Source organism: Agrobacterium sp. 22-221-1, assembly GCF_053522445.1.
Window position 1 is genome coordinate 218,762 of the sequence record NZ_JBNWCL010000005.1, and the last position, 52,565, is coordinate 271,326.

Annotated in this window: 65 protein-coding genes and 1 riboswitch (1 of these 66 cut by a window edge); of the genes, 47 read left to right on the plus strand and 18 right to left on the minus strand. The window is 59.5% G+C overall.

What is annotated here, in order from left to right:
- From ACQZ5N_RS10130 to rplQ, 28 genes are all read left to right on the plus strand, one after another.
- A partial coding sequence (locus ACQZ5N_RS10130; RefSeq protein ID WP_448732870.1) for an EF-Tu C-terminal domain-related protein occupies positions 1 to 119 on the plus strand: 119 nt, incomplete at its 5' end.
- Between the two features lie 311 nt (positions 120 to 430).
- A complete protein-coding gene (rpsJ, locus tag ACQZ5N_RS10135; RefSeq protein ID WP_003507767.1) occupies positions 431 to 739 on the plus strand; it encodes a 30S ribosomal protein S10 in 309 nt (102 codons plus the stop codon).
- A gap of 168 nt (positions 740 to 907) precedes the next feature.
- A complete protein-coding gene (rplC, locus tag ACQZ5N_RS10140) occupies positions 908 to 1,549 on the plus strand; it encodes a 50S ribosomal protein L3 (RefSeq protein WP_003507769.1) in 642 nt (213 codons plus the stop codon).
- A 12-nt stretch (positions 1,550 to 1,561) separates the two neighbouring features.
- Positions 1,562 to 2,182: a 50S ribosomal protein L4 gene (rplD, locus tag ACQZ5N_RS10145; protein ID WP_003495173.1), complete on the plus strand. Its 621-nt coding sequence runs from the start codon at positions 1,562 to 1,564 to the stop codon at positions 2,180 to 2,182.
- Positions 2,179 to 2,472: a 50S ribosomal protein L23 gene (locus tag ACQZ5N_RS10150; RefSeq protein ID WP_003521003.1), complete on the plus strand. Its 294-nt coding sequence runs from the start codon at positions 2,179 to 2,181 to the stop codon at positions 2,470 to 2,472. The genes rplD and ACQZ5N_RS10150 overlap by 4 nt, the downstream gene beginning before the upstream one ends.
- A 43-nt stretch (positions 2,473 to 2,515) precedes the next feature.
- Entirely contained in the window at positions 2,516 to 3,352 is an 837-nt protein-coding gene (gene rplB / locus ACQZ5N_RS10155) for a 50S ribosomal protein L2 (protein ID WP_003521004.1), read from the plus strand.
- Positions 3,353 to 3,367: 15 nt separating this feature from the next.
- Positions 3,368 to 3,646, plus strand: a complete 279-nt coding sequence (gene rpsS, locus ACQZ5N_RS10160) for a 30S ribosomal protein S19 (protein ID WP_003507772.1) — start codon at positions 3,368 to 3,370, stop codon at positions 3,644 to 3,646.
- Positions 3,647 to 3,648: 2 nt separating this feature from the next.
- The gene (rplV, locus tag ACQZ5N_RS10165) at positions 3,649 to 4,038 is read left to right on the plus strand and encodes a 50S ribosomal protein L22 (RefSeq protein WP_003521005.1); all 390 of its coding nucleotides are present in this window, start codon (positions 3,649 to 3,651) and stop codon (positions 4,036 to 4,038) included.
- Positions 4,038 to 4,769 carry a 30S ribosomal protein S3 gene (gene rpsC, locus ACQZ5N_RS10170; protein ID WP_003495188.1) on the plus strand — a complete coding sequence of 244 codons (732 nt, stop codon included), beginning with the start codon at positions 4,038 to 4,040 and terminating at the stop codon, positions 4,767 to 4,769. The genes rplV and rpsC overlap by 1 nt, the downstream gene beginning before the upstream one ends.
- 38 nt (positions 4,770 to 4,807) lie before the next feature.
- The gene (rplP, locus tag ACQZ5N_RS10175; RefSeq protein WP_003495190.1) at positions 4,808 to 5,221 is read left to right on the plus strand and encodes a 50S ribosomal protein L16; all 414 of its coding nucleotides are present in this window, start codon (positions 4,808 to 4,810) and stop codon (positions 5,219 to 5,221) included.
- A gap of 12 nt (positions 5,222 to 5,233) precedes the next feature.
- On the plus strand, positions 5,234 to 5,434 hold the full coding sequence (rpmC, locus tag ACQZ5N_RS10180) for a 50S ribosomal protein L29 (RefSeq protein WP_003495193.1): 201 nt from the start codon (positions 5,234 to 5,236) through the stop codon (positions 5,432 to 5,434).
- 11 nt (positions 5,435 to 5,445) lie between these two features.
- The gene (rpsQ, locus tag ACQZ5N_RS10185; RefSeq protein WP_003495195.1) at positions 5,446 to 5,682 is read left to right on the plus strand and encodes a 30S ribosomal protein S17; all 237 of its coding nucleotides are present in this window, start codon (positions 5,446 to 5,448) and stop codon (positions 5,680 to 5,682) included.
- 234 nt (positions 5,683 to 5,916) lie between these two features.
- Positions 5,917 to 6,285, plus strand: coding sequence for a 50S ribosomal protein L14 (gene rplN, locus ACQZ5N_RS10190; RefSeq protein WP_003495199.1), 369 nt, complete (start codon positions 5,917 to 5,919; stop codon positions 6,283 to 6,285).
- Positions 6,286 to 6,297: 12 nt separating this feature from the next.
- Positions 6,298 to 6,606: a 50S ribosomal protein L24 gene (gene rplX, locus ACQZ5N_RS10195; protein WP_003521006.1), complete on the plus strand. Its 309-nt coding sequence runs from the start codon at positions 6,298 to 6,300 to the stop codon at positions 6,604 to 6,606.
- Complete coding sequence (rplE, locus tag ACQZ5N_RS10200; RefSeq protein WP_003495201.1) at positions 6,599 to 7,153, plus strand: 50S ribosomal protein L5; 555 nt, start codon at positions 6,599 to 6,601, stop codon at positions 7,151 to 7,153. The genes rplX and rplE overlap by 8 nt, the downstream gene beginning before the upstream one ends.
- Positions 7,154 to 7,186: 33 nt before the next feature.
- Positions 7,187 to 7,492, plus strand: coding sequence for a 30S ribosomal protein S14 (gene rpsN, locus ACQZ5N_RS10205; RefSeq protein ID WP_003507785.1), 306 nt, complete (start codon positions 7,187 to 7,189; stop codon positions 7,490 to 7,492).
- A 12-nt stretch (positions 7,493 to 7,504) separates the two neighbouring features.
- Positions 7,505 to 7,903 (plus strand): 30S ribosomal protein S8, encoded by a 399-nt coding sequence (gene rpsH / locus ACQZ5N_RS10210; protein ID WP_003521007.1) that lies wholly within the window; start codon positions 7,505 to 7,507, stop codon positions 7,901 to 7,903.
- Positions 7,904 to 7,946: 43 nt separating this feature from the next.
- Positions 7,947 to 8,480, plus strand: a complete 534-nt coding sequence (gene rplF / locus ACQZ5N_RS10215; RefSeq protein ID WP_003495204.1) for a 50S ribosomal protein L6 — start codon at positions 7,947 to 7,949, stop codon at positions 8,478 to 8,480.
- A 12-nt stretch (positions 8,481 to 8,492) separates the two neighbouring features.
- Positions 8,493 to 8,855, plus strand: a complete 363-nt coding sequence (rplR, locus tag ACQZ5N_RS10220; protein WP_003521008.1) for a 50S ribosomal protein L18 — start codon at positions 8,493 to 8,495, stop codon at positions 8,853 to 8,855.
- Positions 8,856 to 8,975: 120 nt separating this feature from the next.
- Positions 8,976 to 9,545, plus strand: a complete 570-nt coding sequence (gene rpsE, locus ACQZ5N_RS10225; RefSeq protein WP_004442585.1) for a 30S ribosomal protein S5 — start codon at positions 8,976 to 8,978, stop codon at positions 9,543 to 9,545.
- Positions 9,546 to 9,556: 11 nt separating this feature from the next.
- On the plus strand, positions 9,557 to 9,763 hold the full coding sequence (gene rpmD, locus ACQZ5N_RS10230) for a 50S ribosomal protein L30 (RefSeq protein WP_020812287.1): 207 nt from the start codon (positions 9,557 to 9,559) through the stop codon (positions 9,761 to 9,763).
- 16 nt (positions 9,764 to 9,779) lie between these two features.
- Positions 9,780 to 10,259: a 50S ribosomal protein L15 gene (gene rplO / locus ACQZ5N_RS10235; protein ID WP_003521009.1), complete on the plus strand. Its 480-nt coding sequence runs from the start codon at positions 9,780 to 9,782 to the stop codon at positions 10,257 to 10,259.
- Between the two features lie 328 nt (positions 10,260 to 10,587).
- Positions 10,588 to 11,928 (plus strand): preprotein translocase subunit SecY, encoded by a 1,341-nt coding sequence (gene secY / locus ACQZ5N_RS10240; protein ID WP_003521010.1) that lies wholly within the window; start codon positions 10,588 to 10,590, stop codon positions 11,926 to 11,928.
- The gene (locus tag ACQZ5N_RS10245; RefSeq protein ID WP_003521011.1) at positions 11,925 to 12,515 is read left to right on the plus strand and encodes an adenylate kinase; all 591 of its coding nucleotides are present in this window, start codon (positions 11,925 to 11,927) and stop codon (positions 12,513 to 12,515) included. Before secY ends, ACQZ5N_RS10245 begins: the two co-directional genes overlap by 4 nt.
- 302 nt (positions 12,516 to 12,817) lie before the next feature.
- Complete coding sequence (rpsM, locus tag ACQZ5N_RS10250) at positions 12,818 to 13,186, plus strand: 30S ribosomal protein S13 (protein WP_035263425.1); 369 nt, start codon at positions 12,818 to 12,820, stop codon at positions 13,184 to 13,186.
- 137 nt (positions 13,187 to 13,323) lie between these two features.
- Positions 13,324 to 13,713, plus strand: coding sequence for a 30S ribosomal protein S11 (gene rpsK, locus ACQZ5N_RS10255; protein WP_003521013.1), 390 nt, complete (start codon positions 13,324 to 13,326; stop codon positions 13,711 to 13,713).
- Positions 13,714 to 13,908: 195 nt separating this feature from the next.
- Positions 13,909 to 14,919: a DNA-directed RNA polymerase subunit alpha gene (locus tag ACQZ5N_RS10260; protein WP_003495228.1), complete on the plus strand. Its 1,011-nt coding sequence runs from the start codon at positions 13,909 to 13,911 to the stop codon at positions 14,917 to 14,919.
- Between the two features lie 120 nt (positions 14,920 to 15,039).
- Positions 15,040 to 15,465 carry a 50S ribosomal protein L17 gene (gene rplQ / locus ACQZ5N_RS10265; protein WP_003521014.1) on the plus strand — a complete coding sequence of 142 codons (426 nt, stop codon included), beginning with the start codon at positions 15,040 to 15,042 and terminating at the stop codon, positions 15,463 to 15,465.
- Between the two features lie 75 nt (positions 15,466 to 15,540).
- Here rplQ and ACQZ5N_RS10270 read toward each other — a convergent pair whose 3' ends face one another.
- From ACQZ5N_RS10270 to msrP, 3 genes are all read right to left on the minus strand, one after another.
- The gene (locus ACQZ5N_RS10270; RefSeq protein ID WP_448732818.1) at positions 15,541 to 16,482 is read right to left on the minus strand and encodes an RNase A-like domain-containing protein; all 942 of its coding nucleotides are present in this window, start codon (positions 16,480 to 16,482) and stop codon (positions 15,541 to 15,543) included.
- A gap of 75 nt (positions 16,483 to 16,557) precedes the next feature.
- A complete protein-coding gene (msrQ, locus tag ACQZ5N_RS10275; RefSeq protein WP_448732819.1) occupies positions 16,558 to 17,214 on the minus strand; it encodes a protein-methionine-sulfoxide reductase heme-binding subunit MsrQ in 657 nt (218 codons plus the stop codon).
- A gap of 2 nt (positions 17,215 to 17,216) precedes the next feature.
- Positions 17,217 to 18,158 (minus strand): protein-methionine-sulfoxide reductase catalytic subunit MsrP, encoded by a 942-nt coding sequence (msrP, locus tag ACQZ5N_RS10280; RefSeq protein ID WP_137453030.1) that lies wholly within the window; start codon positions 18,156 to 18,158, stop codon positions 17,217 to 17,219.
- Positions 18,159 to 18,470: 312 nt separating this feature from the next.
- Here msrP and ilvD point away from each other — a divergent pair, with 312 nt between their 5' ends.
- On the plus strand, positions 18,471 to 20,306 hold the full coding sequence (gene ilvD, locus ACQZ5N_RS10285; protein ID WP_448732820.1) for a dihydroxy-acid dehydratase: 1,836 nt from the start codon (positions 18,471 to 18,473) through the stop codon (positions 20,304 to 20,306).
- Positions 20,307 to 20,367: 61 nt separating this feature from the next.
- On the opposite strand, the gene ACQZ5N_RS10290 is transcribed toward ilvD, so the two are convergent.
- Entirely contained in the window at positions 20,368 to 20,850 is a 483-nt protein-coding gene (locus ACQZ5N_RS10290; protein ID WP_448732821.1) for a GNAT family N-acetyltransferase, read from the minus strand.
- 218 nt (positions 20,851 to 21,068) lie between these two features.
- Between ACQZ5N_RS10290 and ACQZ5N_RS10295 the strand changes: the two genes are divergently transcribed.
- A complete protein-coding gene (locus ACQZ5N_RS10295) occupies positions 21,069 to 22,070 on the plus strand; it encodes a serine hydrolase domain-containing protein (protein WP_059760442.1) in 1,002 nt (333 codons plus the stop codon).
- A 21-nt stretch (positions 22,071 to 22,091) separates the two neighbouring features.
- Here ACQZ5N_RS10295 and ACQZ5N_RS10300 read toward each other — a convergent pair whose 3' ends face one another.
- The 3 genes from ACQZ5N_RS10300 to ACQZ5N_RS10310 are packed head-to-tail and all read right to left on the minus strand — an operon-like array spanning position 22,092 to position 23,406.
- Complete coding sequence (locus ACQZ5N_RS10300; RefSeq protein WP_448732822.1) at positions 22,092 to 22,526, minus strand: hypothetical protein; 435 nt, start codon at positions 22,524 to 22,526, stop codon at positions 22,092 to 22,094.
- A gap of 25 nt (positions 22,527 to 22,551) precedes the next feature.
- A complete protein-coding gene (locus ACQZ5N_RS10305; RefSeq protein WP_448732823.1) occupies positions 22,552 to 23,007 on the minus strand; it encodes a MarR family winged helix-turn-helix transcriptional regulator in 456 nt (151 codons plus the stop codon).
- A gap of 48 nt (positions 23,008 to 23,055) precedes the next feature.
- On the minus strand, positions 23,056 to 23,406 hold the full coding sequence (locus ACQZ5N_RS10310; RefSeq protein WP_174057008.1) for a lysozyme inhibitor LprI family protein: 351 nt from the start codon (positions 23,404 to 23,406) through the stop codon (positions 23,056 to 23,058).
- Between the two features lie 174 nt (positions 23,407 to 23,580).
- Here ACQZ5N_RS10310 and ACQZ5N_RS10315 point away from each other — a divergent pair, with 174 nt between their 5' ends.
- The gene (locus ACQZ5N_RS10315; protein WP_003520388.1) at positions 23,581 to 24,987 is read left to right on the plus strand and encodes a DegQ family serine endoprotease; all 1,407 of its coding nucleotides are present in this window, start codon (positions 23,581 to 23,583) and stop codon (positions 24,985 to 24,987) included.
- Entirely contained in the window at positions 24,984 to 26,300 is a 1,317-nt protein-coding gene (locus ACQZ5N_RS10320) for a replication-associated recombination protein A (protein WP_448732824.1), read from the plus strand. The genes ACQZ5N_RS10315 and ACQZ5N_RS10320 overlap by 4 nt, the downstream gene beginning before the upstream one ends.
- A 112-nt stretch (positions 26,301 to 26,412) precedes the next feature.
- Here the strand turns inward: ACQZ5N_RS10320 and ACQZ5N_RS10325 are convergent, their stop codons facing one another.
- Positions 26,413 to 26,727, minus strand: a complete 315-nt coding sequence (locus tag ACQZ5N_RS10325; protein ID WP_003520391.1) for a DUF1883 domain-containing protein — start codon at positions 26,725 to 26,727, stop codon at positions 26,413 to 26,415.
- 241 nt (positions 26,728 to 26,968) lie between these two features.
- On the opposite strand from ACQZ5N_RS10325, the gene ACQZ5N_RS10330 reads away from it, so the two are divergent.
- The 5 genes from ACQZ5N_RS10330 (at position 26,969) to ACQZ5N_RS10350 (ending at position 33,416) form a co-directional block, all read left to right on the plus strand.
- Positions 26,969 to 28,783: a methyl-accepting chemotaxis protein gene (locus ACQZ5N_RS10330; protein WP_059760437.1), complete on the plus strand. Its 1,815-nt coding sequence runs from the start codon at positions 26,969 to 26,971 to the stop codon at positions 28,781 to 28,783.
- A gap of 238 nt (positions 28,784 to 29,021) precedes the next feature.
- The gene (locus ACQZ5N_RS10335; protein ID WP_304981359.1) at positions 29,022 to 30,320 is read left to right on the plus strand and encodes an extensin-like domain-containing protein; all 1,299 of its coding nucleotides are present in this window, start codon (positions 29,022 to 29,024) and stop codon (positions 30,318 to 30,320) included.
- 485 nt (positions 30,321 to 30,805) lie between these two features.
- Entirely contained in the window at positions 30,806 to 31,627 is an 822-nt protein-coding gene (locus ACQZ5N_RS10340) for a sulfite exporter TauE/SafE family protein (RefSeq protein ID WP_448732825.1), read from the plus strand.
- A gap of 104 nt (positions 31,628 to 31,731) precedes the next feature.
- Positions 31,732 to 32,658: an ABC transporter ATP-binding protein gene (locus tag ACQZ5N_RS10345; RefSeq protein ID WP_003520395.1), complete on the plus strand. Its 927-nt coding sequence runs from the start codon at positions 31,732 to 31,734 to the stop codon at positions 32,656 to 32,658.
- Positions 32,655 to 33,416 (plus strand): ABC transporter permease, encoded by a 762-nt coding sequence (locus ACQZ5N_RS10350; RefSeq protein ID WP_003520396.1) that lies wholly within the window; start codon positions 32,655 to 32,657, stop codon positions 33,414 to 33,416. The genes ACQZ5N_RS10345 and ACQZ5N_RS10350 overlap by 4 nt, the downstream gene beginning before the upstream one ends.
- 153 nt (positions 33,417 to 33,569) lie before the next feature.
- Here ACQZ5N_RS10350 and ACQZ5N_RS10355 read toward each other — a convergent pair whose 3' ends face one another.
- The 5 genes from ACQZ5N_RS10355 to ACQZ5N_RS10375 all read right to left on the minus strand — a co-directional run bounded on the left by ACQZ5N_RS10355 (position 33,570) and on the right by ACQZ5N_RS10375 (position 38,711).
- Complete coding sequence (locus ACQZ5N_RS10355) at positions 33,570 to 34,355, minus strand: SDR family oxidoreductase (protein WP_448732826.1); 786 nt, start codon at positions 34,353 to 34,355, stop codon at positions 33,570 to 33,572.
- Between the two features lie 24 nt (positions 34,356 to 34,379).
- Positions 34,380 to 35,339, minus strand: coding sequence for a sugar-binding transcriptional regulator (locus tag ACQZ5N_RS10360; RefSeq protein WP_196378709.1), 960 nt, complete (start codon positions 35,337 to 35,339; stop codon positions 34,380 to 34,382).
- Between the two features lie 20 nt (positions 35,340 to 35,359).
- A complete protein-coding gene (locus tag ACQZ5N_RS10365) occupies positions 35,360 to 36,829 on the minus strand; it encodes an FGGY family carbohydrate kinase (protein ID WP_448732871.1) in 1,470 nt (489 codons plus the stop codon).
- Between the two features lie 116 nt (positions 36,830 to 36,945).
- Entirely contained in the window at positions 36,946 to 37,902 is a 957-nt protein-coding gene (locus tag ACQZ5N_RS10370) for a transketolase family protein (protein ID WP_269832678.1), read from the minus strand.
- Positions 37,902 to 38,711 (minus strand): transketolase, encoded by an 810-nt coding sequence (locus tag ACQZ5N_RS10375; protein WP_080851603.1) that lies wholly within the window; start codon positions 38,709 to 38,711, stop codon positions 37,902 to 37,904. Before ACQZ5N_RS10375 ends, ACQZ5N_RS10370 begins: the two co-directional genes overlap by 1 nt.
- Positions 38,712 to 39,151: 440 nt before the next feature.
- Here ACQZ5N_RS10375 and ACQZ5N_RS10380 point away from each other — a divergent pair, with 440 nt between their 5' ends.
- The 4 genes from ACQZ5N_RS10380 (at position 39,152) to ACQZ5N_RS10395 (ending at position 43,596) form a co-directional block, all read left to right on the plus strand.
- Positions 39,152 to 40,132, plus strand: coding sequence for an ABC transporter permease (locus ACQZ5N_RS10380; protein WP_065655910.1), 981 nt, complete (start codon positions 39,152 to 39,154; stop codon positions 40,130 to 40,132).
- Between the two features lie 134 nt (positions 40,133 to 40,266).
- On the plus strand, positions 40,267 to 41,196 hold the full coding sequence (locus ACQZ5N_RS10385; protein WP_035262239.1) for a sugar ABC transporter substrate-binding protein: 930 nt from the start codon (positions 40,267 to 40,269) through the stop codon (positions 41,194 to 41,196).
- A 118-nt stretch (positions 41,197 to 41,314) separates the two neighbouring features.
- A complete protein-coding gene (locus ACQZ5N_RS10390; RefSeq protein ID WP_448732827.1) occupies positions 41,315 to 42,793 on the plus strand; it encodes a sugar ABC transporter ATP-binding protein in 1,479 nt (492 codons plus the stop codon).
- Between the two features lie 14 nt (positions 42,794 to 42,807).
- Positions 42,808 to 43,596, plus strand: a complete 789-nt coding sequence (locus ACQZ5N_RS10395; RefSeq protein WP_035262232.1) for an SDR family oxidoreductase — start codon at positions 42,808 to 42,810, stop codon at positions 43,594 to 43,596.
- A 276-nt stretch (positions 43,597 to 43,872) separates the two neighbouring features.
- Here ACQZ5N_RS10395 and ribB read toward each other — a convergent pair whose 3' ends face one another.
- On the minus strand, positions 43,873 to 44,514 hold the full coding sequence (ribB, locus tag ACQZ5N_RS10400; RefSeq protein WP_279658551.1) for a 3,4-dihydroxy-2-butanone-4-phosphate synthase: 642 nt from the start codon (positions 44,512 to 44,514) through the stop codon (positions 43,873 to 43,875).
- A gap of 120 nt (positions 44,515 to 44,634) precedes the next feature.
- Positions 44,635 to 44,785, minus strand: a riboswitch (FMN riboswitch).
- Positions 44,786 to 45,076: 291 nt separating this feature from the next.
- On the opposite strand from ribB, the gene ACQZ5N_RS10405 reads away from it, so the two are divergent.
- Complete coding sequence (locus ACQZ5N_RS10405) at positions 45,077 to 45,679, plus strand: hypothetical protein (protein WP_125146930.1); 603 nt, start codon at positions 45,077 to 45,079, stop codon at positions 45,677 to 45,679.
- 267 nt (positions 45,680 to 45,946) lie between these two features.
- Here ACQZ5N_RS10405 and ACQZ5N_RS10410 read toward each other — a convergent pair whose 3' ends face one another.
- Genes ACQZ5N_RS10410 through ACQZ5N_RS10420 form a run of 3 tightly spaced genes read right to left on the minus strand, consistent with a single transcriptional unit; the run spans position 45,947 to position 47,647 of the window.
- Positions 45,947 to 46,654: a TIGR02281 family clan AA aspartic protease gene (locus ACQZ5N_RS10410; protein WP_137003715.1), complete on the minus strand. Its 708-nt coding sequence runs from the start codon at positions 46,652 to 46,654 to the stop codon at positions 45,947 to 45,949.
- On the minus strand, positions 46,651 to 46,842 hold the full coding sequence (locus ACQZ5N_RS10415) for a DUF1289 domain-containing protein (RefSeq protein ID WP_448732828.1): 192 nt from the start codon (positions 46,840 to 46,842) through the stop codon (positions 46,651 to 46,653). Before ACQZ5N_RS10415 ends, ACQZ5N_RS10410 begins: the two co-directional genes overlap by 4 nt.
- Positions 46,843 to 46,861: 19 nt before the next feature.
- The gene (locus ACQZ5N_RS10420) at positions 46,862 to 47,647 is read right to left on the minus strand and encodes an adenosylcobinamide-GDP ribazoletransferase (RefSeq protein ID WP_448732829.1); all 786 of its coding nucleotides are present in this window, start codon (positions 47,645 to 47,647) and stop codon (positions 46,862 to 46,864) included.
- 152 nt (positions 47,648 to 47,799) lie between these two features.
- Between ACQZ5N_RS10420 and cobT the strand changes: the two genes are divergently transcribed.
- Positions 47,800 to 48,834: a nicotinate-nucleotide--dimethylbenzimidazole phosphoribosyltransferase gene (cobT, locus tag ACQZ5N_RS10425; protein WP_020012887.1), complete on the plus strand. Its 1,035-nt coding sequence runs from the start codon at positions 47,800 to 47,802 to the stop codon at positions 48,832 to 48,834.
- An 8-nt stretch (positions 48,835 to 48,842) separates the two neighbouring features.
- Complete coding sequence (locus ACQZ5N_RS10430) at positions 48,843 to 49,247, plus strand: diacylglycerol kinase (RefSeq protein ID WP_448732830.1); 405 nt, start codon at positions 48,843 to 48,845, stop codon at positions 49,245 to 49,247.
- 60 nt (positions 49,248 to 49,307) lie between these two features.
- Here the strand turns inward: ACQZ5N_RS10430 and pdhS2 are convergent, their stop codons facing one another.
- Positions 49,308 to 50,843 (minus strand): two-component system sensor histidine kinase PdhS2, encoded by a 1,536-nt coding sequence (gene pdhS2, locus ACQZ5N_RS10435; protein WP_035262217.1) that lies wholly within the window; start codon positions 50,841 to 50,843, stop codon positions 49,308 to 49,310.
- Positions 50,844 to 50,951: 108 nt separating this feature from the next.
- On the opposite strand from pdhS2, the gene ACQZ5N_RS10440 reads away from it, so the two are divergent.
- From ACQZ5N_RS10440 to ACQZ5N_RS10450, 3 genes are all read left to right on the plus strand, one after another.
- Positions 50,952 to 51,545, plus strand: coding sequence for a thermonuclease family protein (locus ACQZ5N_RS10440; RefSeq protein ID WP_448732831.1), 594 nt, complete (start codon positions 50,952 to 50,954; stop codon positions 51,543 to 51,545).
- Positions 51,538 to 52,182, plus strand: coding sequence for a uracil-DNA glycosylase family protein (locus tag ACQZ5N_RS10445; RefSeq protein ID WP_448732832.1), 645 nt, complete (start codon positions 51,538 to 51,540; stop codon positions 52,180 to 52,182). Before ACQZ5N_RS10440 ends, ACQZ5N_RS10445 begins: the two co-directional genes overlap by 8 nt.
- A gap of 70 nt (positions 52,183 to 52,252) precedes the next feature.
- A protein-coding gene (locus ACQZ5N_RS10450) for an Lrp/AsnC family transcriptional regulator (protein WP_003507846.1) crosses the window boundary here: on the plus strand, positions 52,253 to 52,565 show its 5' portion. 176 nt of this gene lie beyond the right edge of the window; the window shows 313 of its 489 coding nt (coding positions 1–313); the start codon lies at positions 52,253 to 52,255; the stop codon falls past the right edge of the window.

Sequence of the window (52,565 nt, forward strand, 5' to 3'; positions counted from 1 at the left end):
GCGTTACCGTTGACGTCGAGCTGATTGTTCCGATCGCGATGGAAGAAAAGCTGCGCTTCGCTATCCGCGAAGGCGGCCGTACCGTCGGCGCCGGCATCGTCGCTTCGATCGTCGAGTAATTTCGACCTTTGAAATTCAGACTGGCGGCGGTGTGAACAACACCGCCGCCGGACTTTTGGTAAAAAGCCTGGCGGCGTTGCATTTTTAGTGCTTGAAAAATTCGGTGAAAGCGCGTAAACGCGCACTCACACTCAACGCTGGATTCGCAAGCGATTGCGAAACGCGGTGTTTTAGCAATACAGACAACTGAAATGATTGGGATGCGACAGCGCATCTCTCTCGATTTTTGAAAATCTGCGGCGCCACGATCAATAGAAGTTCATGTGTTTCCGCGTGCGGAAACGAATAACAAAGAACAAGGACAAGACGAATGAACGGCCAGAATATCCGTATCCGCCTCAAGGCGTTCGATCACCGGATCCTCGATGCCTCTACCCGTGAAATCGTGTCGACCGCAAAGCGCACCGGCGCCAGCGTTCGCGGCCCGGTTCCGCTCCCCACCCGCATCGAAAAGTTTACCGTCAACCGCTCTCCTCACGTTGATAAGAAGAGCCGTGAACAGTTCGAAATGCGGACGCACAAGCGTCTTCTCGATATCGTTGACCCCACCCCGCAGACTGTCGATGCTCTGATGAAGCTCGACCTCGCTGCTGGCGTTGACGTGGAAATCAAGCTCTAAGACCCGGCCCGATCCATCCAAGGTGAGGGCTGAAATAACAAGGAAGGTACGTGGAGTAATCCAACGACTTCCAAACCGGAGACCGGAAACATCGTGAGATGTCGAAGGGCACTCCTTAACAAAGGCCAGAGAGGGTTTTCCCTTCAAGGCTCGCAAGAGGATGAACCAATGCGTTCAGGTGTGATTGCACAGAAAGTGGGTATGACACGCGTCTATAACGACGCAGGTGAACATATCCCCGTAACAGTATTGCGACTGGATAACGTACAAGTCGTTGCCCAGCGCACGGAAGACAAGAATGGCTATACCGCAGTTCAGCTCGGTGCCGGCCAGTCCAAGGTCAAGAACACGACGAAGGCGCTTCGCGGTCATTTTGCCGCTGCCAATGTCGAACCGAAAGCCAAGCTCGTCGAGTTCCGGGTTTCCCCCGAGAACCTGATCGACATCGGTGCAACACTGACCGCAAATCATTTTCAGTCCGGCCAGCTGGTCGACGTCACTGGAACCACGATCGGTAAAGGTTTTGCCGGTGCTATGAAGCGTCACAACTTCGGTGGTGGCCGCGCTTCGCACGGTAACTCCGTATCGCACCGTGCACACGGTTCGACCGGTAACAACCAGGATCCGGGCCGCGTCTGGAAGGGCAAGCGCATGGCTGGTCATATGGGCCAGACGCGCGTTACGACCCAGAACCTCGAAGTCGTTTCGACCGATGAAGACCGTGGCCTCATCCTCGTGAAGGGTGCAGTTCCCGGCTCGAAGGGTTCCTGGATCATCGTCCGCGACGCCGTCAAGTCGGCTGCGAAGTAAGGGAGCCTTATCATGGAATTGAACGTCAAGACCCTCGAGGGAAAAGACGCCGGCAAGGTTTCTCTGTCGGATGAGATCTTCGGCCTCGACCCCCGCCAGGACATCCTGGCCCGCATGGTTCGCTGGCAGCTTGCAAAAAAGCAGCAGGGAACCCACAAGTCCAAGAACCGGTCGGAAGTTTCCCGCACCGGCGCGAAGATGTACAAGCAGAAGGGTACGGGCCGCGCTCGTCACCATTCGGCTCGCGCACCGCAGTTCCGCGGCGGCGGCAAGGCCCACGGCCCGGTCGTTCGCAGCCACGCCCACGATCTTCCGAAGAAGGTTCGTGCGCTCGCTCTGCGTCACGCCCTGTCTGCAAAGCTGAAGGCTGAAGAACTGATCATCGTCGATCAGCTCGTTGCGTCCGAAGCAAAGACCAAGGCTCTGCTGGGCAGCTTCGCTTCGCTTGGCCTGACCAACGCTCTCGTTATCGGCGGCGCCGAACTTGATGGCAACTTCAAGCTCGCTGCTCAGAACATCCCGAACGTGGACGTTCTGCCGGTTCAGGGCATCAATGTTTACGACATCCTGCGCCGTGGCAAGCTGGTGCTTTCCAAGGCTGCTGTAGAGGCTCTGGAGGAGCGGTTCAAATGACGGATCTTCGCCACTACGATGTGATCGTATCTCCTTCGATCACGGAAAAGTCGACGCTGGTATCCGAACAGAACCAGGTCGTATTCAACGTCGCCAAGAATGCTTCCAAGCCTGAAATCAAGGCTGCCGTGGAAGCTCTCTTCGGCGTCAAAGTCACGGCTGTGAACACGCTTATCCGCAAGGGTAAGACCCGTCGTTTCCGTGGATTCGCCGGTAAGCTGAAGGACGTCAAGAAAGCCGTCGTCACGCTCGCCGAAGGTCAATCCATCGACGTGTCCACCGGACTCTAAAGGTTAGGCCCAAGCGGGCAAAGACCCAAAAGGGAACAAGAAAATGGCATTGAAAAGTTTCAATCCGACCACGCCGAGCCAGCGCCAGCTGGTTATCGTGGACCGCGCTTCGCTCTACAAGGGCAAGCCGGTAAAGGCTCTCACCCAGGGCCTCAGCTCCAAGGGTGGCCGTAACAACCAGGGCCGGATCACCGTCCGTTTCCAGGGTGGCGGTCACAAGCGGACCTACCGTCTGGTTGACTTCAAGCGTCGCAAGTTCGACGTAGAAGGCACCGTTGAGCGTCTGGAATACGACCCCAACCGCACCGCGTTCATCGCGCTGGTTACGTATACCGACGGCGAACAGGCTTACATTCTCGCGCCACAGCGTCTCGCTGCCGGTGACAAGGTGATCGCCTCCGACAAGGCAGTGGACGTGAAGCCCGGCAACACCATGCCGCTTCAGTACATTCCGGTCGGTTCGATCATCCACAACGTCGAGATGAAGCCGGGTAAGGGCGGTCAGATCGCTCGCTCCGCCGGTACGTATGTCCAGCTCGTCGGCCGCGATGCCGGCATGGCCATCCTGCGTCTCAACTCGGGCGAACAGCGTCTGGTGCACGGCTCCTGCCTCGCATCGATCGGCGCTGTTTCGAACTCGGACCACGCCAACATCAACGACGGCAAGGCCGGTCGTTCCCGTTGGCGCGGCAAGCGTCCGCACGTTCGCGGCGTCGTCATGAACCCGGTCGACCACCCGCACGGTGGTGGTGAAGGTCGCACGTCGGGTGGTCGCCACCCGGTTACTCCGTGGGGCAAGCCCACGAAGGGCAAGCGCACCCGTTCGAACAAGTCGACCGACAAGTTCATCATGCGCTCGCGCCATCAGCGTAAGAAGTAAGAGAGGTAGTCACTAATGGCTCGTTCAGTATGGAAAGGTCCGTTTGTTGACGGCTATCTTCTCACCAAGGCTGAGAAGGTGCGCGAGAGCGGACGTAACGAAGTAATCAAGATCTGGAGCCGTCGCTCCACGATCCTGCCGCAGTTCGTTGGTCTGACCTTCGGCGTCTACAACGGCAGCAAGCATGTGCCCGTCTCCGTCAACGAAGACATGGTCGGACACAAGTTCGGTGAATTCTCTCCGACCCGTACCTATTACGGTCACGGCGCGGACAAGAAGGCAAAGAGGAAGTAATCATGGCGAAGGCTAAGACCGAACGCCGGCTGAAGGACAACGAGGCTCAGGCCGTTGCCCGTACGCTCCGCGTCAGCCCCCAGAAACTGAACCTGGTTGCCGCTCTTATCCGTGGCAAGAAGGTTGATCGCGCTCTCGCCGAGCTCGAATTCTCCCGCAAGCGCATTGCAGGCACCGTCAAGAAGACGCTGGAATCTGCAATTGCCAATGCGGAAAACAACCACGACCTCGACGTCGACGCTCTCGTCGTCGCCGAGGCCTATGTTGGCAAGTCCATCACCATGAAGCGTTTCCACGCTCGTGGCCGTGGTCGTGCTTCCCGCATCGAAAAGCCGTTCGCTCACCTCACGATCGTTGTTCGTGAAGTCGAGGAAAAAGGGGAGGCCGCATAATGGGTCAGAAAATCAATCCGATCGGCTTCCGCCTCGGCATCAACCGTACCTGGGATAGCCGCTGGTACGCTGACACCGCAGAATACGGCAAGCTGCTGCATGAAGACCTGAAGATCCGGGCTTACCTGATCAAGGAACTCAAGCAGGCCGGTATCGCCAAGGTCGTCATCGAGCGTCCGCACAAGAAGTGCCGCGTCACGATCCACTCGGCTCGTCCGGGTCTGATCATCGGCAAGAAGGGTGCGGATATCGAGAAGCTTCGCAAGAAGCTTTCCGAGATGACCAACTCCGAAACGCACCTCAACATCGTTGAAGTGCGCAAGCCGGAAATCGACGCGACGCTGGTTGCCCAGTCGATCGCTCAGCAGCTCGAGCGCCGCGTGGCTTTCCGCCGTGCGATGAAGCGTGCTGTTCAGTCCGCAATGCGTCTTGGCGCCGAAGGCATCAAGATCACCTGCGGCGGCCGTCTCGGCGGTGCAGAAATCGCTCGTACCGAATGGTACCGCGAAGGTCGCGTTCCGCTCCACACGCTGCGTGCGGACATCGACTACGGCACGGCTGAAGCTGAAACCGCATTCGGCATTTGCGGCATCAAGGTCTGGATCTTCAAGGGCGAAATCCTTGAGCACGATCCGATGGCTTCTGAGCGTCGCGGTCTCGAAGGCGACGCACAGGGCCCTGCAAGCCGTGAGCGTGGCGATCGTCCCGATCGTCGTCGCGAAAACGCTTGATTGACGCTGGCGAAAGATAAGCTCGGAGAAGTAAGAAAATGTTGCAGCCAAAGCGTACTAAGTACCGTAAGCAGTTCAAGGGACGCATCAAGGGCGTCGCCAAGGGCGGCTTTGACCTGGCATTCGGTGAATTCGGCTTGAAGTCGCAGGAACCGAACCGCGTGAATGCACGCGAGATCGAAGCGGCCCGCCGCGCGATCACGCGTTACATGAAGCGCGCAGGTCGCGTGTGGATCCGCGTATTCCCCGACGTTCCGGTCACGGCAAAGCCGACCGAAGTTCGTATGGGTAAGGGCAAGGGTTCGGTCGATTACTGGGCATGCAAGGTCAAGCCCGGTCGTATGATGTTCGAGATCGACGGTGTGTCCGAGGAGATCGCCCGTGAGGCGCTTCGTCTCGGCGCTGCCAAGCTCTCGGTCAAGACGCGCTTCGTACAGCGCATCGCAGAGTAAGGAGCAAGGCACATGAAAGCCGATGAAGTTCGCGGCCTCAGCGCCGACCAGCTCAAGGACAAGCTCGCCGATCTGAAGAAGGAGCAGTTCAACCTGCGCTTCCAGAAGGCAACTGGTCAGCTGGAGAAGTCCTCGCGCATCAACGAAGTCCGCAAGGATATCGCCCGCGTTAAAACCATTGCCCGCCAGAAGGCGGCAGAAGCCAAGGCCTAAGGAAGAATAATATGCCGAAACGCATTCTGCAGGGCGTCGTAGTGTCCGACAAGAACGAGAAGACTGTCGTAGTCCGGGTTGAGCGCCGATTCGCTCACCCGCTGCTTCAGAAGACCGTTCGTCGTTCGAAGAAGTACAAGGCACACGACGAAAACAATCAGTATAAGGTCGGCGATGTCGTTTCCATCGAGGAATGCGCACCGATCTCCAAGGACAAGCGCTGGACGGTCGTTTCCGCCCAGGCTTAATTTCATCAGAATCGCGCCAGGTGTCTTGCACTTGGCGCGAATTCCTGTATGAAGCACCGCAAGGACGCTCGTGAATCGAGCGTCTTTTGCTTTGATGCGCACGGAAGGTCCTTCGGGAAACCACCCTGTCACGACATTTCCGCGCAAAAAAAGAGATATTCATAAGCTGGGGCAGGGGGCTTGCTCGGGAGAGTTTGCCCAACCGTCCCGGTAACAACAAGAAGGCGACCTGACATGATTCAGATGCAAACAAACCTCGACGTGGCGGATAATTCCGGCGCACGTCGTGTCATGTGCATCAAGGTGCTGGGCGGCTCGAAGCGCAAATATGCTTCTGTTGGCGACATTATTGTCGTTTCCATCAAGGAAGCTATTCCGCGCGGCCGCGTCAAGAAGGGCGACGTGATGAAGGCGGTTGTCGTGCGCACCGCCAAGGACATCCGCCGCGCTGACGGCAGCGTCATCCGTTTCGATAACAACGCAGCCGTTCTTATCGACAACAAGAAAGAGCCCATCGGCACCCGTATCTTCGGACCGGTTCCGCGCGAACTTCGCGCCAAGAACCACATGAAGATCATCTCGCTGGCTCCGGAAGTACTGTAAGGAGCGAATGCGATGCAGAAGATTCGTAAAGGCGACAAGGTTGTCGTATTGACCGGTAAGGACAAGGGCCGTACCGGCGAAGTAATCCAGGTTTTGCCGAAGGAAGATCGGGCCGTTGTGCGTGGCGTTAACATGGTGAAGCGTCACCAGCGCCAGACCCAGGCCCAGGAAGCTGGCATCATCAACAAGGAAGCATCCTTGCACATCTCCAACATCGCCATCGTCGACAAGGATGGCAAGCCGACCCGCGTTGGCTTCTCGGTTGTGGATGGCAAGAAGGTCCGCGTGGCCAAGCGTTCGGGAGAAGTGATCGATGGCTGATAAGTACGAGCCGCGTCTCAAGACGGAATACGTTTCTCGTATCCGTGGCGCCATGCAGGAGAAGTTCTCCTACGCCAACGTGATGATGATCCCGAAGCTTGAAAAGATCGTGATCAACATGGGTGTTGGCGAGGCGACTGCCGACTCCAAGAAGCCCACCATCGCTGCCGGTGACCTGGCTGCGATCGCCGGCCAGAAGCCGGTCGTTACCCGCGCTCGCAACTCGATCGCAGGTTTCAAGGTTCGCGAAGGCATGCCGATCGGTGCGAAGGTTACCCTTCGTGGCGCCCGCATGTACGAATTCCTTGATCGTCTGGTCAACATCGCGCTTCCGCGCGTTCGCGACTTCCGGGGCCTGAACCCGAAGAGCTTTGACGGCCGTGGCAACTTTGCCATGGGCATCAAGGAACACATTGTGTTCCCTGAGATCAACTACGATAAGGTTGATCAGATGTGGGGCATGGACATCATCGTTTGCACGACGGCGACGTCGGACGACGAAGCTCGGGCTCTGCTGACAGAGTTCAACTTCCCGTTCCGTCACTAACCGTAACGACGAGCGTAGAAAAGGAACTCCGATATGGCGAAAACAAGCGCAGTTGAAAAGAACAAGCGCCGCCGCAAGTCGGTCGCCCAGCAGGCCGCCAAGCGCGCCGCACTGAAGGCGATCGTGATGAACCAGTCCCTTCCGATCGAAGACCGGTTCAAGGCCACTCTGAAGCTCGCTTCGCTGCCGCGTGACGGCTCGAAGACGCGTATCCGCAACCGCTGCGAAGTAACGGGCCGTCCGCGCGCGTTCTATCGCAAGCTCAAGATGTCGCGTATCGCGCTTCGTGAGCTGGGCAATTCCGGCAAGGTGCCGGGCATTGTCAAGTCGAGCTGGTAAGGAGACGGGCACATGACCATGACTGATCCTTTGGGTGATATGCTCACCCGCATCCGCAATGGTGCTGCTCGCCGCAAGTCTTCGGTAAGCACGCCGGCTTCCAGCCTCCGCGCACGCGTTCTCGACGTGCTGCAGGCTGAAGGCTACATTCGCGGTTATTCCAAGGTCGATTTCGAAAACGGCAAGTCCGAATTCACGATCGAGCTGAAGTACTACGAAGGCGCGTCCGTGATCCGTGAGATCGGCCGCGTTTCCAAGCCGGGCCGCCGGGTTTATGTCTCGGTAAAGTCCATTCCGCAGGTCGCGAACGGCCTCGGCATCACCATCCTTTCGACCCCGAAGGGCGTGATGGCCGATCACCAGGCTCGCGAACAGAACGTTGGTGGCGAGGTTCTTTGCTCGGTCTTCTAAGACCCGAGCAAGGATCTCCATAACGAACAGACAGGATTGAATAATGTCTCGTATCGGTAAAAAGCCCGTTCCGGTTCCAGCAGGTGTGACGGCCAATGTCGACGGCCAGAAGGTTACTGCTAAGGGCCCGAAGGGTGAACTGTTTTTCGTCGCAAACGACGACATTCAGCTGAAGCTCGAAGATAACGGCGTTTCCGTAACGCCGGCTAACGGCACCAAGGAAGCTCGTTCGAAGTGGGGCATGTCCCGCACGATGATCGAGAACATCTTCAAGGGTGTTAAGGACGGCTATGAGCGCAAGCTCGAAATCAACGGCGTCGGTTACCGTGCCGCCATGCAGGGCAAGAACCTGCAGCTGGCTCTCGGCTTCTCCCACGACGTTGTTTACGAGCCGCCGGTCGGCATCACCATTGCCGTTCCGAAGCCCACGGAAATCATCGTTTCCGGCATCAACAAGCAGCAGGTTGGCCAGGTAGCCGCGGAAATCCGCGAATACCGCGGTCCCGAGCCCTACAAGGGCAAGGGCGTGAAGTACGCTGAAGAGCGTATTGTCCGCAAAGAAGGCAAGAAGAAGTAAGGATCACGCGAAATGGCTAGCAGGAAAGAAGCACTTGCACGTCGCGCGAGCCGTGTGCGCCGCCAGATCAAGGCGGTTGCCAACGGCCGCCCGCGCCTGTCGGTTCATCGCTCGTCGAAGAACATCTACGCCCAGATCATCGATGACGTTGCTGGCAAGACGCTTGCGTCTGCCTCCACGCTCGAAGCCGATCTGCGCGGCTCGCTCAAGACCGGCGCCGACGTTGCAGCAGCAACTGTCGTAGGCAAGCTGGTTGCCGAGCGTGGCGTCAAGGCTGGCGTCAAGGATGTCGTATTCGACCGTGGCGCGTTCATCTACCACGGCCGCATCAAGGCCCTGGCAGACGCTGCCCGCGAAGGCGGCCTGAACTTCTGATTTTTTTTCCGCCCGGACAACGATCCGGGCGGAATTTCACCGGGCCATGCGGATCTCTTCATCGGGACCGCTGGTCTTTTCGTTTGCCGTTCCACCCGCAAAAGAAAAAGGACAAGGACAATGGCACAGGATAAAAGAGGTTCCCGCGAAGAGCGTCAGAACCGCGAAGAGCGCGATAGCGAATTCGTCGACAAGCTGGTCGCGATCAACCGCGTTGCAAAGGTTGTTAAGGGTGGCCGTCGCTTCGGCTTCGCCGCTCTCGTCGTCGTTGGCGACCAGAAGGGCCGCGTTGGCTTCGGTCACGGCAAGGCTCGTGAAGTTCCGGAAGCGATCCGCAAGGCAACCGAAAGCGCAAAGCGCGATCTGATCTTCGTTCCGCTGCGCGATGGCCGCACGCTGCACCACGACGTCAATGGCCGTCACGGCGCAGGCAAGGTTCTGCTGCGTTCGGCCAAGGCCGGTACCGGTATCATCGCCGGTGGTCCGATGCGCGCCGTTTTCGAAACGCTCGGCGTTCATGACGTTGTTGCCAAGTCGACCGGTTCTTCGAACCCGTACAACATGGTTCGCGCTACGTTCGACGCTCTGAAGCATCAGGTTCATCCGAAGGACATCGCTGCACAGCGCGGTCTGAAGTATGCGACCCTTCAGGCTCGTCGTGCCGCTTCCGGCAACGCTTCTGAAGAATAAGGAGCTGGATCATGGCCAAGAAGACTACTGAAGCCAAGAAGACTGTTACGGTCGAACAGATCGGCAGCCCCATTCGCCGCCCGGCAATCCAGCGCCAGACGCTGATCGGCCTGGGTCTCAACAAGATGCATCGTCAGCGCACCCTGGAAGACACTCCGGCGGTTCGCGGCATGATCCGTGCGGTCCAGCATCTCGTTCGCGTCGTTGACGAGAAGTGAGACGGAGTAACCTATCATGAAACTCAATGAAATCAGAGACAACGAAGGCGCCTCCAAGGACCGTATCCGCGTAGGTCGCGGTATCGGTTCCGGCAAGGGCAAGACCGGTGGTCGCGGTGTGAAGGGCCAGAAGGCTCGTTCGGGCGTCGCCATCAACGGTTTCGAAGGCGGTCAGATGCCCATCTACCGTCGTCTGCCGAAGCGCGGTTTCAACAACATCTTCGCTTCCGAATATGTTGTCGTATCGCTCGGCCGCATTCAGACCGCCATCGACGCCAAGAAGCTTGACGCTTCCGCAACGATCGATGCCGCTGCTCTCAAGGCTGCTGGCGTTATCCGTCGCGCCAAGGACGGCGTACGCATTCTCGCCGACGGCGAGCTGAAGGCCAAGGTCGCTTTCGAAGTTGCCGGCGCTTCCAAGCCCGCAATCGAAAAGATCGAAAAGGCTGGCGGTTCGATCAAGCTTCTCGCAGTTGCAGCAGAAGCCGCCGAGTAATATATAGACTTCAGACGCCCGGGGCTCGTCGCTCCGGGCGTCTGCGCTCCCTGGCCTATGGTGCTTTCGATCTAAATCGATTTATAGAGCATCAGGGCAATCTCTTCGCGGTGTGCTTCCACGGCCCCGCTTGCGGCAGAAAGTGCCGCAGGGAGAGCCTCACAGTTCTTGAACTTCCGTAGGGGAGGGGATAGGACATAAAAAACAGGGTGAGGCATGATGGCGGCTGAGAGCCGCATTTGTCCGAAGCCCGGTTTTGACCAGTATCTTTTAGACCTTTCCGCATCGGCCGGTTGCGCTGGCTGGCAAGGGTCATTCGGAGAAATTTATGGCTTCAGCAGCGGAACAACTGGCTTCGAACCTGAATTTTTCGACCTTCGCTAAGGCGGAGGATCTGAAAAAGCGTCTCTGGTTTACTCTTGCCGCACTTCTCGTCTACCGTCTCGGCACCCACATTCCGCTTCCGGGCCTGAACCCCGAAGCCTATGCGCAGGCCTTCCGTGGCCAGGCCAACGGTATTCTCGGTCTTTTCAACATGTTTGCGGGTGGCGCCGTCGAGCGCATGGCGATCTTCGCGCTCGGCATCATGCCTTACATCTCCGCTTCGATCATCGTGCAGCTCATGACCTCGGTCGTGCCCTCGCTCGAAGCGTTGAAGAAGGAAGGCGAAGCCGGCCGCAAGATCATCAATCAGTATACGCGCTACGGCACGGTGCTGCTCGGCACGCTGCAGGCCTATGGCATTGCGGTTGGCCTCGAAAGCGGCAACGGCCTCGTGGTCGATCCAGGCTGGTTCTTCCGCATTTCCACCGTCATCACGCTGCTCGGCGGCACGATGTTCCTGATGTGGCTGGGCGAGCAGATCACCTCGCGCGGTATCGGCAACGGTATTTCGCTGATCATCTTCGCGGGCATCGCCGCAGGCCTGCCCAAGGCGCTGGCCGGCACGCTGGAACTCGGCCGTACCGGTGCGCTTTCCACCCCGCTCATCCTGACGGTGGTTGTGGTCGCCATCGGCGTCATCGCGCTCATCGTCTTCGTGGAGCGCGCCCAGCGCCGTCTGTTGATCCAATATCCGAAGCGACAGGTCGGCAATCGCATGTTCCAGGGCGATACCTCGCATCTGCCGCTGAAGCTCAACACGGCCGGCGTCATTCCCGCGATCTTCGCATCGTCGCTGCTGCTGCTGCCGGCAACGGCTGCGGGTTTTGCCGGAAACACCAACCTGCCGGGCTGGGCAACCTCGATCATCGCGTCGCTGCAGCACGGACAGCCGCTGTTCATGGCGCTCTACGGCCTGCTGATCGCGTTCTTTGCGTTTTTCTATACGGCGATCGTCTTCAATCCGAAGGACACCGCAGATAACCTCAAGAAGCATGGTGGCTTCATTCCGGGCATCCGTCCGGGCGAGCGCACCGCGGAGTACATCGATTACGTCCTGACCCGCATCACGGTGGTCGGCGCGATTTATCTTGTCTTCGTCTGTATCCTTCCTGAGACACTTATCGCACGCACGGGCATTCCATTAGCCCTTGGTGGTACTTCGCTTTTGATCGTTGTCAGTGTAACTCTGGATACGGTTGCGCAAATTCAGGGCCACCTGATCGCGCAGCAGTATGAAGGGCTGATCAAGAAGTCGAAGTTGCGTGGAGGAAAGAGGGGACGATGAGACTGATATTTTTGGGTCCGCCGGGTGCGGGCAAGGGAACCCAGGCCAAGCGGCTGACGGACAAGTACGGGATCCCGCAGCTTTCCACCGGTGACATGCTTCGCGCTGCGGTCAGCGCGGGCACCGAAATCGGCAAACGTGCCAAGGCCGTCATGGACGCCGGCGGGCTTGTTTCCGACGATATCGTCAATCAGATCGTTTCCGAACGCATCGAAGCACCGGACTGTGCCAAGGGCTTTATTCTCGACGGCTATCCGCGCACCGTTCCGCAGGCCAAGGCGCTTGCCGAGAACATGCGCAAGAAGAATCTGGTCCTCGATGCCGTCATCGAACTCAAGGTGGACGAAGAGGCGTTGATTCGCCGAATCGAAAACCGCGTGGCTGAAACCATTGCCGCCGGCGGTACGGTTCGCTCGGATGACAATCCGGAAGCGTTCCGCAAGCGCCTGACGGAATATCGCGAGAAGACCGCGCCGCTGTCCGCCTATTACAGCGAACAGGGCGAGCTCGTGACGCTGGATGGCATGGCTGACGTCGATGCCGTCACCGAGGCTATCGAGCGCGTTCTCGAGAAAGCCTCCGCCTGATCGATGGAGCGGATGGGCGAGGCTGTTGCGCTCTTGCCCATATCTCGCTTGCGCATGGCGGCTGGTCCTTTGGATCGTAAAAGAATCTTGGCGGAGCCGGTTGCTTTTTTGCGCTGATTCCGTTAAACACCGCGCCAACTCGCGACATCCCAAGCGACTGGCGCGGATTTCCCTAAGGGAAGGGAGATCCGGGTTCGGTCGTTTTGACTTGTCACGGACACCAATTTGAACTGGCGGTCTTGTCGGCCGCTCGAATGGAATCACCACTTGCCGGATGGCAACTGGAACCAAGGAGAAGAGACGTGGCACGTATCGCTGGCGTCAACATCCCGACCGCGAAGCGCGTTGTTATTGCGCTGACCTACATTCACGGGATCGGTCCGAAATTCGCGCAGGAAATCATGGACAAGGTCGGTCTTCCGGCTGAGAAGCGCGTTCATCAGCTGACGGATGCTGAAGTTCTTCAGATCCGCGAAGCCATCGACCGCGACTACCAGGTCGAAGGCGACCTGCGTCGTGAGACCTCGATGAACATCAAGCGTCTGATGGACCTCGGTTGCTACCGCGGCCTGCGTCACCGTCGTGGCCTTCCGGTCCGCGGTCAGCGCACGCACACCAACGCCCGCACCCGCAAGGGTCCGGCGAAGGCTATCGCTGGTAAGAAGAAGTAATTTTCGGGTTCTCCGGAGAGGGGAGGCTGGTGCAGTCCGCGCCAGCCTTTCTGAGTTTGGCGTGAAGCTCCGATGGGGCCGATCGCCGGTGTAGCCGCTGGTGTTACGGCGGTGAAGAGATCAATGAAAGGTATAAAATGGCCAAGGAAGCCGCACGTATTCGCCGTCGCGAACGTAAGAACATCACGTCCGGCGTCGCGCACGTCAACTCGACCTTCAACAACACGATGATCACCATCACCGACGCACAGGGCAACGCCATTGCCTGGTCGTCCGCTGGTGCCAAGGGCTTCAAGGGTTCGCGCAAGTCGACCCCGTTCGCTGCCCAGATCGCTGCTGAAGATTGCGCGAAGAAGGCTCAGGAACACGGCATGAAGTCGCTTGAAGTTGAAGTTTGCGGTCCGGGTTCCGGCCGTGAATCGGCACTTCGCGCCCTGCAGGCTGCCGGTTTCATGATCACTTCCATTCGCGACGTGACGCCGATCCCGCACAACGGTTGCCGTCCGCGCAAGAAGCGCCGCGTCTGACGCGACCGTGGTTCGGAAATTCCGCCTTACCTCAGGTCTGGCGGAATTTTCGTGTATCTGGCGTGTGCGCGTCGATTTCGATCGGCGGACTTGCGCTCAAGAACCCACCGATGAACCGCTGAATTAGGTTCCTCTCGGTGTTTTCATGCTCGGTCCGTCACGATTGGATGGTGGCGGCGAACGGAAGGTTTAAAGATGATTCAGAAGAACTGGCAGGAACTTATCAAGCCGAACAAGGTCGAGTTCACCTCGTCCAGCCGCACCAAGGCAACGCTGGTTGCCGAGCCGCTGGAGCGTGGTTTCGGTCTTACCCTCGGCAACGCGCTGCGTCGCGTTCTGTTGTCTTCTCTGCGTGGCGCCGCTGTGACGGCCGTGCAGATCGACGGTGTCCTGCACGAATTCTCCTCCATCCCCGGCGTTCGGGAAGATGTGACGGATATCGTGCTCAACATCAAGGAAATCGCCATCAAGATGGACGGCGATGATTCCAAGCGCATGGTCGTGCGCAAGCAGGGTCCGGGCGCCGTGACCGCTGGTGACATCCAGACGGTTGGCGACATCGAGATCCTGAACCCCGACCACGTGATCTGCACGCTGGACGATGGCGCTGAAATCCGCATGGAATTCACCGTCAACAACGGCAAGGGTTACGTACCGGCTGAGCGCAACCGCGCGGAAGATGCCCCGATTGGCCTCATTCCGGTGGACAGCCTCTATTCTCCGGTCAAGAAAGTGTCCTACAAGGTGGAAAACACCCGTGAAGGCCAGGTTCTCGACTATGACAAGCTGATCATGACGATCGAGACCAACGGTTCGGTTTCCGGCGAAGACGCCGTTGCCTTCGCCGCTCGCATTCTTCAGGACCAGCTCGGCGTCTTCGTCAACTTCGACGAGCCGCAGAAGGAAGCAGAAGAAGAATCGGTTACCGAACTCGCGTTCAACCCGGCGCTTCTCAAGAAGGTGGACGAGCTCGAGCTGTCCGTTCGTTCGGCAAACTGCCTGAAGAACGACAACATCGTTTATATCGGCGACCTGATCCAGAAGACCGAAGCCGAAATGCTTCGCACGCCGAACTTCGGTCGCAAGTCGCTGAACGAAATCAAGGAAGTTCTCGCTTCCATGGGTCTGCACCTCGGCATGGAAGTGCCGGCATGGCCGCCTGAGAACATCGAAGATCTCGCAAAGCGTTACGAAGACCAGTACTAACAATCAAAAAGGCAGACCCTTTAAAGACTGCCTTTCCCCGTCAAACAGCAGGTAAGTCACCTGCATGTGCCAGGAAACGGCAGGCCTTAGAGAAGGAACCTGCGTAGAAGGAGAATAGCAATGCGCCACGGTAATTCAGGCCGCAAGCTCAATAGAACCGCCAGCCACCGCAAGGCAATGTTTGCCAACATGGCTGCTTCGCTCATCACCCATGAGCAGATCGTAACCACGCTTCCGAAGGCGAAGGAAATTCGCCCGATCGTTGAGAAGCTCGTCACCCTCGGCAAGCGCGGCGACCTGCACGCTCGTCGTCAGGCGATCTCGCAGATCAAGGATCAGGACGCCGTTCGCAAGCTGTTCGACGCGATCGCAGCCCGCTATGCAAACCGCAATGGCGGCTACCTGCGTATCATGAAGGCCGGCTTCCGCCAGGGCGACAATGCCGCTCTCGCCGTCATCGAATTCGTCGAACGCGACGTTGACGCCAAGGGCGCAGCCGACAAGGCTCGCGTTGCCGCTGAAGCTGCTGCTGCCGAAGCTGCATAAGGTTTGGCGCCGTTCAGGCGTCATGAATTTAAAGGCCGGGCGAGTGATCGCCCGGCTTTTTTGTTGAAAAAGACTTTAGGAGCGGCGCAGGTAGTAACCGTCAGTGCCGTCGTCGCCTTCGATCAATTCAACAGTCCGGTTGAGAAGCCATTTAATTCCCTGATCTGCCGCCCCAAACTCAGCGTTGGATGTGTTCCAGAGATTTCCGAGCACGCGATCAGGAACGTCTGATCGTAGTATGGACGCCAGAAATGCCAGAAGTTTATTCCGCTCTGCCTTAGTCAGATGATACAAACCAAAAAGCAATACGCCGTCCAAGCTTTCGAAAATTTCGAAGTCTTGAATCATATAGCTTGTGAATTTTAGAAACTCCGGTGCGGGGGTAATAGTCTTTTTCACGATATCATCGTTCCTAGGGTAGGCTGTATTGACATAGAAGCCATTAGGGCGGCTGGCGTCGTGAACAATAAATACGCCAACTTCGTATGTAACGCGTAGGTGGGCTTCAGAATAAGGAGTTTCGCGAAACGCTTCAACGCCAGTGCGATAGCCAAATCTCTTTTTGAGGAATGCCTCTTTGAGAAAACCGGTCGCAACCAATTCGGCCGTTTCGGCATTGCTTTCGATCGTCTGATTTACGAAGTACTGGGCGTCTTCATAACTGTTGAAGCTCCCATTCCGAAACATCACGTAAGTTACTGGCATCCACCACTTAGCAGGGCGGCCCATTCGCAATAAAAGTTCCGTTCCAGTTTTTCCCACATGGTACCGTAGAGTATGTGCACCACGATAGTTTTCCTCTTTATGCAGGTCTATCTTTTGATGAGCTTTTCCTGGTGAAGGGACCGCGTTGTTTGACCCCGATTGATTGACCGTGGTCCATTCTCCACCTTGTGGGTTCCCTGGGGGTACTCGCGGTTGGTTTGGATTGAAATTAGCTTTTGTTCGATGAATTTGTAGACGCGCATAAGATAGGCGCAAACGATAGATTTTTAATTTTCTTTCAAGTTTCTCCACAGTCGTTGATCTCCGCGTTCATAGAACTAGAGAGAGTAAATCTGTTTTTCGGAGCGGGGATAAATTGGGTGAGTTTTAGTCGGGATTGGCGGCCCTGACTCCCCCCCTTTTCTTTCTCTTCGCTGCCATGATCGTCGGCCGTACCAGCCGATAGCCGAGCAATACCACCATCGTGCTGATATAAAACACCGGCTCCAGCGTGATCGACTTTCGCGCCAGCACGAAATGCAGCACGCCGACGATGAGCACGAGATAGACGAGTTTGTGCAGCGTGTTCCAGCGGCTGCCGAGTTTGCGGATCGACCAGCGGTTGGAGGTGAGCGCCAGCGGTATGAGCATGAGAAGCCCGGCCATGCCGAGCATGATATAGGGGCGCTTCAGAATATCGCCGGCGATGGAGCCGAGGATCAGGCCGCGATCCAGCACCAGATAGACGGTGAAATGCGCCAGCACGTAATAAAAGGCGATCAGCCCCAGCGCGCGGCGATAGGCGATGACGTTGATGTTGAAGAGATCGCGCAGCGGCGTCACCAGAAGCCCGAGGCACAGGAAGCGCAGCGCCCAGATGCCGAGCAGGTGTTCGAAATCCTTGACAGGATTGAAGCCGAGGCCGCCGGTTGCGGCGAGATAGAAATACCAGAGGCCCGGACAGAGGCCGATGACATAAAGCGACCAGATGGCCGCCGGCTGGTAACGCTTCGGCAGCGAGGGAAGAGGCAGGGCGAAGGCCATGGTCAATAATTCGCTTTCAGGTCCATGCCGGCATAGAGGCTCGCCACCTCGTCATAACCGTTGAACATCAGGGTAGGGCGGTTTTGGGTGCCAAAGAAGCCGCCTTCGCCGATGCGCTGTTCCGTCGCCTGGCTCCAGCGCGGATGATCGACATTCGGGTTGACGTTGGAATAGAAGCCATATTCGCGGGCGTTGGAGTTTTTCCACGTCGTTTCCGGTTGTTTCTCGACCAGCGAAATGCGGACGATGGATTTGATGCCTTTGAAACCGTATTTCCACGGCACGACAAGGCGGATCGGTGCACCGTTCTGGTTCGGCAGCGTCTCTCCATAAAGGCCGACGGCGAGAATGGTGAGCGGATGGCGTGCTTCATCGAGGCGAAGCCCCTCTACATAGGGCCAGGAGAGAGGCTGGAAGAGGCCGCTTTGCCCCGGCATTTCGTCCGGCCGCACCACGGTTTCGAAAGCGACATATTTCGCGCTGCCAAGCGGCTCCACCTTGTCGAGAAGGGCGGCGAGCGGGAAACCGATCCACGGAATGACCATCGACCAGCCCTCGACACAGCGCATGCGATAGGTGCGCTCTTCGAGGGGATATTTCATCAGGTCTTCGATGCCGAATTCCTGCGGTTTGGAGACGAGGCCATCCACCTTCACCGTCCAGGGGGTGGGCTTGAACTTGCCGGAATTTTCCTTCGGGTCGGATTTTCCGACACCGAATTCGTAGAAATTATTATAGCTGGTGACAGCATCGAGCGGGGTGAGCTTCTCATCCAGCTTGTAGGCGCCGGGTTTTGCGGAAAGCGGCGCGGCAACAGCCTCGCGCCCGGCCAGCCCTATTGCCGCCAGCCCCGCCGCCGTGCCGAGGAAGCCACGTCTGGACAGGTAGATATTCTTCGGCGTGATTTCATTTGCCGAGATGAGGGGCGGGCGATAGGCGGGCATTGGAACCTCCACAAAAGCCGGGTACATCGGCGATAAATCGATTATGATAGCCAATACGGCCGCTGCACAGATATGTTTCAGCGCTCTGCGGAAAAACAACGGTGGGGTGGCGGAAATCGCGCATTTGTGATGAGGGCGCGGCCGGATAGCACGATGAAGAGAAAGCGTACCGTACCGAACCGTACTGTTTTGCCCTAAGGTGACAGTGACAGGGCTTGCGGTTTGCGCTAGAAAAACCGCAAAATAGGGCAGAGGCCGTTTTGACCGCGCTGCGGAAGACGCGTCTTAGCCCAAGAGATTGAGGAAAACACCATGCCAGCCTATCGCTCCAGAACGACAACCCACGGCCGCAACATGGCGGGCGCGCGCGGCCTTTGGCGCGCCACCGGCATGAAGGACAGCGATTTCGGCAAGCCGATCATCGCGGTGGTCAATTCCTTCACACAGTTCGTGCCGGGCCATGTGCATCTGAAGGATCTCGGCCAGCTCGTTGCCCGCGAAATCGAGGCGGCCGGCGGTGTCGCCAAGGAATTCAACACCATCGCGGTCGATGACGGTATCGCCATGGGCCATGACGGCATGCTCTATTCGCTGCCGTCGCGCGAGATCATCGCGGATTCGGTGGAATATATGGTCAATGCCCATTGCGCCGATGCGATGGTGTGCATTTCCAACTGCGACAAGATCACCCCCGGCATGCTGAATGCGGCGATGCGCCTCAACATCCCCGCCGTCTTCGTTTCCGGCGGTCCGATGGAGGCCGGCAAGGTCGTCCTGCATGGCAAGACGGTTGCGCTCGATCTGGTTGACGCCATGGTCGCTGCTGCAGACGACAAGATTTCCGACGAGGATGTGAAGGTTATCGAGCGTTCGGCCTGCCCGACCTGCGGTTCCTGTTCCGGCATGTTCACGGCCAATTCCATGAACTGTCTGACCGAGGCGCTGGGTCTGTCGCTGCCCGGCAACGGTTCGACGCTCGCCACCCATTCCGATCGCAAGCGGCTGTTCGTCGAAGCCGGTCACCTGATCGTCGATCTGGCGCGCCGTTATTATGAGCAGGAGGATGAAACCGTCCTGCCGCGCACCATCGCGAACAAGGCGGCGTTCGAAAACGCCATGTCGCTGGATATCGCCATGGGCGGCTCCACCAACACGGTGCTGCATATTCTGGCGGCCGCGCATGAGGGCGGCGTCGATTTCGGCATGGAAGACATCGACCGTCTTTCCCGCAAGGTTCCCTGCCTTTCCAAGGTCGCGCCTGCCAAGCAGGACGTGCACATGGAAGACGTTCACCGCGCCGGCGGCATCATGCGTATTCTGGGTGAACTGGAACGCGGTGGGCTCATCAATCGCGATACCTATACCGTTCATGAAGCGACGCTGGGCGATGCCATCGACCGCTGGGACATCACCCGCACCAACAGCGAGACGGTGCGGCAGTTCTTCAAGGCGGCGCCGGGCGGCGTGCCGACGCAGGTGGCCTTCAGCCAGTCCTCGCGCTGGGACGATCTGGACACGGATAGCGACAACGGCGTCATTCGTTCGGTTGAGAAGCCTTTCTCCAAGGATGGTGGTCTGGCCGTGCTTTACGGCAACATCGCGCTTGATGGCTGCATCGTGAAGACGGCGGGCGTCGACGAATCCATCCTGAAATTCACCGGCCCGGCAGTGGTTTACGAAAGCCAGGACGCGGCCGTGAAGGGCATTCTCGGCAATGAGGTCAAGGCGGGCGACGTCGTCGTCATCCGTTACGAAGGGCCGAAGGGCGGGCCGGGCATGCAGGAAATGCTCTATCCGACCAGCTACCTGAAATCCAAGGGCCTCGGCAAGGCCTGTGCGCTGATTACCGACGGTCGTTTCTCCGGCGGTACTTCGGGCCTCTCCATCGGTCACGCCTCGCCGGAAGCGGCGCAAGGCGGCGCCATCGGCCTCGTGCGTCAGGGCGACCTGATCGAGATCGACATTCCGAACCGCACCATCAACCTGAAGGTCACGGATGCGGAGCTGGCGTCGCGCCGCGCCGAGCAGGAAGAACTGGGCTGGAAGCCGGAAGCGCCGCGCAAGCGCAACGTCACGACGGCGCTGAAGGCCTATGCCGCCTTTGCTTCCAGCGCGGACAAGGGCGCAGTGCGGATTCTGCCGGAGTAAGTTCCGGATTTGCGAGATGATAAAAAGCCGCCGTTGATAAACGGCGGCTTTTTTGTGCCGATCACTCTTTATCGAGCCGATAAGGTCGAAGCGGCAAGATTTTTCCCCGTTGCCGGCAAAAGGCATTTGCACGGCCGGTCGCAACAAAGCCCAGCTTGTCCATCAGACGGTGCGACGCCCTGTTGTCAAACAGCGGATTGGCATGCAGGGTTCTGATGCCCAGGTGCTGAAAGGCATAATCGATGACGAGGCGTCCGGCCTCTTCTCCATAGCCCTTTCCCCAGACACGGCGATCAAGCCAAAGGCCGAATTCGCCTGAAAGGCCGATGAGACCGACCAGCCTGCCATCATCCACCGCCCATACCGGCAGCCGACGCTCAGCAATGCGCCTGATCAGACGCCGTGCGTCATCGGTTTCGAAAGGATAGGTCGTGCGTAGCAGATTGCGCAAAATGAGCGGGTCGTTCGTCAGCCGGGCGAGTGGCGAGGCGTCCGTCATTTTAAAAGGCCGCAGGACAAGGCGTGATGATTTCAGTTGCGGCATCGTTTCCCGTCTTTTGCATTTGCGGCAGGGCAATAGTCCTCAAGATCAGAAACTGATTCAAGCGCTTTGCATCTCGATTCCGGAATGCAGGCCAACGCCCTGTTTTCATACAGATTTCGCGAGATCATCGAATTGGGTGTGGAAAGAAATAAGGTCACATTGGAGTGATTGGCGGCGTTTCCTCTTTTCATCGACGTATGGCTTCCTAGGTCAGTGACATGAAAAGACGAACCGCACTCGCCCTTATCGCTTCCCTGCCTTTCGCCCCGCTTGCCCGCGCGCAAAGCACCGGCAATGGCATCCGTTTCGATCCGTTGCTGCGGGAGGCGGATGCGCTTTCCAGCCTCAAGGCGGTCATTGTCAGCATCGATGGCGAAGAGGTCGCGAGCCGAGCCTATCACGGGGCCGGTTTGAACGGCTCCACCAATATCAAGTCGGCCTCGAAATCGATCATCTCGGCGCTGGTGGGCATGGCCATCGATCGCAAGATTCTCGAAGGCGCCGACCAGCCGATCGCGACCGTTCTGCGTGGCGATTTTCCGCAAAATCCCGATCCCCGGCTGGAACGGATCACCGTCGGCAACCTGCTGTCGATGCAATCCGGCCTGGAGCGCATGTCCGGCCCCAATTACGGCCGCTGGGTCGCCAGCCGCAACTGGGTGCGGATGGCGCTGGGTTCCGGTTTTGCCGGGGAACCGGGCGGCGGCATGCTCTATTCCACCGGCTCAACCCATCTGCTCTCGGCGATCCTGACAAAAGCTTCCGGCCGTTCGACGCTGTCGCTTGCGCGCGACTGGCTCCGTCCGCTCGAGGGATTTTCCATCGGCGGCTGGGAGCGCGATCCGCAGGGCATCTATCTTGGCGGCAACCAGATGGCGATGACCGCGCGGTCTTTGCTGGCCTTCGGAGAGCTTTACCGCCTGGGTGGTGTGACACCCGGCGGCGAGCGGTTGATTTCGCAGGGCTGGATCGAGCAATCGTGGCGGCAGCGCACCAATTCCGTCTTCAACGGCGACGGCTATGGCTATTGCTGGTTCATCAAGGAGATGGCGGGAGAGACGGTCTATTATGCCTGGGGTTATGGCGGGCAGATGCTCTATATCGTACCCGCCAGGCGGCTATCGGTCGTGATGACCTCTCGCGAGGATGCGCCTTCCGCCCGAACCGGTTACCGCGACCAGTTGCATGGCCTTATGGAGACCATCATCCGGGCGGTATAACCTCATGCGCAAAACGCCGAACTAGGCGGCCAGACGGCGTTTTAGCTGAAGGCCATTGCGGAAGCTTTTTGCGAGAAGGGTGATATTGAGCGCTCCGGCGCAAAGCTCCAGCGCCTGAACGGCGTAGAAGACCCCGCCGTAATCGTTTAAGAGGGCGAAATGCCGAAGCACAAGCGCGCAGGGGACGAGGATCAGCAGCCCGTTCAGTGCGATGAGCGGCATACGTTTCTTCTTGGCTGCGACCAGCGGATGTTTCCATTTCGCGCCCATGCGGAAGCCGCTGAAACCCGTGACCGCAAGCGCGGGCGCAAGCACCAGAAACCCCCAGGGAATGGCGAGTTTGACGGTACGGATCGCTTCGCTGGAACCGGAGATTTCGGTGAGCGCGGTGGATAACCAAAAGGCGAGTATGATCGCCAGCGCCAGCGTGCCGGCGACGGGATGAAGGGTTCTCATCGATATAGTCCTTTAGAAGATCGGATCAGCCTTGCGGCGGATCGGCGTCCAGCCCGGCGAAAAGCTGGTTCAGGCAGTCTATGGCGTTACTCAGTTGCTCCGCCTGCATATCCGTGGCTAAACGGCCGGCGAGTTCATTCCATTGCTGCATGGTGGCGGCATAGGCATTCTCGCCCTTTTCGGTAAGGCGGATGAGCTTAGCCCGCTTGTGGTGCGGATTGTTTTCGAAGCAGACAATGTCCTGTCGCTCCATCTCATCGATGAGGCGTTGTACACCCTGCCGGGTCTGGCCCATGTTCCGTGCGATCTGCGCCACGGTCAAAGGCTGGTCGGCAAGCGCCACCGCTCCCAGAACCTGCCAGCGTGCACTGGACAGGCCAAAGGGTGCAGACAGGGCGTCGCCCGCGGCGATCAACGCGCCATTGGTTCGAAAGATGGCAACCGCCAGGGCGGAAAGAATGTGTGCGTTGTCCGTTTTCATGACAACACATTGCCATTTTGACAATATGTTGTCAATATCGGATTTGCGTTACAGCGGCCGGTTGATGCTCTGGAACGCCTCTCCGAGACGCTTCATGCGTTCCTCGTAAGCGCTGGTAAGACAGGCAACGTCCGCTGCGCATTCCTGGCGTTTCTTCAGCCACTGGCTCTGCTCGTCGCGCAGCGTGTCGCGTGCGCCCATGGCCATCAGCTGGGTGAGGATGTCGAAGGTGGTGGCCATCTTCACATCCTGATCGTTCAGCATGCGGTTGTCGCAGATCGCCTTTTCATCCGCGGCCAGATCGGTCTTTGCGCAATCGAAGCTCGCCGCGCTGGCCAGAGAAATGAAGGAGGGGGCAAGCAGGATGCCGCAGGCAAGGAGGATCGGTTTCAGATGCATGGGTCGTCTCTTTTTAAGGAAAGTCAGGTGTCGGTGAAACCGAAAAGGGGCGCTGTTGGTTCCAATGTCGCCCACCGATCCATGCCTGGAAAAGGACGGCCATCATCTTGCCGCTCTTTGCTTTACAGGCTTTGGCGTTATAACTCCATCATACTGATGACGATGAGGAATCACATGCGAAGCGTGTTGAAGTATCTGTCCACCGGCTTTCTCGCCGCACTCATTCTCCTGCCTGTGGGTGCTGCGGCGCAGGATAACAGGACCGTGCCGTCGAGCCACACGGAAATGCAGCTCTCCTTCGCGCCGCTGGTCAAGCGCACCGCGGGCGCGGTGGTGAATGTCTATGCCGAACGCGTCGTGCAGCGGCGTCTGTCGCCCTTTGCCGGTGATCCTTTCTTCGAACAGTTCTTCGGCCAGCAGATGCCGAACCGCACGGAAAAGCAGTCGTCGCTCGGCTCCGGCGTCATCGTGACCGCCGGCGGCCTCGTGGTGACCAACAATCACGTCATCGACGGTGCCGATGACATCAAGGTGGCGCTGGCGGATGGGCGTGAGTTCTCCTCCAAGGTGCTGCTGAAGGATGACCGCGTCGACCTCGCCATTCTGCAAATCGATGCGAAGGAGCAGTTCCCGGTGCTGTCGCTCGGCAATTCCGATGCGATTGAAGTGGGTGATCTGGTGCTGGCCATCGGCAATCCCTTCGGTGTCGGCCAGACGGTGACGAGCGGCATCGTCTCGGGTCTGGCACGCAACCAGGTGACGCAGGGCGATTTCGGCTTCTTCATCCAGACCGACGCTTCCATCAATCCCGGTAATTCCGGCGGCGCATTGATGAACATGGCGGGTGAGCTGATCGGCATCAATACGGCCATCTTCTCCAAGGGCGGCGGCTCGAACGGCATCGGTTTCGCCATTCCCGCCAATCTGGTCCGGGTTTTCGTCGCTGCCGCCGAGCGTGGCGATGCAAGCTTCGAGCGGCCCTATATCGGTGCGACCTTCGATCCGGTGACATCGGATGTCGCCGAGGCGCTTGGTCTGCATCGCGCCCGCGGCGCGCTGGTCGTCAGCGTCGTCAAGGGTGGGCCGGCCGAAAAGGCGGGTATCGAACCCGGACAGGTGGTTACCGCCGTCAATGGTTTCGAGGTGGAACATCCGGATGCGCTGGGTTATCGCCTGACGACCGCTGGCATCGGCAAATCCGCCGAACTGACCGTGATGGACAAAGGGAAAGAGAAAAAGGTGACCATCGCGCTCGATACCGCGCCGGAAACCGCACCGCGCGATGAACGGCTGATCGAGGGCCGCAATCCCTTCGCCGGCGCGACTGTCGCCAATCTTTCGCCGAAGCTTGCCGATGAATTGCGTATGCCCTCGCAGGTGACAGGCGTTGTCATTACCGATGTGAAGCGCGGTTCGCCGGCCTATCGTGTCGGTTTCCAGCCGAAGGACGTGATCCTGTCGCTAAACGGCGCGGATATCGGCACCACCGCCGCTGTCGAGAAGGCGCTGGACGACAATCCCGGCTTCTGGCGGGTGGAAATTCTGCGTGACGGGCAGCGCATCCGGCAGTTCCTGCGATGAGCGACGATCTCTTTGCCCCGCAAGTGCCCGTGGAGGTCGCCAACCGGCGGCCTCTTGCCGATCGTCTGCGTCCGAAGACGCTGGCGGAGGTGAGCGGGCAGCCGCATCTGACGGGGGAGGAGGGCGTTCTGCGCCGCATGATCGATAGCGGTTCGCTGGGATCGATGATCTTCTGGGGGCCGCCCGGCACCGGCAAGACCACGGTTGCCCGCCTGCTTTCCGGCGAGGCGGGGCTGGCTTTCGAGCAGATCTCGGCGATCTTTTCCGGTGTCGCCGATCTCAAGAAGGTTTTCGAAGCGGCGCGCACACGGCGGATGAATGGCCGGCAGACGCTGCTTTTCGTAGACGAGATTCATCGCTTCAACCGCGCCCAGCAGGACAGCTTTCTGCCGGTGATGGAAGACGGCACCATTATTCTGGTGGGCGCCACCACCGAAAACCCGTCTTTCGAACTCAATGCAGCTCTGTTGTCGCGGGCGCGTGTGTTGACATTCCGCTCGCATGACGAGGAGAGCCTGAGCGAGCTTCTGAAGCGTGCCGAGGAGGCGGAGGGCAAGCCCCTGCCGCTGACGGAAGAGGCGCGGGCCAGCCTGATCCGCATGGCCGATGGCGATGGCCGCGCCGTGCTGACGCTTGCCGAAGAGGTGTGGCGTGCGGCGCGCAAGGACGAGACCTTCGATACCGAAGGGCTGACGCGCATCGTGCAGCGCCGTGCGCCCGTCTACGACAAGAGCCAGGACGGCCATTACAATCTCATTTCCGCGCTGCATAAGTCGGTGCGCGGTTCGGACCCGGATGCCGCGCTTTATTATCTTGCCCGCATGTTCGATGCCGGTGAAGACCCGCTCTATATCGGCCGGCGGCTGGTGCGCATGGCGGTGGAGGATATCGGCCTTGCCGATCCGCAGGCGCTCGCCGTCTGCAATGCCGCCAAGGATGCCTATGATTATCTCGGTTCACCGGAGGGGGAGCTGGCTCTGGCGCAGGCCTGCGTCTATCTCGCGACTGCGCCGAAATCGAACGCCGTCTATACCGCCTTCAAGTCGGCGATGCGGGCGGCCAAGGAAAACGGCTCGCTGGTGCCGCCGAAACATATTCTGAATGCGCCGACCAAGCTCATGAAGGGCGAGGGTTATGGCGACGGTTACCGCTACGACCATGACGAGCCGGATGCCTTTTCCGGACAGGATTATTTCCCGGAGAAAATGGGGCGCACGACCTTTTACGATCCGCCGGACAGGGGGTTCGAGCGGGAAATCCGCAAGCGTCTGGACTGGTGGGCGAAGCTGCGTCGCGAGCGTGGATCGCGCTAGGATTTACGCGGTTGCGCCGAAAGCCGTATCGCGGTCGATCTTAAGAAAAAGATTCAGGCCGCTGGCAAAAAGAGTCGCGAAACCGCGACAACTCTTTGTTTTTTAAGGAAGATCAGGATGCCTTGCGATGCGGTGCCGCCTGCGGCTGCGCGGGCAGCATCTTGACCGAGGATTCCGCCAGGCCGCTATGGCCTTCGGCATCGATCACCAGATGCCAGTGCAATGTCTCGGGGATGGCGATGCGGATCGGCGATTTTTTCGCGACGCCGCCGAGATATTTGAAATCGAGCAATTCGGTGAAACGCTGGAAATTCGCGCCCGTCATCAGCCGGACATTGTTGACGGCCGACAGGGATATTTCAAGGGTAGTTCCTGCCCGCAATTCCTTCAGGTCATAATGCGTATAGCGAAAATTCGGCCGGGCCATCGCGCCCTCCCTGTAAAGTAATTTCGGTCAAAGAGGATAGGGGCCGCACGGTTAACGGTGTCTTTAAATGCCGCCGGCCGGTTTGAAAATTCACGCTTGCTGTGCCTGTCTGGCATGGTGGCGCCAAGGAATATGAGCATATAAGAATAATACCAACGTATAATATGTGTATTTAATAATAATAAATTTTTTGCCTTTAACATCGGCTGGTCGAAGTGCATCAGCGACGTTGAGGGGGAACATGAAAAACGTAACAATATCTACGCGCCTTTATGCGCTCGTCGCATTGTTTCTGGCAATACTGGCCGCGGCCCTGACATTCAGCCTGTTTGAAAGCTACCACGAGATGGAGCGGGAACGGAAAGCCGGGCTTGCGGCAATGAACGAAACCGCTGTTGCCATTCTCGATCAATATTACCGGCTGGAGCAGGGCGGGAGCCTGACGCGGGAGGCGGCGCAACAGCAGGCCAAGACGACCATCGCGGCAATGCGCTACGGCAATGGCAGCGGCTATTTCTGGATCAACGACATGCATCCCAAAATGGTGATGCATCCGATCAAACCCGAAATGAACGGCACGGACCTTACCGCCAACAAGGACCCGAACGGCAAGGCGCTCTTCGTCGAGTTCGTGAATACGGTCAAGGCAGGCGGCAAGGGCTTTGTCGATTATTACTGGCCGAAGCCCGGCGCACCGGAACCGGTCGAGAAATTTTCCCATGTCGCCGGTTTCGCTCCCTGGGGCTGGATTGTCGGCACCGGTGTTTATGTTGACGATCTTGAAGCGGTCTTCTGGCGCGACGTCTATTTTAATGGCGGTCTTTGCATCGCCGCCGGTCTTCTGGTTGTCGGCGTGGCCGCAGCCGTCGTGCGCAGCGTGACGCGGCCGATCGATCTTATCCGCCAGAGCATGCGGCGGATTGCCGACGGTGACGGCGCGGCAGATATACAGTTCGCCGACCGTCGCAATGAAATCGGCGCGATTGCCAAGACGCTGCTGGTACTGCGCGACAGCGTCAATGAGCGCAGCGCGCTGCAGGCCCGCGAGGCGGATCAGCAGCGGGCGCTGGAGCAGGAGCGGCACGGTAACGAGATGGTTCTGCGCTCCGCTTCCGAGCGGCAGGCCCATGCCATGGAGCGCCTTGGCAATGCGCTTGAGGCGCTTGCCAATGGCGACCTGACCGTTTCGCTTGCGGATATCGGCGCGGACTATGAAAAGCTGCGCATGGACTTCAACCGTGCCGTCGGCGCCTTGCACGGCGCGATCGAGGCGATTGCCAGAACCGGCCATGTGGTCAATGACAGCGCCTCCGACATCAGCGGTGCGACCGGCAATCTTTCCCGCCGGACCGAACAGCAGGCGGCGGCGCTGGAGGAGACGGCGGCGGCTCTGGACGAGATCACCGCCACGGTGCGCACCGCTTCCGAGCGTGCCAACGAGGCCCGGCAGATGGTGCAGGACACGAAAACCAGCGCCGGCCGCTCGGGCGAGATCGTGCGCAATGCCGTCGACGCCATGGGCCGTATCGAGGAGTCTTCGAAGCGCATCGGCCAGATCATCTCGGTCATCGACGAAATCGCCTTCCAGACCAATCTTCTGGCGCTGAATGCCGGTGTGGAGGCGGCGCGTGCGGGCGAGGCCGGGCGTGGTTTTGCCGTGGTGGCGCAGGAGGTTCGCGAACTGGCGCAACGTTCCGCCAATGCGGCCAAGGAAATCAAGACCCTCATCAACCGTTCGGCCGAGGAGGTTGGCGGCGGTGTCGCACTGGTGCGTTCGACGGGCGATGCGCTGGAGGAGATCGTGGCGCTGGTCAATCGTGTCGATGGCCATGTGAACTCCATCGCCACGGCGGCGCGCGAGCAGGCGACCGGCCTGCAGGAGATCAATACCTCCGTCAACCACATGGACCAGATGACACAGCAGAACGCCGCCATGGTGGAAGAAACGACGGCGGCAAGCCAGACGCTCGCCGAGGAAAGCCGCCAGCTGCGCTCGCTGCTGTCGCGTTTCGAGCTTGGACATGGTGCCGGGCGCGAGGTTTCGCGGGCTGCTTGATTTCAGGTGTTTCAGGAAAGTTAAAGGGCGCGGCTTTGGCCGCGCCCTTTTGTTATGGGCAGGACTTTATCCGCCCGCATGGTCATCGGAGGCGATTGTCGCAGTCTTGTGTGGATGGGACTGCGCCAAACACATCATTCGTTATTTCCCGCAACCAATAAGGTTTCGTTTACCTCATTTCTTTAAAATTTATCCTGTATTGCCGCGAATAGCGGCCGCTGAAGGTACAGGTTCTCGTATGGCGTATGTTTCCCTTCCGCGTCGTCTTGTGACGTTGCTGATGATTTCCACGGTCATGGTGTCGTGTTCGGCGGAGGGCCTCGTGCCACCGGCGGAGGTGGACGGCACCACACGCGTCAGCGCCATCCGCTCCTCGCGGCAGCAGGGTTACAGCGCGCCGGCGGGTGCAGTGTATCAGGCCGAGCAGGCCGGGCAGGGTGCCGATTATCCGGCAGCCGTTTCACAACCGATGCCGGAGCCTTACGCCTCGCAGGATCCCCTGCTGCAATCGCCGCAGGGCGGGCAGGGTTATTCGACACTCGATTCCCAGCATCAGGCGCGCATGGCGGCAAGCGGCCATGGCAATATGCCGGCGCAGACAATGCAGGGCCAGACGATGCAGGGGCAGACCATGCCCGCGCAGCAGATGACCAGCAACCAGATCGCCGAAGGCGAAGGCGGCGTGAACATGGATTCCATGCTGGGCGTGGAGCCGGTTCGCGGACTTGCCGAAGAACAGGATGCGGATATTGCCGAAGGCGCGTCGGCGCAGCCGGTGGTGGATGGTATCGGCACGGACAATCCCGTGGCCGTTCCTCCGGCCCGCCAGCCGCAACGGGCCAGCCAATCGCGGCTCATCCCGCCGCCGCCGCTTGGCGCCTCCTCCCGTCGTCAGCCGGTGGAAGAGGTGGCGATGGTGATGCCGAACGATCCGATGGCGGGCGGCGGGCTGCAAAGCAACCGCTCGATGCCGCCCGGCGTCATGCCATCCTCCGAAGTTGCCTGCCGCTCCGAACTTCGCCGTCTCGGCGTCGCTTTCCGGGACGTTGCGCGCATTGCCGACGGTCCGACCTGCGGTATCGATTATCCGATCGAACTCAGCGGTCTCGCCAGCGGCGTCGCCATCCGGCCGGCGGTGAAGCTCAATTGCCAGGTCACGCTTGCCTTCGCCAAATGGGTGAAGTTCGAGCTCGTGCCATCCTCGCGCTTCCGTTATCTCTCCGGCGTCGGTCGCATCACGCCGATGGGCGGTTATTCCTGCCGCAAGATGAATTCGCGCTCCAGCAATCCGTGGTCCGAACATGCACGCGGCAACGCCATCGATATCGGCACCATCACGCTGAAGAACGGCAAGGAAATCGACGTGCGCAGCAAGAGCTTCTTCGCCTTCCGCGAAAAAGCGCTGCTGAAGGCGGTGAGGTCCGATAGCTGCAAATATTTCTCCACCGTTCTCGGACCGGGCAGCGATCCCAATCACTGGAACCATTTTCACTTCGATCTGCGCACCCGCAAGTCAGGTTACAGGCATTGCGATTAGGGGCATTGGGACGCGAACGGCGTGATTGGGCAGGGCTATAGTCGGGCGGCGTTTTAGACGCCCGCTGTAATGCGTGATGTTTGCAACTTCCGTCATTCCGGCCTTGAGCCGGAATCTAGCCGACGCGCGTCTGCGCGACGGGAAGACTCCTTTCAGCTCAAGGACTTGAGCTGGCTGGATTCCGGCTCAAGGCCGGAATGACGGAAGTGTGGATTCACTTGTCGGAATTCCAACTCCTCTGTCACACCCCACAAAAAAAGACCGGCCCGAAGGCCGGTTGAAGAAGACAGCCTTATCGGGGGGATATCGGCGTCTTTGCAAGGGCATGCAATGGGAAACGATCCCATGGAGTGGTCCATCCGGCGCGGATGTGCGGCAAAAGACATCGCGCCGTACTGACCTGCGGCCAACATGGCTTGCCGCGCTCTTCTGATACGCTATGAGGGTCACATGTTTGTGACAACGGCCCTCGGGAGCCTGCCTTTATGCCCCCTGTTTCAGAGCTGATGGTCTTTGCTGCGGCGCTTGCGGCAGCGGGTGTGGTCGCCGGTCTTCTGGCGGGGTTGTTCGGCATCGGTGGCGGTGCTGTGCTGGTGCCCGTCTTCTACCAGGTCTTCGGGGTGCTGGATGTGCCGGAGGCGGTGCGCATGCATCTTTCGCTCGGCACGTCGCTCGCCATTATCGTGCCCACTTCCATCCGCTCGTTCCTGACGCATCGTCAGAAGGGTGCGGTCGATATCGATCTGCTGAAGGGCTGGATCGTTGCCGTGCCGCTCGGCACCATCCTCGCATCCGTGGTTGCAGCCCATGCCTCGAGCGTTGCGCTGCGGCTGATCTTCGCCTTCATCGCGCTGGCGCTTGCCTTTCGGATGATCTTCAACCGGGCAAGCTGGCATCTCGGTTCCGACCTGCCGCAAAACCCGGGCCGTTTTCTGGTGGGCACCGGCATCGGGCTTTTTTCGGGCCTGATGGGCGTAGGCGGCGGGGTGATGAACAACACCTTCATGACGCTTTACGGACGCACCATTCATCAGGCGGTCGCCACGTCTTCCGGCGTCGGCGTGCTGATTTCGCTGCCGGGTCTATTGGGTTACATCTGGGCCGGCTGGGGCGATGCGGGCCTGCCGCCGTTTTCCACCGGCTTCATCAACTGGATCGCCGTGGTGCTACTGATCCCCATCACGCTTGTCGTGGCGCCCTATGGCGCGCGGCTGGCGCATGCGCTCAGCAAAAAGCAGCTGGAGCGCGCCTTCGGATTGTTTCTGGTCTTCGTTGCGGCGCAGTTTTTCTATAGCGTTTACGGCTGATTTTCCCTCTTCGCCGAACGCAGTGTTCAGCCCGTCGGACTGGCATTTGCGCCTTTCCCGGCCTATATGGCGTGCATCTTACTCGGTTTTTCGAAAGATTCGCCATGAATGCCATTGTTTCGATACGGAATCTGACAAAATCCTACGCAAACGGCTTTCAGGCGCTCAAAGGTGTCAGCCTCGATATCAAAGAGGGGGAAATCCTCGCCCTTCTCGGTCCGAATGGTGCTGGCAAGACGACGCTGATCTCCATCGTCTGCGGCCTAGTCAATCCGGGTGAAGGCTCGGTGCTTGTCGGCGGGCACGATGTGGTGAAGGATTTTCGCCAGACCCGCGCCCTGATCGGGCTCGTGCCGCAGGAACTGACCACAGACCAGTTCGAGACGGTGTGGAACACCGTCAGCTTCTCGCGCGGCCTGCACGGGCAAAAGAAGAACCCGGAACTGATCGAGCGCATCCTGAAATCCCTGTCGCTCTGGAACAAGAAGGACAATATGCTGCGGGAGCTTTCCGGCGGCATGAAACGGCGTGTGCTGATCGCCAAGGCGCTGGCGCATGAGCCGAAGGTTCTGTTCCTTGACGAACCGACAGCCGGCGTGGATGTGGCGCTGCGCCGCGACATGTGGAATGTGGTTTCCGAGCTGCGCGCCAAGGGCGTCACCATCATCCTCACCACGCATTACATCGAAGAGGCGGAAGAAATCGCCGACCGTGTGGGTGTCATCAATGGCGGCGAATTGCTGCTGGTGGAAGAAAAGACGGCGTTGATGAAGAAACTCGGCCGCAAGCAGCTTTTCCTGGAGCTTGCCCAGCCCGTGGAGCAATTGCCCGACAGTCTTGCGCCCTTCGGTCTGACGCTTTCCGATGACCGCTGCACCGTTACCTATGAAATCGAGGACAATGGCGAACAGGGTCGCATTGCCGATGTTCTGAGCGCTCTTTTTGCCGCCAACATCCATTTCAAGGATATTTCAACGCGGCAGAGTTCGCTTGAGGATATCTTCGTTTCGCTGGTGGGAGGCCAGAAATGAATTTCGAAGCCATCAAGGCCATCTATCTGTTCGAAATGGCACGCACCCGTCGCACCCTGCTGCAGAGCGTGGTCTCCCCGGTCATTTCCACCTCGCTTTATTTCATCGTATTCGGAACCGCGATCGGTTCGCGGATTCAGGAGGTTGGCGGAGTTTCCTACGGCGCGTTCATAACGCCCGGCCTTATCATGCTGACGCTTCTGACGCAATGTATCGGCAACGGCTCCTTCGGCATCTATTTCCCGAAATTCACCGGTACGGTCTATGAAATCCTCTCCGCTCCGGTGGCGATGACGGAAATTCTGGCCGGTTATGTCGGGGCGGCGGCGACCAAGGGGCTGATGATCGGCACGATCATCCTGATTACCGCTTCCTTCTTCGTGGATATCACCATCGCCCATCCGTTCATGATGATCCTGTTCTTCGTGTTGACGGCGGTGAGCTTCAGCCTGTTCGGCTTCATCATCGGCATCTGGGCGACGAATTTCGAGCAGCTGAACCTCATTCCCATGCTGGTGGTGCCGCCGCTGACCTTCCTTGGCGGCAGCTTCTATTCCATCGACATGCTGCCGCCCTTCTGGCAGACGGTCAGCCACTTCAATCCGGTGCTTTATCTCATCAGCGGTTTCCGCTGGAGTTTCTATGAGATCGCCGACGTCAATCCTGCCATCAGCCTCGCGATGATCACGCTGTTTCTGGCGCTCTGCCTCGGTGTTGTCGGCTGGATGTTCAAGACGGGGTATAGGCTGCGCAACTGACGGTGCAGGCCATCAGAAGGCAGTGAGCTTTCTCCATACGCAACGTCATCCTCGGGCTTGTCCCGAGGATCTGCAACCGATTGATTTCATTGGACGTGAATAGATCCTCGGCACAGGGCCGAGGATGACGGAAGAGAGAGGTCGCAAGGCCCCTCAAGACATAATCAACCCACCATCGACATTGATCGTCTGGCCGGTGATGTATGCCGCATCGTCGGAAGCCAGAAACGCCACCAGTGCGGCGACTTCGGCGGGCGTTCCGGCGCGGCGCATGGGGATGTTGCGCACCCATTCGGCCATGAGTTCGCCCGGCTTGTAATCGCCCAGCATCTGGCCCCAGACGCGGTCGTTATAGTCCCACATTTCGGTATGGATGATGCCCGGGCAAATGGCGTTGACGGTGATGCCCTCAGGCGCCAGTTCCTTGGCAAGGCTTTGCGTCAGGCCGATAACGCCGAATTTCGAGGCGGCATAATGCGGGGTGTAAATAAAGCCCTGACGCGCCTGGCCGGAGGCCGTGTTGACGAGGCGGCCTTTGGTGCCGCTTTCGCGGAAGCGGCGGATCGCCTCCTGGCAGCAGAGGAACGCGCCCTTGGTATTGACGTCGAGGTTGAAATCCCACTGTTCCTGCGTCAGTTCCTCGATCTTGGAAATGGTGATGACGCCGGCATTCTGGACGGAGATGGAAAGCGGGCCGATCGCCTCTTCGGCGGCGCCATAGGCCTCGCGCACCGCTGCCGCATCCCGAACGTCGAGGATGAGGCCATGGGTGACGGCGCCGGTTTCGTCCGTCAGTTTTTTGGCGGCATCCTGCGTGTCTTTGTCGACAGAGGCGATGGCGACTTTCGCACCTTCCTCGGCAAAACGGCGGGCGATGCCGTAACCGATGCCCTTGTTGCCTCCGGTCACGAATACGGATTGACCTTCAAAGCGCCTCATGTCTCCTCCTTTATGGGATTTTGGCTATGTTTCCTTGCCGACCAGTCGTTCGGCGGTGAATTTGTCGGTGACGAGCACGTCGATCACACCGGTTCTGAGCGCACCGGCAATCGCCTCGGTTTTTTTCGAGCCGCCGGCGAGCGCGATGACGCGGTCGACATTGGAGAGGTTTTCCAGCGGCAGGCCGATGACCCGGTCGTCGAGCGGTGTTTTGACCGGCTTGCCTTGCCTGTCGAAGAACCGGAGCGATATGTCGCCCACCGCACCCGCCTGCGCGAGATCGGCGAGTTCCTTGGCGGAAAAGATGTTGCCGGAGCGGGCGAGAAGCTCCGACGGCTCGACCGCACCGATGCCGACGACGGCGAGCGTGATCGAGCCGAAGAGATCGATGGTTTCGCGCACGAAGGGATCGGCGAGCATCAAAAGCTTCGCCTCGCGGGATGTGGCGACGCCGGGCACCGGCAGCAGCTTGGGTTCGGCCTCTGTCAGCCGCGCCAGACGCGTGGTGATCTGGGTGGCGTGCGTCTGTACCGATGGGTCGCCCATGCCGCCCAGCGTCTGGACGATATAGCGCGCCTTGGCGCCTTTAAGCGGGTGGATGTTTTCCACCATCTTGAAGATCGTCTGGCTCCAGCTGGAAACGCCGATGATCTCGTTCTGCGACAGTGTCACCTCGAGAAAATGCGCCGCTGCCTCGCCGATGCGGGCCATGATCGCGCCGTCGCGATCCTCGCTGCAATCGACAACGATGGCTTCCGGCAGGTCGAAACGTTCGCGCAGCTGCGCTTCCAGATCGCTATAGGTGCCGGGTGGTGGAATGATGCTGGTGCGGACGATGCCTTCCGCCTCGGCACGCTTCAGCATGCGCGAGACGGTGGCCTGCGACAGGTTGAGATGCTGGGCGATTTCCGCCTGCCGCTTATGCTCGCTGAAATACATCTGCGCCACGCGGGAAATCATTCGAAGTTCGTTTAGCCTGCCCATAAGCCCTCCAGGGTGAATTTTTATTCACCATTACCCGAGGTTACAGGCAAGGTCGAGCGGGCAATCGCGTCGCGCCAGATGCCGAGCCGCTGCCGACTTTCGCTGTTGGCGGGCGCGATGGTGTTGCCCTGGCTTGCAAGGGCGGCGATGGCCGTAAGATCGCTCCAGAAACCGAGGGCGAGGCCGGCGAGATAGGCGGCACCCAGCGCAGAGGCTTCCGGTGCATCGCGCTGGATGACGGGGTGTTCCAGCATATCGGCGACACATTGCATGAGGAAACGGTTCTGGCTCGGCCCGCCATCCACGAACAGCCGCCCGAAGCCGGCGGGCGACTGCGCGCGCATGGCGGCAAAGACGTCATGGACCTGAAAGGCGATGGAATCGGTGACAGCGCGGGCCATCTGGGCACGGCTGGTGCTGAAATTGATCTGGGAGAAAAGCGCACGCGCATTCGTATCCCAATAGGGCGCGCCGAGACCGACGAAGGCCGGCACGAAGCCGGGGCCGTTTGGCTCTGCAGTGGCGGCCAGCTCGACGAGGGCGGCGACATCCGGCAGGCCGAGAATCTCCGTCATCCAGGGCAGGGAGGCGGCGGAAACGAGAATATTACCCTCGAAGGCGAAGGTGGGTTTGCCGCCGAGCCGCCATGCAACGGTGGTGGTGATGCCGCGTTCGGGCGCGATGAAATGCGGCAGGGTTGTCATGACCGAGGAGCCGGTGCCGAAAGTGACCTTGCCATCGCCCGGATTGAAGGCGCCATGGCCGAAGAGGGCGGCGTGGCTGTCGCCGATGGCGGCGAGGATCGGCGTGCCGTCCTTGATGCCGGGAACGCCTGATGTGACGCCAAAATCGCCGCTGCTGTCGCGCAGATCGGGCAGGGTGTCGATATCGATGCCGAAGAGGTCGCAAAGCTCGTCGCTCCAGACCTGCCGGTTGAGATCGAGCACCTGGCTGCGGGCGGCATTGGAGGCGTCGCAGGCATGGACCTTGCCGTCGGTGAAGCAATGGATGAGCCAGCTATCGATGGTGCCGAGGCGGAGCCTGCGGCCCTTCGGGGCGCGCTCCAGCAGCCAGCGCATTTTTGCGCCCGGAAACATCGGGTCGATCGGCAGGCCGGTCAGCGCCATGACGCGCTCGGAATGGCCCTTCTCGATCAGTTCGGCGCAATCCTGCGCCGTGCGGCGGCATTGCCAGCTGAGCACCGGGCCGCGCGGCTCGCCGGTTTCGCCATCCCAGATGGTGACGGATTCGCGCTGGTTGGAGATGGCGATGGCTGCGATATCGACGTTAGAGGGCGCGGCGGCAAGGCAGGCGGAGATCGCTTCGCAGACCGAGGCCCAGATGCGCTGCGGCTCCTGTTCCACCCAGCCGGGCTGCGGATAGGCGATGCCGACCGGTGATGAGCCGCGCGCCAGCAGTTCTCCGCTTTCCGAGACGAGTATGGCCTTGGAATTGGTGGTGCCCTGATCGATGGACAGAATGGCGCGCATCATGGGAGTCTTTCGTCGGCAGTTTTTCGTTTCGGCCTTGCGGCGATTAAACGACGATATTGCAGAAAGGGTGTCGCCGCGCATCCGAAGACACGCGACGACTCTGGGAGGAGACTTTATTTTCTCTTGATCAGCGCTTCGGCCGCATCCGCAATGGCGGCCGGCGCCATGCCGAATTCATCCAGCAGCCATTCGGCCGAACCGGTGTGGGCGAAGACGCCGGGAACGCCGAGGCGCTTCATCGGCACGGGGGCCTGTTCGACCACGACTTCGGCAATCGCCGAGCCGAGGCCGCCGAAGATCGAATGTTCCTCGGCTGTCAGGATCGCGCCGGTTTCCTTCGCTGCTGCGACGATAGCCGCCTCGTCGATGGGGCGCACGGTCGCCATGTTCAGCACCCGAGCCTTGACGCCACGGCTGGCCAGAATATCGGCGGCCTTGACGATGCGGTGCGTCAGCGTGCCGTTGGCGATCAGCGTGACGTCGGAGCCCTCGCGCAGCAGGTTGGCGCGGCCGAGTTCGAAGACATGGCCTTCCGGCAGCAGATCCGGCACGCCGACGCGCGACAGCCGCAGGAAGCAGGGGCCGGCATAGTCCGCCGCCCATTTAACGGCGGCGGCCGTCTCGATGCGGTCGCAGGGGGCGATGACCGGCAGGTTGGGCAGAACGCGGGTCCAGGCGAAATCCTCGATGGAATGATGCGTCGGGCCGAGTTCGCCATAGGCCATGCCCGAGGAGATGCCGATCAGTTTCACATTGGCGTTCGAATAAGCGAGGTCGGCCTTAATCTGCTCCAGCGCGCGGCCGGTGAGGAAGCAGGATGCGCCGCAGACGAAGGGCAATTGGCCGCCATTGGCCAGACCCGCGCCGACGCCGACCATATTCTGTTCGGCAATGCCGACATTCACGAGGCGCTCGGGGAATTTCGACTTGAAGCCGCCGAGTTTCGAGGAGCCGACCGAATCGTTGCAGACGGCGACGACCTTGTCATTGCCGGCGGCCAGCGCCTCCAGCGTTTCAGCGAAGGCGTCGCGGCAGTCATAAAGCTTGGCGGCGGTTACGGGCGCGTTCATCACAATGCCTCCGAAAGTTCTTTGACGGCAATTTCGTACTGTTCCTTGCTCGGAACCTTATGGTGCCAGTCGACGCGGTCCTGCATGAAAGAAATGCCATGACCCTTGTTGGTGTGGGCGACGATGCAATGCGGGCGGTCGCCGCGATGCTCCAGCGCCGGCACGACTTCCGCCATGGCGTTGCCGTTGATTTCGCTGACTTCCCAGCCGAAAGCCTCGAGCTTCGGGCGAAGCGGCGCGACATCGTTGGTTTCCGAAAGCGCCGCACCCTGCTGGAAGCGATTGTGATCGACGATCAGCGTCAGATTGTTGAGGCCGAATTGGGCGGCGGACATGATGGCTTCCCAGTTGGAGCCTTCCTGCATCTCGCCGTCGCCGGTCATGACATAGGTGTGGTAGTCCGCACCGGAAAGCTTGGCCGCCTTGGCCATGCCGACGGCAACCGGCAGTCCGTGGCCGAGCGGGCCGGTATTGGTTTCCACACCCGGAACCTTGTTACAGTTCGGATGGCCGTTGAGGCGTGAATTCGGCTGCAGGAAGGTCGAAATTTCCTCTTCCGGGATGAAGCCGCGCTTGGCAAGCGTCACATAAAGCGCGCAGGCCGTATGGCCCTTGGAAAGCACGAAGCGGTCGCGGGCAGGGTTCTTCGGATCATCCGGCCAGATGCGCAGGACGCGGAAATAAAGGGCCGTCATGATGTCGATAGCCGACATTTCGCCGCCGACATGGCCCGCACCCGCTTCGAAAACAGCCTGTACGTCGCGAAGGCGAATCTGGCGCGCAATGCGCTCTAGCTCCTGGGACTGCATGGAATCCTCTTCAAAACATGCGTGTGAATATTTATACAGCTATTTATATAATTGCAGAGATGGCGTTTCTGTCAAGCCGGAATTGTGAATTGTGTTGTTTCGGCCCAAGCCGCTCCGTTCCGGTGTCGCAGGATTTTTCATGGGGAAGGGTATTCGCGGCGTCCTCATCCCTGTGCTTGTCACAGGGATCCAGCCAGCCCAAGTCCTTGGGCTGAAAGGAGTCTTTCCGCCGCGCAGACGCGCGTCGGCTGGATTCCTGTGACGAGCACAGGAATGAGGGTGGGAACGTAAGTCGCCAGCCATCCCATCCTCCGCAGGGTCCGTCCCGCCATTAACGCCCTATTGACAAGCTTCTCGAAACTGGCTTATGCATGTTTCACCGATGATGAATAATTATTCTAATCGGTTTAAAAAATGCAAGACAGTCACCGGGAGGAGCCATGTCCGCGATTGAACGCAATGAGGGGGTCACGCACACCAGGAGCCCGCTTGCCTGGTTGAGCGGTGCGACCGGACCTCTTTTGGGCCTGCTGCTGCTCTGCGTGTTTCTGACCTTCGCCAGCGAGAATTTCCTGTCGCTGCGCAATGGGCTCAACATTCTCGACCAGATCACCGTTCTCGGCATCATGGCCGTCGGCATGACCTTCGTGATCCTGCTCGGCGGCATCGATCTGTCTGTCGGCTCGGTTTTGGCGCTGTCGATGATGATCATGGGCTGGACGGCCAATGTGGCGGGCATGCCGATGGGCATGGCCATCGTGCTGGCGCTGATCGCGTCTGCCGCCTGCGGCCTCGTGGTCGGTATTCTCGTGACGGCCTTTCGGGTGCCGGCCTTCATCGCCACGCTGGCCATGATGTCGGTGGCGCGCGGGCTCGCCAATATGATCACCGATGGACAGCAGATCGTCGGTTTCCCTGACTGGTTCATGATGCTGGCAATCGACCGCCATTTCGGCGTGCTGACAGCGACCGTGCTTCTGATGCTCGTCGTCGTTCTGGTTTCCTGGCTGTTCCTGCGCTTCCGTTCGGAAGGCCGCACGGTCTATGCGGTGGGCGGTAACCCGGAAGTGGCGCGTCTTGCCGGTATCAATGTGCCGCTGGTGACGATCTGCGTTTATGTCGCCTGCGCGGTTCTTGCCGGTCTCGCCGGCATCGTTCTTGCGGCGCGTCTCGACTCGGTACAGCCCTCCAGCGGCTTCGGTTACGAGCTGGATACGATTGCGGCCGTTGTCATCGGCGGAACCTCGCTTTCGGGCGGTGCGGGCGGCATCGGCGGAACGCTGATCGGCGTGCTGATCATCGGCGTGCTGCGCAACGGCCTCAACCTGCTCAACGTCTCTCCCTTTCTCCAGCAGGTCATCATCGGTGTCGTCATCGTGCTGGCCGTTGGCGCTGAAACATTGCGCCGCCGCAGAAGCTGAATTTGCCTGCGGTCGGTGCTGAGCCGTCCGCGCAATAAACGACCCTCCTTATTGGGGAGGCGTGAAATAAACGGCCGGAGGGGAGGAGGTTCGATCTGCCCGAAGGTCAACAATCAACAAATGGAGGAATAATCATGAAATTTTCACGCATTCTGCTGACATCCGCCGCCCTTCTCGCCCTGTCGCTCGGCTCTGCCAACGCCGCCGAAGTCAAGAAGATCGGCCTTGCCGTCGCCAATCTGCAGGCGAACTTCTTCAACCAAATCAAGCAGGCCGTCGAAGCCGAAGCCAAGACGCGCGGCATTGCCGTCGTCACCGTTGACGCCAAGGGCGACGGTCCGACGCAGGTGAACCAGATCCAGGATCTGCTGACCCAGAATATCGATGCGCTGATCTATATTCCGGCCGGTGCCGCTGCGGCGACCGTTCCGGTGAAGCTTGCCAAGGCCGCCGGCGTTCCGGTCATCAACATCGACCGCAATGCCGATGGCGCGCCGGGCGATACCTTCCTTGCCACCGATTCCGTCGCTTCCGCCAAGGCGGTTTGCGACTACATCATCAAGCAAGCCGGCGGTTCGGGCAAGATGGTCATCATCCACGGCCAGAAGGGCACGACGCCGGAAGTGGACCGCACCAAGGGCTGCATGGAATCGGTGAAGGCCAATTCCGGCGTGAAGATTGTTGCCGAACAGTGGTCCAACATGTGGAGCCAGGATGAAGGCTTCCAGATCATGCAGAACATGCTGCAGGCCAATCCGGATGTTTCCATCGTCTTTGCGCAGGCCGACGGTCTGGCGCTTGGCGCGGCGCAGGCGATCAAGGTCGCCAATCCCTCGCAGAAGATCGTCGTTGGCGGCTTCGATGGCGATACGGCGGCGCTTGAGGCGCTGAAGAACGGCGTCTTCGACGTGACCGCGACGCAGCAGACCCAGAAGATGGGCCGCACGGCTGTCGAGATGGCTGTCAAGATCGTCGGCGGCGAGAAGGTTCCGGCCGTGCAGCTTTCCGATGCGACGCTGACCACCAAGGAAAATGTCGAAGGCTTCATCGCCAACCATCCCTGATGCATCCGCCCCGCGCGTCCGCTGGGATGCGTGGGGCATTCATTGGTTTGTCTCTATGCAATTTGGACACAAGGCTGCGGTGTATCTCCGCCGCGATCGTGTCCTGGGAGGTCCCGTCATGCGCGAGCCGGTTCTTTCGCTCCGTGGCATCAGCAAACGTTACGGTCCGCTCGAGGTCCTGAAAAACGTCGATCTCGACGTTTATCCCGGCGAAGTGGTGGCCTTGCTGGGTGAAAACGGCGCGGGTAAATCCACGCTGTCAGGCATCATCGCCGGTTCGCGTGAACCGTCCGAAGGCTCGATGACATGGCTCGGGCAGCCCTATGCGCCGTCTTCGCCGCGAGAGGCGATCGACAAGGGCATCGTCCTCATCCATCAGGAATTGAAGCTCCTGCCGGAGCTTTCCATCGCCGAAAACGTGTTCATTGGCCGCTGGCCGATGAAGAACGGCGTCGTCGACCGTGCCGAGATGGTGCGCAGAGCCCAGCAGCAATTGGCGCGCCTCAACCTTCACATTCCCGCGACCCGCAAGGTGGCCGGCCTTTCGACCGCCAATCAGCAGTTGATCGAAATTGCCAAGGCGCTGGCGCTGGACGCCAAACTACTGATCCTCGACGAGCCGACGGCGGCACTTGGCGGTGCGGAAACGCAGGCGCTGTTCGAGCAGGTGCGCAAGCTGCGCGCCGAGGGCGTGGGCATCATCTATATTTCCCACCGCATGGAAGAGATCAAACAGATCACCGACCGCATCGTCGTATTGCGCGATGGCGAGCGGGTGCATGAATTCGCCGACAGCGCGACACCGGTGCGCACCATTGTCGAAAGCATGGTCGGCCGCTCGCTGGAGCGCCTGTTTCCGACACTGCCGGAGCCGCAGGACAAGATGGTGCTGGAAATGAAAGGGCTGACCGGCGCGGACAATGCCTTCCGCGACATCAGCTTCGGCGTCCGCGCCGGTGAAATCCTCGGTATTGCCGGTCTGATCGGGGCGGGACGCACCGAACTGGTGCGGGCCATTTCCGGCGCCGATCCGACGAGTGCGGGTGAGGTGCTGCTGGATGGCAAGGTGCTGACGTTGAAAAGCCCGGCGGACGCCATCGCCAAGGGCATCGTCATGGTGCCGGAAGACCGCAAATTGCAGGGGCTGGTGGTGGAGCACGAGATCGGCGAAAACCTGATCTATGCCAATCTCGACCGCGTCGGCACTGGCTGGATCACGCCACGCATCAAGCGCGCCTTTACCAGGGAGGCCATCGCCAAATTCGGCGTCAAGGGCCGCAGCGAACAGCCAGCATCGGATCTTTCCGGCGGCAACCAGCAGAAGGTGGTCATTGCCAAATGGCTTGCCCGCAATCCGCGCGTTGTGGTGCTGGACGAGCCGACGCGCGGCATCGATGTCGGCGCGCGGGCGGGCATTTACGATATCATTGTCGATCTGGCGAAAAGCGGCGTGGCCGTCATCGTCGTCAGCTCCGATCTCGAAGAGGTGCTGGGCGTTTCGAACCGCATCCTCGTGCTCGCGCAGGGAAAACAGGCCGGCATCCTCAACCGCGACGAAGCAAACGACGTCTCGGTCATGGAACTGGCAACCATCTGAAGAAGGAAATACCGATGTCCACCATCACGCTCAACGCACCGAAACTGTTCGATCTTTCCGGCCAGGTGGCGCTCGTCACCGGCGCCGGTTCCGGTATCGGCCAGCGGATCGCCATGGGGCTCGCACAATCCGGCGCCAATGTCGCGCTGCTTGATCGCCGCACCGATGACGGTCTGGCGCAGACGGCCGATTTCATCGCCAAGGCTGGCCGCAAGTCGATCCAGATCGCTGCTGATGTGACCAGCAAAGAGGCGCTGACCGATGCGGTTGCCCGCACGGAGGCCGAGCTTGGCGCGCTGTCGCTCGCCGTCAATGCGGCTGGCATCGCCAATGCCAATCCTGCCGAGGAAATGGAGGAAAGCCAGTTCCAGACGATGATGGATATCAACCTGAAGGGCGTTTTCCTCTCCTGCCAGGCGGAAGCCAATGCCATGCTGAAGAACGGACGCGGCGCAATCGTCAACATCGCCTCCATGTCGGGCGTCATCGTCAATCGCGGGCTAATGCAGTGCCACTATAATGCCTCGAAGGCTGGCGTCATCCACATGTCGAAATCCATGGCGATGGAGTGGGTGGGTCGCGGCATCCGCGTCAACACCATCTCGCCGGGTTATACGGCGACGCCGATGAATACGCGGCCGGAGATGGTGCATCAGACCAAGCTGTTCGAAGAACAGACGCCGATGCAGCGCATGGCGGGCGTGGATGAAATGGTCGGCCCGGCGATTTTCCTGCTCTCCGATGCGGCGAGCTTCGTGACGGGCGTGGATCTGCTGGTGGATGGTGGTTTCTGCTGCTGGTAGGGTTTTCGGTCCCGGCGCGGTAAACCTCACGCGTCTGGTTCAAGCGTGACATCCTCACTCCGTCACCCCGGACTTAATCCGGGGTCCAGCGCGATCAAGTCCTTGATCGCGAAAGACTCTCCTCACGGCGCAGACGCGCCGTGGCTGGATGCCGGATCATCCTCGGGCTTGTTCCGGGGACCGGCATGACGGAAGAGAGGACATCAGACGTTGTCGCCAATTTCGCGCCCGGCTTTCGCCGGGCGTTTTCGTATTCAAAGTACAAGCAGGCGCAGTTCACGCAACCTGCTTCTGCACAACATCCTCGACAACCTCGCCCTTGAGGTAAGCAACAAGGTCCTTGATCGTCACGACCAGCAGGCCGTGGCGTTCGGCGAAGACTTCGAGCTGGGGCAGGCGGGCCATGGTGCCGTCGTCATTGGCGACTTCGCAGATGGTGCCGCAGGGATATTTGCCGGCAAGACGGCAAAGGTCCACGGCTGCTTCGGTGTGGCCGGTGCGGCCGAGAACACCCTGCGGGTTGGCGCGCAGTGGGAAGATGTGGCCGGGACGGGCGAAATCTTCCGGGCGCGATTCTTCCGATACCAGCGCGCGTACGGTCTTTGCCCGGTCGGCGGCGGAAATGCCGGTGGTGGTGCCCGGAATATAGTCCACCGAGACGGTGAAGGCTGTCTTGAGGGATTCGGTATTGCGCGACACCATCAGCGGAATATCGAGCGCATCGAGACGCTCGCCCGGCATGGCGACGCAGATCAGCCCGCGCGCATGGTTCATCATGAAGGCGATCTGCTGTGGGGTAATGCTGTCGGAGGCGGCGATGATATCGCCTTCATTTTCGCGGTCTTCGTCGTCAACCACAATCACCATCTCGCCACGGGAAATGGCTTCGATGGCGTCTTCAATTTTAGCAATGGTCATTTTCTTTCAAGCCTTTCAAGGGTTATGCCGTTTTGCGGCATTTTCGCGCTTCGAGAAGCGCCAAATATCCCTTGGGCGAACAATGCAATGCGAAGCCCGCTCACGCGCGGGCGTCCTATGCCTTGTCCTCTTCCATCCGGACTATACCGTCGGCTCCGGCCTCTCACCGGATCTGCTGACCTTCCGGCTTTGGAGACCGGAAGCGCTCGCGGGCTCCGGGAAAAATCCCGATACCGCCGGTGGGGAATTGCACCCCGCCCTGAGAACGGAACCAACATAAATTATCAAATGGGAAGGAATCAAGGGGCAATGGTTCGTTGGGCGAGGGCCGGGCAGAAAGAAATCTCTCGGAAAGGCGTTTCTACGAGTATTTTAGTTCCGCCCGTTTTAGGTCGAGTTCCTACCGTGTTTTTCCATCGAGACCGATTTGATATTGGCGGCGCAAATCGTGGCCCGCTCGCCATCTGAAGTATCGTATTTATGTTGTTAATATTGGAATCTTATGATTTTTATATTTTCGTTATTACAATGTGTATTTTTTTATATTTAAGGGAATTGTTGCATGTCAGCGACGCAGCAAATATCTGAAAGCCCGCAATTGCTCGCCGCGTTGGTCGCGGCTTCCACAGCCTTCACGCTGTGGATACTTGGACAATTTGTAGCGGTGGGCGTAGGATTCTGGAAAAAATCGCGAGAAAAAGAGAAATTTATTCGATCCCTGTATGCGGAAATCGACTTTAATACAGCCGATATGGCGATCTTCCTTGCGGCACCTATTTCCTATGTGACTTTCAGGGAGCGCATCAAGGAAAACAAAGATTTCGTCCCGCATATTACAGATGCACGTCACACACATTTCTATCTGAAGAATATCGATTCCATATCGGCCACTGGAAGAGAGTATATTGGCGATGTCGTCTATTTCTATGGTGTTTTGGATAAAATCCGCGCCAAGATAGATGGAATATACCGTAAGAGTTTCACCAATATTTCACTCGAGGGTCGGGAGAGCGCCATTCGTAGCCTCTACGAGCACGCGGAAGAGGCAAAGAAAACCGGCGAGAAGCTTTTGCAGACAATGGAAGGAAAATACAGGGGATACAAACTAAAGCGAAAAATCCGTTCGCCGGGCATCTCAAAAAACCAAAAAGCGCCGAAACCATAGTTCGACGCTTCGCTTCTCTACAGTGGAAGGACGTTTAGATCAAAGTAGGATAGGATCTGGACCGATCATGTTGAGAACTCCTGCGCTGAATATGTAATCTTGTCTCATGGTCAGTGCGGCCTGTCAATGATTTGCCGAAGTGGCGGTATTTTTCGAGATAAGCCACTGCTTCAGCGGGTCAACGTTGACCAACCCTTTCTCGTTACTTCACATATATTGTGATGGGGGCGTTTGATCGCAAGATAAGACGCCTTCTCCGAGAGGAGCTTATCGATCCCGCAACCGCAATTCATCGGTCTGCATCTGCAGCGAACCGAGCGTCGACAGGAAGCTCATGCCGAGCAGGCTCTGGCCCAATTGGCCATCCTGCGCGACGAGGGCGGGGATGTTGCGTCGCATGATCGGGCCAATGCTGATTTCCGACAGGGTGACGGGGGCTGCCGCCGTGCGGCCATTCGCGGTCATCACCGGTACGGTGTAGCGGAGATTTGCGGTGTCGATGCCGATTGCGGCCGCATCCGCATTGGCGAGCACCACGGAACTTGCACCGGTATCGACCAGCATGTGGATCGTCTTGCCCTCGACGCCTACATTCGCTTCGAAATGGCCGCTCATCGACTTGTGCAGGACGATTTCCTGTTCGCCGCCGGCTGTCGTCACCACCACGGCGCGGCCGGGCATCAGGCCGCCCAGCAGCCGGTCGCCGAAGGATTGCAGGTCGTAGCGATAGAGATAGAGCGAGACGAGGCCGAGAATGATGACGAGCCAGACGGCGAGCTGGCGGATGACGGTGCCGAAACTGCCGCGTCTTCCCGCCAGAATGCCGGCCGATAATAGACCGGCAATGGGCAGGAGATAAAGCACGTGGGCGAATTGATCGTTATCGATGCCGAGCGTTCGGCCGCCGTCGTGATTGATGAGAAGCAGGCCAAGGCCGACGGCCAGCAGGAGGAGAACGATGGTCAGCCTGTTCATGCGGTATGCGTCTCCTTGGCGGCCTCGGGCAGGTTTGCCAGTCTTTGCGGCAGCAACCGCATGATTTCGCGGCGCTTCTCGTCGCTATACCCTGCCCAGCCGCCGATTTCATCCAGCGTCCGCCCGCAGCCGATGCAGAGGCTGCTGGTTTCATCGAGGCGGCAGATATGGATGCAGGGTGTTTCCATGATGATTTATATCAGGCCGTTACGCCGCAAGGGCAAGGGCGATGAGAATCACGATCTCCGTGATCTGCTGGCAGGCGCCGATGGTGTCGCCGGTATGGCCGCCGATCTTGCTGTCGCAAAGCTTGCCGAAAAGGACGGCCGCCAGAAAGGCTGCCGCCAGCACGAGGGCAATCGACAGGAGCGGCAGGGCGTGCAGCGTGAAGAGTGTGAAAAGCAGCAGCCCGATCACCAGCGCGATGTTGCGCTCGCTTGAGCCTGGCTGGCCGGCGCCGGCGGCGATGCCGGAGGTTTTGGCGGCGGGCAGGGATTGCCAGTGCCACACCATCAGGGCGCGGCTCAGGACAAGCGCGGCGATCAGGGCGGCGGCGGCGGTTTTTGCCGGCAGCGTCTCAATGAGCGAGGCGAGTGCGGTGGCGCGAAGCGCAAAGGAAAGGATCATGGCAATCGTGCCATAGCTGCCGATGCGGCTGTCCTTCATGATCTCAAGCATGCGGGCCTTCTCCTTGCCGCTGCCGAAACCATCGGCCATGTCGGCGAGGCCGTCTTCGTGCAGCGCGCCCGTGATGAGCGCCGTCAGGCCAATGACGAGCCAGCCGGTGAGCTGCGGAGAGGCGTCGAAGGCTGCGAAAACCACAATAAGGAAAGCGGCGGGCAGGGCGATCAGCAGGCCGGCGGCGGGAAAGGCGCGGGCGGTGCGGCGCATCGACACGCCGTCGGCATCATCGAAAAACCGCGAGGGAACGGGCAGGCGGCTCAGAAAGGCGAGGGAATGCATGACATCTGTTATAAAATCCCCGGCCTTCATGCTCTCTCCGTTGCAGTCGCTGCATTTCCGGTTGTTCCGCGGCGCATCCGCGATTATGAGAGGCGCAACAAAGACCGATTTGCCGGAAAACACAAGTTCCGGACGCATGAGCCGATGCGACAGCCAACCCGACGACGAGAAAGACAGATATCATGAGCATGAGCGGATTGCCCTTCGACGATTTCCGCGCGCTGCTGCGCGAGCTTCCCGGCCCGGATACGCACGCGCTTGTGGCGGCCAAGGAGCGCAATGCGCAGCTGACCAAGCCTGCCGGTTCGCTCGGACGTCTCGAAGAAATCGCCATGTGGCTGGCTGCCTGGTCCGGCCGTTCTCCGGCCGTCACCCGTCCGCTGGTGGCGATCTTCGCCGGCAATCATGGCGTTACCCGGCACGGCGTTACGCCCTATCCGACATCCGTGACCCAGCAGATGGTGGAGAATTTCGCGGCAGGCGGCGCGGCGATCAACCAGATCTGCGTTGCAAACGATCTTGGCCTGAAGATTTTCGATCTGGCGCTCGATTACCCGACCGGCGACATCACCTGCGAACCGGCGCTTTCCGAGCGCGACTGCGCCGCCACCATGGCCTTCGGCATGGAGGCGATTGCCGGCGGCACCGATCTTCTCTGCGTCGGCGAAATGGGCATCGGCAACACCACCATTGCGGCGGCGATCAATCTGGCGCTTTATGGCGGCACGGCGGAAGAATGGACCGGTCCGGGCACCGGTTCGGAAGGCGAAGTCATGGCTCGCAAGATCGCGGCGGTGAAGGCAGCGGTGGAGTTCCACAAGGATCATCTGTCCGATCCGCTGGAGATCATGCGCCGTCTCGGCGGACGCGAAATCGCAGCGATTGCCGGCGCCATCCTTGCCGCCCGCGTGCAGCGCATTCCCGTGCTGATCGACGGTTATGTGGCGACGGCCGCTGCCGCTCTCCTCAAGGCTGCCAATCCTTCGGCGCTCGACCATTGCCTGATCGGCCATGTCTCGGGTGAGCCGGGCCATCTGGCCGCCATTGAAAAGCTCGGCAAGACGCCGCTTCTGGCGCTTGGCATGCGTCTCGGCGAAGGCACGGGGGCAGCGCTTGCCGCCGGCATCGTCAAGGCTGCCGCCGCCTGCCATTCCGGCATGGCGACATTCGAAGCGGCGGGTGTGGACACCCGCATCAGTTCCCGCACCGACCATTGAGGCCGAAGATGGACCTGACGCCGCAAAAGAAGCAACCGGAACCCGCCTTTCGCAAGGAAAAAGGCTGGCGGCATCTTTTTGCCGCGGCGCGCTATTCCGTGCAGGGGCTTGGCCGGCTGTGGCAGGAAGCGGCGTTCCGGCATGAGGTTCTCGCCTTCGGCGTCGGGCTTGCCCTGCTTCTGATCGTCGGCGCACCCTTTGCGCATCTTCTCGTCTTTACGGTGCTGATGCTGTTGCTGTTTTCGGTCGAGGCGCTCAATACCGCCATCGAAGAGCTGGTGGATCGCATTTCGCCGGAAATCTCCTCGGTCGGGCGGCATGCCAAGGACCTCGGCTCCTTTGCCGTCTTCTGCCTGTTGATGGCGAACGGATTTTTCGTGCTGTATTCGCTGGTAACGACGCTGTTCTTCTGAAGTTGTTAGCCTCAAGGCATTTCCGGACGGAAAACCGGGGCCACTTTTCCTTGAAATACCCTAAGCGAAGGACCGCCGGCGCGGCTGGATGGCGTGGGTTTCTTCCACGGCCGGCAGGCTCTGCAGCACGCGTTTGGCCGGCAGGATGGCGATGCCTTCGGTGCCCTCGCGCAGTTTCGATTTCAGGATGAACTGGCCGTCATGCTTGGCGAGAATGGCCTGAACGATGGGCAGGCCAAGGCCGGTTCCCTGTTCGGCGCTCTTGATCGCGATCGATCCCTGACCGAAGGCGGACAGCACCACGGGAATTTCGTCCTCGGGAATGCCGGGGCCGTTATCCCTGATCGAGACATATTGGCCGCCGCCCGCCGTCCAGCCGGCTTTCACGAGGATTTCACCGCCCTGCGGCGTGAATTTCACGGCGTTGGACAGCAGGTTGAGGATGACCTGACGGATGGATTTCTCATCGGCCCAGACCTGCGGCAGGCTGTTTTCGAACTGCTGGGAAATTTTGATGTTCTTGGCGCGGGCGCGAAGCTGGATCATGCCGATGCAATCCTCGGCGATTTCCAGCATTGAGATCGCTTCTTCGTTGAGGTCATAGCGGCCGGCTTCGATGCGCGACAGGTCGAGGATTTCGTTGATGAGATCAAGCAGATGCTGGCCGGAGCGATGGATATCGCCGGAATATTCCTTGTAGAGCGGATTGTTGAGCGGGCCGAGCACCTCTGATGACATGACCTCGGAGAAACCGAGAATGGCGTTGAGCGGGGTGCGCAGCTCGTGCGACATGGAGGCGAGAAAGCGCGATTTCGCCAGATTGGCCTCTTCCGCGCGCCGCCGCGCCTCGTCCGAAACCGAGTTCGCGACTTCGAGTTCGGCGATCAGGTCGTCCTTTTCCGTCTGCGAGGAGAGGAGCTTGATGCTGGTCTGGTAAAGGCGGCTGGTGATGCGATGACAGAAGAGGATGGCCATGCCGAACATCAGCGCGAGACCGACATCGAAAGGATTGCGCGAAATGGCCGATGTCATGCAGAGAGCCGCCAGCACCGGCAAAAAGGTCATGAAGGTCGCCCGTCGCAGCATGAAATTGGCCATGGCGGTGAGCGAAAGCGCGATCAGCAGCGTCGAGCCCTTGAAGAAAAGCACGAGCGTCGGGTCGTTGCGCACCGGTTCGGCCAGCGCAAACATCGCCCAGGCGCAGCCGATGAGGATCTGCATGCCGAGAAAGAGACTTTTCCAGTGCTGAAGATTGTCGGCCGTGATTTCCTGTTTTGCCGCCCGCTTGGCCAAGAGCAGGGAAAAGGCGTGGAAGCTCAGCGCAATCAGCGACCAGATGATCAGGCTGATGTCGCGGGTTATATAAAGGCCGATGATGGAGGCGAGCAGGATGAAAAGCGGCATGATCATCGCGCCCTGCAGGGTTTCGGCGATGTGCATGGTCAGCATTTCGCGTTCATAGGCGTCGCTTGCGCCGGCCCCCTGCTGCAGGCGTTCACGCGTCGTCTTCACCGTGTCGAAGACCGCCTTGTTGCGGTGCTTTTTCGACCGGTCGACGATGATCTTGTCGGTGGACGTGCTGACGCTTTTACTCATTGTTACAACGCAGGGTGACATGAACCCTTGCAGACTACGCGCAAAATCTTAAGAAGATGCTGCCGTGAAAGGATTTGTTTGCCATTTCTGACAAGGGTTTGTTGTTACATGAGACGAAATGGAGGCAAGGGCAGGCGGTTTTCGGCATTTCGCGATGGCGGGCTTTTTCTCGCCACGGTTTTTCTCGGCATTCTGATCGCGGCCAAGCTCGACCAGATCAACAGCGAAACCTATAGCGGCCGCTTCTTCGTGATCGATGGCGATACGCTGTCGAAGGGTGAGGAACGTTTCCGGCTGCTTGGCATCGATGCGCCGGAGCTTGCGCAGACATGCCTGCGCGGCAGCGAAAGCTGGCCGTGCGGCGCGGAAGCGCGTCGTGTCCTGCAAAGGCTGGCCGGGGCTGAGGATTTTTCCTGTTCCGGCAGTTCCAGGGACCGTTACGGGCGGCTGCTGGTTTATTGTTCCGCCGGCGGCAGGGATGTCTCATCGGAAATGGTGTCGGCGGGTTTTGCCGTCGCATCCGGTTATTTCCAGTTCTCCAGCGAGCAGGCGGCGGCGCGCAGGCAGGCACTGGGCATCTGGGCGGGAGAATTCGAGAAACCGTCGCAGTGGCGGCGGGAACACCGTGCCGCGGATCTGGAAACGCCGGCGGCGGGTTTCCTCACCATTGTCCGTCATCTTCTGGGGTGGGATCATGGTTGAGCTAGCAGCGGTGCGTGATGACGGGCTCGACGGACTACGCGGCGAAATCGCCGGCTGTCGTCTCTGTCGCGACAAGCCGCTCAGGGGAATGGCCGATCGCCTGCCGCACGAACCCCGGCCGGTGGTCGTCATGTCGACCAAGGCGCGCATCCTGATTGCCGGGCAGGCCCCGGGGCTTCGCGTGCATGAAACGGGGCTGCCGTTCAACGATGCCTCGGGCGACCGGCTGCGCCAATGGCTGAACGTCGACCGGCAGACATTTTACGATCCGGATCGTTTCGCCATCGTGCCCATGGGCTTCTGTTTTCCCGGTTATGACGACAAGGGCAGCGACCTGCCGCCCCGGCGCGAATGTGCGCCGCAATGGCGTGAGCGGGTAATAATGGCGATGCCGCAGGTGGAGCTGATCCTCGCCATTGGCCAATATGCACAGGCTTTTCATCTGGGTGAAAGGCGGCGCAAGACCATGACGGCAACGGTGCAGGACTGGCGCGGCTTTCTCCATGCCAATTCCGGCCCCGGCATTTTTCCCCTGCCGCATCCAAGCTGGCGCAATACCGGCTGGCTGAAAAAGAACCCATGGTTCACGGAGGAACTGCTGCCGGTTCTGCGACAACATGTGGAAATGCGGCTTTAGTGAAACAATTTTCTGTTTTTCTGCAAAAATTAGTGTATTGAAAGGAAATTAATTCAGGAGGATAGACGCATTGGATCGCCTAGACCGTAAGATTTTGCGCATTCTGCAAGAGGATTCCACGCTGGCCGTTGCCGATCTGGCGAAAAAGGTCGGCCTTTCCACGACGCCCTGTTGGCGGCGTATCCAGAAGATGGAGGAAGACGGCGTTATTCGCCGGCGCGTGGCGCTGCTCGATCCGGTCAAGGTCAACACCAAGGTCACGGTTTTCGTCTCCATCCGCACCGCCTCCCATTCCATCGAATGGCTGAAGCGTTTCTCCGAGGTGGTTTCCGAGTTTCCGGAAGTCGTCGAATTTTACCGCATGAGCGGCGATGTCGATTATC

What these genes read in the sequence shown, in the direction of transcription:
- ACQZ5N_RS10385 (WP_035262239.1), top strand. Translation starts at nt 40,267, where the DNA reads ATGAAATTTTCACGCATTCTGCTGACATCCGCCGCCCTTCTCGCCCTG.
- ACQZ5N_RS10355 (WP_448732826.1), bottom strand. Translation starts at nt 34,355, where the DNA reads ATGAGGCGCTTTGAAGGTCAATCCGTATTCGTGACCGGAGGCAACAAG.
- ACQZ5N_RS10410 (WP_137003715.1), bottom strand. Translation starts at nt 46,654, where the DNA reads ATGAACAGGCTGACCATCGTTCTCCTCCTGCTGGCCGTCGGCCTTGGC.
- pdhS2 (WP_035262217.1), bottom strand. Translation starts at nt 50,843, where the DNA reads ATGAGTAAAAGCGTCAGCACGTCCACCGACAAGATCATCGTCGACCGG.
- ACQZ5N_RS10245 (WP_003521011.1), top strand. Translation starts at nt 11,925, where the DNA reads ATGAGACTGATATTTTTGGGTCCGCCGGGTGCGGGCAAGGGAACCCAG.
- rpsE (WP_004442585.1), top strand. Translation starts at nt 8,976, where the DNA reads ATGGCACAGGATAAAAGAGGTTCCCGCGAAGAGCGTCAGAACCGCGAA.
- ACQZ5N_RS10320 (WP_448732824.1), top strand. Translation starts at nt 24,984, where the DNA reads ATGAGCGACGATCTCTTTGCCCCGCAAGTGCCCGTGGAGGTCGCCAAC.
- rplV (WP_003521005.1), top strand. Translation starts at nt 3,649, where the DNA reads ATGGCGAAGGCTAAGACCGAACGCCGGCTGAAGGACAACGAGGCTCAG.
- rplC (WP_003507769.1), top strand. Translation starts at nt 908, where the DNA reads ATGCGTTCAGGTGTGATTGCACAGAAAGTGGGTATGACACGCGTCTAT.
- ACQZ5N_RS10375 (WP_080851603.1), bottom strand. Translation starts at nt 38,711, where the DNA reads ATGCAGTCCCAGGAGCTAGAGCGCATTGCGCGCCAGATTCGCCTTCGC.
- ACQZ5N_RS10395 (WP_035262232.1), top strand. Translation starts at nt 42,808, where the DNA reads ATGTCCACCATCACGCTCAACGCACCGAAACTGTTCGATCTTTCCGGC.
- msrQ (WP_448732819.1), bottom strand. Translation starts at nt 17,214, where the DNA reads ATGGCCTTCGCCCTGCCTCTTCCCTCGCTGCCGAAGCGTTACCAGCCG.
- msrP (WP_137453030.1), bottom strand. Translation starts at nt 18,158, where the DNA reads ATGCCCGCCTATCGCCCGCCCCTCATCTCGGCAAATGAAATCACGCCG.
- cobT (WP_020012887.1), top strand. Translation starts at nt 47,800, where the DNA reads ATGAGCATGAGCGGATTGCCCTTCGACGATTTCCGCGCGCTGCTGCGC.
- rplX (WP_003521006.1), top strand. Translation starts at nt 6,298, where the DNA reads ATGCAGAAGATTCGTAAAGGCGACAAGGTTGTCGTATTGACCGGTAAG.
- ACQZ5N_RS10335 (WP_304981359.1), top strand. Translation starts at nt 29,022, where the DNA reads ATGGCGTATGTTTCCCTTCCGCGTCGTCTTGTGACGTTGCTGATGATT.
- ACQZ5N_RS10440 (WP_448732831.1), top strand. Translation starts at nt 50,952, where the DNA reads ATGAGACGAAATGGAGGCAAGGGCAGGCGGTTTTCGGCATTTCGCGAT.
- ACQZ5N_RS10325 (WP_003520391.1), bottom strand. Translation starts at nt 26,727, where the DNA reads ATGGCCCGGCCGAATTTTCGCTATACGCATTATGACCTGAAGGAATTG.
- ACQZ5N_RS10445 (WP_448732832.1), top strand. Translation starts at nt 51,538, where the DNA reads ATGGTTGAGCTAGCAGCGGTGCGTGATGACGGGCTCGACGGACTACGC.
- ACQZ5N_RS10430 (WP_448732830.1), top strand. Translation starts at nt 48,843, where the DNA reads ATGGACCTGACGCCGCAAAAGAAGCAACCGGAACCCGCCTTTCGCAAG.
- ACQZ5N_RS10365 (WP_448732871.1), bottom strand. Translation starts at nt 36,829, where the DNA reads ATGCGCGCCATTCTGTCCATCGATCAGGGCACCACCAATTCCAAGGCC.
- rplO (WP_003521009.1), top strand. Translation starts at nt 9,780, where the DNA reads ATGAAACTCAATGAAATCAGAGACAACGAAGGCGCCTCCAAGGACCGT.
- ACQZ5N_RS10415 (WP_448732828.1), bottom strand. Translation starts at nt 46,842, where the DNA reads ATGGAAACACCCTGCATCCATATCTGCCGCCTCGATGAAACCAGCAGC.
- rplQ (WP_003521014.1), top strand. Translation starts at nt 15,040, where the DNA reads ATGCGCCACGGTAATTCAGGCCGCAAGCTCAATAGAACCGCCAGCCAC.
- rpsC (WP_003495188.1), top strand. Translation starts at nt 4,038, where the DNA reads ATGGGTCAGAAAATCAATCCGATCGGCTTCCGCCTCGGCATCAACCGT.
- ACQZ5N_RS10315 (WP_003520388.1), top strand. Translation starts at nt 23,581, where the DNA reads ATGCGAAGCGTGTTGAAGTATCTGTCCACCGGCTTTCTCGCCGCACTC.
- ACQZ5N_RS10295 (WP_059760442.1), top strand. Translation starts at nt 21,069, where the DNA reads ATGAAAAGACGAACCGCACTCGCCCTTATCGCTTCCCTGCCTTTCGCC.
- ACQZ5N_RS10340 (WP_448732825.1), top strand. Translation starts at nt 30,806, where the DNA reads ATGCCCCCTGTTTCAGAGCTGATGGTCTTTGCTGCGGCGCTTGCGGCA.
- rpmD (WP_020812287.1), top strand. Translation starts at nt 9,557, where the DNA reads ATGGCCAAGAAGACTACTGAAGCCAAGAAGACTGTTACGGTCGAACAG.
- ACQZ5N_RS10380 (WP_065655910.1), top strand. Translation starts at nt 39,152, where the DNA reads ATGTCCGCGATTGAACGCAATGAGGGGGTCACGCACACCAGGAGCCCG.
- rpsQ (WP_003495195.1), top strand. Translation starts at nt 5,446, where the DNA reads ATGCCGAAACGCATTCTGCAGGGCGTCGTAGTGTCCGACAAGAACGAG.
- rpsJ (WP_003507767.1), top strand. Translation starts at nt 431, where the DNA reads ATGAACGGCCAGAATATCCGTATCCGCCTCAAGGCGTTCGATCACCGG.
- rpmC (WP_003495193.1), top strand. Translation starts at nt 5,234, where the DNA reads ATGAAAGCCGATGAAGTTCGCGGCCTCAGCGCCGACCAGCTCAAGGAC.
- ribB (WP_279658551.1), bottom strand. Translation starts at nt 44,514, where the DNA reads ATGACCATTGCTAAAATTGAAGACGCCATCGAAGCCATTTCCCGTGGC.
- ACQZ5N_RS10345 (WP_003520395.1), top strand. Translation starts at nt 31,732, where the DNA reads ATGAATGCCATTGTTTCGATACGGAATCTGACAAAATCCTACGCAAAC.
- ACQZ5N_RS10260 (WP_003495228.1), top strand. Translation starts at nt 13,909, where the DNA reads ATGATTCAGAAGAACTGGCAGGAACTTATCAAGCCGAACAAGGTCGAG.
- rplE (WP_003495201.1), top strand. Translation starts at nt 6,599, where the DNA reads ATGGCTGATAAGTACGAGCCGCGTCTCAAGACGGAATACGTTTCTCGT.
- rplD (WP_003495173.1), top strand. Translation starts at nt 1,562, where the DNA reads ATGGAATTGAACGTCAAGACCCTCGAGGGAAAAGACGCCGGCAAGGTT.
- rplF (WP_003495204.1), top strand. Translation starts at nt 7,947, where the DNA reads ATGTCTCGTATCGGTAAAAAGCCCGTTCCGGTTCCAGCAGGTGTGACG.
- rplR (WP_003521008.1), top strand. Translation starts at nt 8,493, where the DNA reads ATGGCTAGCAGGAAAGAAGCACTTGCACGTCGCGCGAGCCGTGTGCGC.
- rplP (WP_003495190.1), top strand. Translation starts at nt 4,808, where the DNA reads ATGTTGCAGCCAAAGCGTACTAAGTACCGTAAGCAGTTCAAGGGACGC.
- rpsS (WP_003507772.1), top strand. Translation starts at nt 3,368, where the DNA reads ATGGCTCGTTCAGTATGGAAAGGTCCGTTTGTTGACGGCTATCTTCTC.
- rpsK (WP_003521013.1), top strand. Translation starts at nt 13,324, where the DNA reads ATGGCCAAGGAAGCCGCACGTATTCGCCGTCGCGAACGTAAGAACATC.
- rpsH (WP_003521007.1), top strand. Translation starts at nt 7,505, where the DNA reads ATGACCATGACTGATCCTTTGGGTGATATGCTCACCCGCATCCGCAAT.
- ACQZ5N_RS10330 (WP_059760437.1), top strand. Translation starts at nt 26,969, where the DNA reads ATGAAAAACGTAACAATATCTACGCGCCTTTATGCGCTCGTCGCATTG.
- ACQZ5N_RS10300 (WP_448732822.1), bottom strand. Translation starts at nt 22,526, where the DNA reads ATGAGAACCCTTCATCCCGTCGCCGGCACGCTGGCGCTGGCGATCATA.
- rplB (WP_003521004.1), top strand. Translation starts at nt 2,516, where the DNA reads ATGGCATTGAAAAGTTTCAATCCGACCACGCCGAGCCAGCGCCAGCTG.
- rpsN (WP_003507785.1), top strand. Translation starts at nt 7,187, where the DNA reads ATGGCGAAAACAAGCGCAGTTGAAAAGAACAAGCGCCGCCGCAAGTCG.
- secY (WP_003521010.1), top strand. Translation starts at nt 10,588, where the DNA reads ATGGCTTCAGCAGCGGAACAACTGGCTTCGAACCTGAATTTTTCGACC.
- ACQZ5N_RS10370 (WP_269832678.1), bottom strand. Translation starts at nt 37,902, where the DNA reads ATGAACGCGCCCGTAACCGCCGCCAAGCTTTATGACTGCCGCGACGCC.
- ACQZ5N_RS10290 (WP_448732821.1), bottom strand. Translation starts at nt 20,850, where the DNA reads ATGCCGCAACTGAAATCATCACGCCTTGTCCTGCGGCCTTTTAAAATG.
- ACQZ5N_RS10420 (WP_448732829.1), bottom strand. Translation starts at nt 47,647, where the DNA reads ATGAAGGCCGGGGATTTTATAACAGATGTCATGCATTCCCTCGCCTTT.
- ACQZ5N_RS10150 (WP_003521003.1), top strand. Translation starts at nt 2,179, where the DNA reads ATGACGGATCTTCGCCACTACGATGTGATCGTATCTCCTTCGATCACG.
- ACQZ5N_RS10310 (WP_174057008.1), bottom strand. Translation starts at nt 23,406, where the DNA reads ATGCATCTGAAACCGATCCTCCTTGCCTGCGGCATCCTGCTTGCCCCC.
- ACQZ5N_RS10305 (WP_448732823.1), bottom strand. Translation starts at nt 23,007, where the DNA reads ATGAAAACGGACAACGCACACATTCTTTCCGCCCTGGCGGTTGCCATC.
- ACQZ5N_RS10360 (WP_196378709.1), bottom strand. Translation starts at nt 35,339, where the DNA reads ATGGGCAGGCTAAACGAACTTCGAATGATTTCCCGCGTGGCGCAGATG.
- ACQZ5N_RS10350 (WP_003520396.1), top strand. Translation starts at nt 32,655, where the DNA reads ATGAATTTCGAAGCCATCAAGGCCATCTATCTGTTCGAAATGGCACGC.
- ACQZ5N_RS10405 (WP_125146930.1), top strand. Translation starts at nt 45,077, where the DNA reads ATGTCAGCGACGCAGCAAATATCTGAAAGCCCGCAATTGCTCGCCGCG.
- ACQZ5N_RS10390 (WP_448732827.1), top strand. Translation starts at nt 41,315, where the DNA reads ATGCGCGAGCCGGTTCTTTCGCTCCGTGGCATCAGCAAACGTTACGGT.
- ilvD (WP_448732820.1), top strand. Translation starts at nt 18,471, where the DNA reads ATGCCAGCCTATCGCTCCAGAACGACAACCCACGGCCGCAACATGGCG.
- rplN (WP_003495199.1), top strand. Translation starts at nt 5,917, where the DNA reads ATGATTCAGATGCAAACAAACCTCGACGTGGCGGATAATTCCGGCGCA.